The organism is Ferrovibrio sp. GW821-FHT12D07, from assembly GCF_058807275.1.
The window spans coordinates 112,028-166,507 of sequence record NZ_JBXAQN010000001.1; the positions used below are offsets into that span (position 1 = coordinate 112,028).

General features: G+C 64.8%; 59 protein-coding genes and 1 tRNA gene (2 of these 60 only partly in view). 19 read left to right on the forward strand and 41 right to left on the reverse strand.

The annotated features are described in order from the left end of the window. Nucleotides 1–458, reverse strand: the 5' end (the start) of a protein-coding gene (gene htpX, locus AC1RRE_RS00550) for a zinc metalloprotease HtpX (RefSeq protein ID WP_492979094.1). It extends 511 nt beyond the left edge of the window; only the first 458 of its 969 coding nucleotides appear in the window; the start codon lies at nt 456–458; the stop codon falls past the left edge of the window. A gap of 119 nt (nt 459–577) precedes the next feature. Between htpX and AC1RRE_RS00555 the strand changes: the two genes are divergently transcribed. Beyond that, nucleotides 578–796 carry a succinate dehydrogenase assembly factor 4 gene (locus AC1RRE_RS00555; protein ID WP_492979095.1) on the forward strand — a complete coding sequence of 73 codons (219 nt, stop codon included), beginning with the start codon at nt 578–580 and terminating at the stop codon, nt 794–796. 57 nt (nt 797–853) lie between these two features. On the opposite strand, the gene AC1RRE_RS00560 is transcribed toward AC1RRE_RS00555, so the two are convergent. The 3 genes from AC1RRE_RS00560 to AC1RRE_RS00570 are packed head-to-tail and all read right to left on the reverse strand — an operon-like array spanning nt 854 to nt 2,575. Next, nucleotides 854–1,363, reverse strand: a complete 510-nt coding sequence (locus tag AC1RRE_RS00560) for a hypothetical protein (protein ID WP_492979096.1) — start codon at nt 1,361–1,363, stop codon at nt 854–856. 33 nt (nt 1,364–1,396) lie between these two features. Next, a complete protein-coding gene (locus tag AC1RRE_RS00565) occupies nt 1,397–1,924 on the reverse strand; it encodes a hypothetical protein (protein WP_492979097.1) in 528 nt (175 codons plus the stop codon). 3 nt (nt 1,925–1,927) lie between these two features. Further along, on the reverse strand, nt 1,928–2,575 hold the full coding sequence (locus AC1RRE_RS00570) for a hypothetical protein (RefSeq protein ID WP_492979098.1): 648 nt from the start codon (nt 2,573–2,575) through the stop codon (nt 1,928–1,930). Between the two features lie 195 nt (nt 2,576–2,770). Here AC1RRE_RS00570 and AC1RRE_RS00575 point away from each other — a divergent pair, with 195 nt between their 5' ends. After that, entirely contained in the window at nt 2,771–3,991 is a 1,221-nt protein-coding gene (locus tag AC1RRE_RS00575) for an argininosuccinate synthase (RefSeq protein WP_492979099.1), read from the forward strand. A 270-nt stretch (nt 3,992–4,261) separates the two neighbouring features. After that, on the forward strand, nt 4,262–4,507 hold the full coding sequence (locus AC1RRE_RS00580) for a hypothetical protein (protein ID WP_492979100.1): 246 nt from the start codon (nt 4,262–4,264) through the stop codon (nt 4,505–4,507). On the opposite strand, the gene AC1RRE_RS00585 is transcribed toward AC1RRE_RS00580, so the two are convergent. Continuing rightward, a complete protein-coding gene (locus tag AC1RRE_RS00585) occupies nt 4,508–5,383 on the reverse strand; it encodes an RNA polymerase sigma-70 factor (RefSeq protein ID WP_492979101.1) in 876 nt (291 codons plus the stop codon). It abuts the gene before it with no gap. 233 nt (nt 5,384–5,616) lie between these two features. On the opposite strand from AC1RRE_RS00585, the gene AC1RRE_RS00590 reads away from it, so the two are divergent. From AC1RRE_RS00590 to copM, 5 genes are all read left to right on the forward strand, one after another. Further along, nucleotides 5,617–6,771, forward strand: a complete 1,155-nt coding sequence (locus tag AC1RRE_RS00590; RefSeq protein WP_492979102.1) for an efflux RND transporter periplasmic adaptor subunit — start codon at nt 5,617–5,619, stop codon at nt 6,769–6,771. A 24-nt stretch (nt 6,772–6,795) separates the two neighbouring features. After that, nucleotides 6,796–8,775, forward strand: a complete 1,980-nt coding sequence (locus tag AC1RRE_RS00595) for a MacB family efflux pump subunit (protein WP_492981316.1) — start codon at nt 6,796–6,798, stop codon at nt 8,773–8,775. Between the two features lie 21 nt (nt 8,776–8,796). Further along, nucleotides 8,797–10,245 carry an efflux transporter outer membrane subunit gene (locus AC1RRE_RS00600; protein WP_492979103.1) on the forward strand — a complete coding sequence of 483 codons (1,449 nt, stop codon included), beginning with the start codon at nt 8,797–8,799 and terminating at the stop codon, nt 10,243–10,245. A gap of 120 nt (nt 10,246–10,365) precedes the next feature. Beyond that, nucleotides 10,366–11,730 (forward strand): hypothetical protein, encoded by a 1,365-nt coding sequence (locus AC1RRE_RS00605; RefSeq protein ID WP_492979104.1) that lies wholly within the window; start codon nt 10,366–10,368, stop codon nt 11,728–11,730. 2 nt (nt 11,731–11,732) lie between these two features. Next, nucleotides 11,733–12,182 (forward strand): CopM family metallochaperone, encoded by a 450-nt coding sequence (copM, locus tag AC1RRE_RS00610; RefSeq protein WP_492979105.1) that lies wholly within the window; start codon nt 11,733–11,735, stop codon nt 12,180–12,182. On the opposite strand, the gene AC1RRE_RS00615 is transcribed toward copM, so the two are convergent. From AC1RRE_RS00615 to AC1RRE_RS00645, 7 genes are all read right to left on the reverse strand, one after another. Continuing rightward, on the reverse strand, nt 12,179–13,006 hold the full coding sequence (locus AC1RRE_RS00615; protein ID WP_492979106.1) for an amidohydrolase family protein: 828 nt from the start codon (nt 13,004–13,006) through the stop codon (nt 12,179–12,181). The genes copM and AC1RRE_RS00615 overlap by 4 nt on opposite strands. After that, nucleotides 13,003–13,878 (reverse strand): alpha/beta hydrolase family protein, encoded by an 876-nt coding sequence (locus AC1RRE_RS00620; RefSeq protein ID WP_492979107.1) that lies wholly within the window; start codon nt 13,876–13,878, stop codon nt 13,003–13,005. Before AC1RRE_RS00620 ends, AC1RRE_RS00615 begins: the two co-directional genes overlap by 4 nt. Nucleotides 13,879–13,947: 69 nt before the next feature. After that, nucleotides 13,948–14,871 (reverse strand): alpha/beta hydrolase family protein, encoded by a 924-nt coding sequence (locus tag AC1RRE_RS00625; RefSeq protein WP_492979108.1) that lies wholly within the window; start codon nt 14,869–14,871, stop codon nt 13,948–13,950. Between the two features lie 115 nt (nt 14,872–14,986). Beyond that, nucleotides 14,987–15,946 (reverse strand): transcriptional regulator GcvA, encoded by a 960-nt coding sequence (gene gcvA / locus AC1RRE_RS00630; protein ID WP_492979109.1) that lies wholly within the window; start codon nt 15,944–15,946, stop codon nt 14,987–14,989. Nucleotides 15,947–16,016: 70 nt separating this feature from the next. Beyond that, nucleotides 16,017–16,901 (reverse strand): bifunctional methylenetetrahydrofolate dehydrogenase/methenyltetrahydrofolate cyclohydrolase FolD, encoded by an 885-nt coding sequence (gene folD, locus AC1RRE_RS00635; RefSeq protein ID WP_492979110.1) that lies wholly within the window; start codon nt 16,899–16,901, stop codon nt 16,017–16,019. A gap of 4 nt (nt 16,902–16,905) precedes the next feature. Continuing rightward, nucleotides 16,906–17,259 (reverse strand): DUF167 family protein, encoded by a 354-nt coding sequence (locus AC1RRE_RS00640; RefSeq protein ID WP_492981317.1) that lies wholly within the window; start codon nt 17,257–17,259, stop codon nt 16,906–16,908. Continuing rightward, nucleotides 17,256–17,546: a YggT family protein gene (locus tag AC1RRE_RS00645; protein ID WP_492979111.1), complete on the reverse strand. Its 291-nt coding sequence runs from the start codon at nt 17,544–17,546 to the stop codon at nt 17,256–17,258. Before AC1RRE_RS00645 ends, AC1RRE_RS00640 begins: the two co-directional genes overlap by 4 nt. Before the next feature lie 331 nt (nt 17,547–17,877). Between AC1RRE_RS00645 and AC1RRE_RS00650 the strand changes: the two genes are divergently transcribed. Both AC1RRE_RS00650 and AC1RRE_RS00655 read left to right on the forward strand, forming a co-directional pair. After that, nucleotides 17,878–17,953 (forward strand) — tRNA-Ala (locus AC1RRE_RS00650). A 174-nt stretch (nt 17,954–18,127) separates the two neighbouring features. Further along, the gene (locus AC1RRE_RS00655; RefSeq protein WP_492979112.1) at nt 18,128–18,640 is read left to right on the forward strand and encodes a PAS domain-containing protein; all 513 of its coding nucleotides are present in this window, start codon (nt 18,128–18,130) and stop codon (nt 18,638–18,640) included. 9 nt (nt 18,641–18,649) lie between these two features. Here AC1RRE_RS00655 and AC1RRE_RS00660 read toward each other — a convergent pair whose 3' ends face one another. Together AC1RRE_RS00660 and AC1RRE_RS00665 are read right to left on the reverse strand one after the other, a co-directional pair. Beyond that, nucleotides 18,650–19,624, reverse strand: a complete 975-nt coding sequence (locus AC1RRE_RS00660; RefSeq protein ID WP_492979113.1) for an NADPH:quinone reductase — start codon at nt 19,622–19,624, stop codon at nt 18,650–18,652. Nucleotides 19,625–19,905: 281 nt separating this feature from the next. After that, the gene (locus AC1RRE_RS00665) at nt 19,906–21,132 is read right to left on the reverse strand and encodes a polyhydroxyalkanoate depolymerase (RefSeq protein ID WP_492979114.1); all 1,227 of its coding nucleotides are present in this window, start codon (nt 21,130–21,132) and stop codon (nt 19,906–19,908) included. Nucleotides 21,133–21,284: 152 nt separating this feature from the next. On the opposite strand from AC1RRE_RS00665, the gene AC1RRE_RS00670 reads away from it, so the two are divergent. Next, on the forward strand, nt 21,285–21,938 hold the full coding sequence (locus tag AC1RRE_RS00670; RefSeq protein ID WP_492979115.1) for a glutathione S-transferase family protein: 654 nt from the start codon (nt 21,285–21,287) through the stop codon (nt 21,936–21,938). A gap of 18 nt (nt 21,939–21,956) precedes the next feature. On the opposite strand, the gene AC1RRE_RS00675 is transcribed toward AC1RRE_RS00670, so the two are convergent. From AC1RRE_RS00675 to AC1RRE_RS00695, 5 genes are all read right to left on the reverse strand, one after another. Continuing rightward, entirely contained in the window at nt 21,957–22,961 is a 1,005-nt protein-coding gene (locus AC1RRE_RS00675) for a hypothetical protein (RefSeq protein WP_492979116.1), read from the reverse strand. A gap of 145 nt (nt 22,962–23,106) precedes the next feature. After that, on the reverse strand, nt 23,107–23,550 hold the full coding sequence (locus AC1RRE_RS00680) for a hypothetical protein (RefSeq protein WP_492979117.1): 444 nt from the start codon (nt 23,548–23,550) through the stop codon (nt 23,107–23,109). Further along, entirely contained in the window at nt 23,531–24,385 is an 855-nt protein-coding gene (locus AC1RRE_RS00685) for a hypothetical protein (RefSeq protein WP_492979118.1), read from the reverse strand. The genes AC1RRE_RS00680 and AC1RRE_RS00685 overlap by 20 nt, the downstream gene beginning before the upstream one ends. 172 nt (nt 24,386–24,557) lie before the next feature. After that, entirely contained in the window at nt 24,558–26,729 is a 2,172-nt protein-coding gene (locus AC1RRE_RS00690) for a methyl-accepting chemotaxis protein (RefSeq protein ID WP_492979119.1), read from the reverse strand. A 118-nt stretch (nt 26,730–26,847) separates the two neighbouring features. Further along, complete coding sequence (locus AC1RRE_RS00695) at nt 26,848–27,516, reverse strand: ribonuclease T2 family protein (RefSeq protein ID WP_492979120.1); 669 nt, start codon at nt 27,514–27,516, stop codon at nt 26,848–26,850. A gap of 43 nt (nt 27,517–27,559) precedes the next feature. On the opposite strand from AC1RRE_RS00695, the gene nth reads away from it, so the two are divergent. Beyond that, nucleotides 27,560–28,207 carry an endonuclease III gene (gene nth, locus AC1RRE_RS00700; RefSeq protein ID WP_492979121.1) on the forward strand — a complete coding sequence of 216 codons (648 nt, stop codon included), beginning with the start codon at nt 27,560–27,562 and terminating at the stop codon, nt 28,205–28,207. Here the strand turns inward: nth and AC1RRE_RS00705 are convergent, their stop codons facing one another. From AC1RRE_RS00705 to AC1RRE_RS00715, 3 genes are read right to left on the reverse strand one after another with little or no spacing between them, the layout of a single operon-like run. Beyond that, entirely contained in the window at nt 28,208–29,482 is a 1,275-nt protein-coding gene (locus AC1RRE_RS00705; protein ID WP_492979122.1) for a flavin-containing monooxygenase, read from the reverse strand. Further along, nucleotides 29,479–30,426: an SDR family oxidoreductase gene (locus AC1RRE_RS00710; RefSeq protein ID WP_492979123.1), complete on the reverse strand. Its 948-nt coding sequence runs from the start codon at nt 30,424–30,426 to the stop codon at nt 29,479–29,481. The genes AC1RRE_RS00705 and AC1RRE_RS00710 overlap by 4 nt, the downstream gene beginning before the upstream one ends. After that, nucleotides 30,423–31,343 carry a bile acid:sodium symporter family protein gene (locus tag AC1RRE_RS00715; protein WP_492979124.1) on the reverse strand — a complete coding sequence of 307 codons (921 nt, stop codon included), beginning with the start codon at nt 31,341–31,343 and terminating at the stop codon, nt 30,423–30,425. Before AC1RRE_RS00715 ends, AC1RRE_RS00710 begins: the two co-directional genes overlap by 4 nt. Nucleotides 31,344–31,468: 125 nt before the next feature. Here AC1RRE_RS00715 and AC1RRE_RS00720 point away from each other — a divergent pair, with 125 nt between their 5' ends. Next, complete coding sequence (locus AC1RRE_RS00720) at nt 31,469–32,515, forward strand: AraC family transcriptional regulator (RefSeq protein ID WP_492979125.1); 1,047 nt, start codon at nt 31,469–31,471, stop codon at nt 32,513–32,515. Continuing rightward, nucleotides 32,512–32,862, forward strand: a complete 351-nt coding sequence (locus tag AC1RRE_RS00725) for a PIN domain-containing protein (RefSeq protein ID WP_492979126.1) — start codon at nt 32,512–32,514, stop codon at nt 32,860–32,862. The genes AC1RRE_RS00720 and AC1RRE_RS00725 overlap by 4 nt, the downstream gene beginning before the upstream one ends. Here AC1RRE_RS00725 and AC1RRE_RS00730 read toward each other — a convergent pair. The 4 genes from AC1RRE_RS00730 to AC1RRE_RS00745 are packed head-to-tail and all read right to left on the reverse strand — an operon-like array spanning nt 32,859 to nt 36,228. Then, nucleotides 32,859–33,284 (reverse strand): hypothetical protein, encoded by a 426-nt coding sequence (locus AC1RRE_RS00730; protein ID WP_492979127.1) that lies wholly within the window; start codon nt 33,282–33,284, stop codon nt 32,859–32,861. The genes AC1RRE_RS00725 and AC1RRE_RS00730 overlap by 4 nt on opposite strands. Before the next feature lie 37 nt (nt 33,285–33,321). Next, the gene (locus tag AC1RRE_RS00735) at nt 33,322–34,023 is read right to left on the reverse strand and encodes a bactofilin family protein (RefSeq protein ID WP_492979128.1); all 702 of its coding nucleotides are present in this window, start codon (nt 34,021–34,023) and stop codon (nt 33,322–33,324) included. A 48-nt stretch (nt 34,024–34,071) separates the two neighbouring features. Beyond that, complete coding sequence (locus AC1RRE_RS00740) at nt 34,072–34,755, reverse strand: EI24 domain-containing protein (protein WP_492979129.1); 684 nt, start codon at nt 34,753–34,755, stop codon at nt 34,072–34,074. Between the two features lie 6 nt (nt 34,756–34,761). Next, entirely contained in the window at nt 34,762–36,228 is a 1,467-nt protein-coding gene (locus AC1RRE_RS00745) for an amidase (protein ID WP_492979130.1), read from the reverse strand. A 65-nt stretch (nt 36,229–36,293) separates the two neighbouring features. Between AC1RRE_RS00745 and AC1RRE_RS00750 the strand changes: the two genes are divergently transcribed. Further along, entirely contained in the window at nt 36,294–37,286 is a 993-nt protein-coding gene (locus tag AC1RRE_RS00750; RefSeq protein WP_492979131.1) for an adenosine kinase, read from the forward strand. A gap of 241 nt (nt 37,287–37,527) precedes the next feature. Here the strand turns inward: AC1RRE_RS00750 and AC1RRE_RS00755 are convergent, their stop codons facing one another. From AC1RRE_RS00755 to rpe, 3 genes are read right to left on the reverse strand one after another with little or no spacing between them, the layout of a single operon-like run. Beyond that, nucleotides 37,528–38,034 carry a HutD/Ves family protein gene (locus tag AC1RRE_RS00755; RefSeq protein WP_492979132.1) on the reverse strand — a complete coding sequence of 169 codons (507 nt, stop codon included), beginning with the start codon at nt 38,032–38,034 and terminating at the stop codon, nt 37,528–37,530. Beyond that, nucleotides 38,010–39,647: a heparinase II/III family protein gene (locus tag AC1RRE_RS00760; RefSeq protein WP_492979133.1), complete on the reverse strand. Its 1,638-nt coding sequence runs from the start codon at nt 39,645–39,647 to the stop codon at nt 38,010–38,012. The genes AC1RRE_RS00755 and AC1RRE_RS00760 overlap by 25 nt, the downstream gene beginning before the upstream one ends. Nucleotides 39,648–39,653: 6 nt before the next feature. Then, the gene (gene rpe / locus AC1RRE_RS00765) at nt 39,654–40,328 is read right to left on the reverse strand and encodes a ribulose-phosphate 3-epimerase (RefSeq protein WP_492979134.1); all 675 of its coding nucleotides are present in this window, start codon (nt 40,326–40,328) and stop codon (nt 39,654–39,656) included. Between the two features lie 153 nt (nt 40,329–40,481). On the opposite strand from rpe, the gene AC1RRE_RS00770 reads away from it, so the two are divergent. Then, nucleotides 40,482–41,795 (forward strand): RsmB/NOP family class I SAM-dependent RNA methyltransferase, encoded by a 1,314-nt coding sequence (locus AC1RRE_RS00770; RefSeq protein ID WP_492979135.1) that lies wholly within the window; start codon nt 40,482–40,484, stop codon nt 41,793–41,795. A 12-nt stretch (nt 41,796–41,807) separates the two neighbouring features. Here AC1RRE_RS00770 and AC1RRE_RS00775 read toward each other — a convergent pair whose 3' ends face one another. Together AC1RRE_RS00775 and AC1RRE_RS00780 are read right to left on the reverse strand one after the other, a co-directional pair. Next, the gene (locus tag AC1RRE_RS00775; RefSeq protein ID WP_492979136.1) at nt 41,808–42,050 is read right to left on the reverse strand and encodes a DUF2798 domain-containing protein; all 243 of its coding nucleotides are present in this window, start codon (nt 42,048–42,050) and stop codon (nt 41,808–41,810) included. A 114-nt stretch (nt 42,051–42,164) separates the two neighbouring features. After that, nucleotides 42,165–43,331, reverse strand: a complete 1,167-nt coding sequence (locus AC1RRE_RS00780; RefSeq protein ID WP_492979137.1) for a mandelate racemase/muconate lactonizing enzyme family protein — start codon at nt 43,329–43,331, stop codon at nt 42,165–42,167. 104 nt (nt 43,332–43,435) lie between these two features. On the opposite strand from AC1RRE_RS00780, the gene AC1RRE_RS00785 reads away from it, so the two are divergent. Then, entirely contained in the window at nt 43,436–44,311 is an 876-nt protein-coding gene (locus tag AC1RRE_RS00785) for a LysR family transcriptional regulator (RefSeq protein WP_492979138.1), read from the forward strand. On the opposite strand, the gene AC1RRE_RS00790 is transcribed toward AC1RRE_RS00785, so the two are convergent. The 7 genes from AC1RRE_RS00790 to AC1RRE_RS00820 form a co-directional block, all read right to left on the reverse strand. Continuing rightward, nucleotides 44,304–45,059: a sulfite exporter TauE/SafE family protein gene (locus tag AC1RRE_RS00790; protein ID WP_492979139.1), complete on the reverse strand. Its 756-nt coding sequence runs from the start codon at nt 45,057–45,059 to the stop codon at nt 44,304–44,306. The genes AC1RRE_RS00785 and AC1RRE_RS00790 overlap by 8 nt on opposite strands. Nucleotides 45,060–45,134: 75 nt before the next feature. Then, nucleotides 45,135–45,980: an N-acetylmuramoyl-L-alanine amidase family protein gene (locus tag AC1RRE_RS00795; RefSeq protein WP_492979140.1), complete on the reverse strand. Its 846-nt coding sequence runs from the start codon at nt 45,978–45,980 to the stop codon at nt 45,135–45,137. 153 nt (nt 45,981–46,133) lie between these two features. Next, nucleotides 46,134–47,120: a DnaJ C-terminal domain-containing protein gene (locus AC1RRE_RS00800; RefSeq protein ID WP_492979141.1), complete on the reverse strand. Its 987-nt coding sequence runs from the start codon at nt 47,118–47,120 to the stop codon at nt 46,134–46,136. 9 nt (nt 47,121–47,129) lie between these two features. Beyond that, nucleotides 47,130–48,029 (reverse strand): tetratricopeptide repeat protein, encoded by a 900-nt coding sequence (locus tag AC1RRE_RS00805; RefSeq protein WP_492979142.1) that lies wholly within the window; start codon nt 48,027–48,029, stop codon nt 47,130–47,132. A 55-nt stretch (nt 48,030–48,084) separates the two neighbouring features. Further along, nucleotides 48,085–48,588, reverse strand: a complete 504-nt coding sequence (locus AC1RRE_RS00810) for an RT0821/Lpp0805 family surface protein (RefSeq protein ID WP_492979143.1) — start codon at nt 48,586–48,588, stop codon at nt 48,085–48,087. A 234-nt stretch (nt 48,589–48,822) separates the two neighbouring features. Further along, complete coding sequence (locus tag AC1RRE_RS00815) at nt 48,823–49,917, reverse strand: glucosaminidase domain-containing protein (RefSeq protein ID WP_492979144.1); 1,095 nt, start codon at nt 49,915–49,917, stop codon at nt 48,823–48,825. 274 nt (nt 49,918–50,191) lie between these two features. Then, complete coding sequence (locus AC1RRE_RS00820) at nt 50,192–50,755, reverse strand: NifU family protein (RefSeq protein WP_492979145.1); 564 nt, start codon at nt 50,753–50,755, stop codon at nt 50,192–50,194. A 194-nt stretch (nt 50,756–50,949) separates the two neighbouring features. Between AC1RRE_RS00820 and AC1RRE_RS00825 the strand changes: the two genes are divergently transcribed. Further along, a complete protein-coding gene (locus AC1RRE_RS00825; protein ID WP_492979146.1) occupies nt 50,950–52,242 on the forward strand; it encodes an adenylate/guanylate cyclase domain-containing protein in 1,293 nt (430 codons plus the stop codon). A 5-nt stretch (nt 52,243–52,247) separates the two neighbouring features. Here AC1RRE_RS00825 and AC1RRE_RS00830 read toward each other — a convergent pair whose 3' ends face one another. Genes AC1RRE_RS00830 through AC1RRE_RS00840 form a run of 3 tightly spaced genes read right to left on the reverse strand, consistent with a single transcriptional unit; the run spans nt 52,248 to nt 54,149 of the window. Beyond that, entirely contained in the window at nt 52,248–52,625 is a 378-nt protein-coding gene (locus tag AC1RRE_RS00830; RefSeq protein ID WP_492979147.1) for a VOC family protein, read from the reverse strand. Between the two features lie 53 nt (nt 52,626–52,678). Beyond that, nucleotides 52,679–53,179, reverse strand: coding sequence for a universal stress protein (locus AC1RRE_RS00835; protein ID WP_492979148.1), 501 nt, complete (start codon nt 53,177–53,179; stop codon nt 52,679–52,681). A 40-nt stretch (nt 53,180–53,219) separates the two neighbouring features. Next, on the reverse strand, nt 53,220–54,149 hold the full coding sequence (locus tag AC1RRE_RS00840; RefSeq protein ID WP_492979149.1) for a LysR substrate-binding domain-containing protein: 930 nt from the start codon (nt 54,147–54,149) through the stop codon (nt 53,220–53,222). Between the two features lie 129 nt (nt 54,150–54,278). Here AC1RRE_RS00840 and AC1RRE_RS00845 point away from each other — a divergent pair, with 129 nt between their 5' ends. Next, on the forward strand, nt 54,279–54,480 hold the beginning of the coding sequence (locus AC1RRE_RS00845; protein WP_492979150.1) for a tautomerase family protein. It continues 206 nt past the right edge of the window; only the first 202 of its 408 coding nucleotides appear in the window; it begins with the start codon at nt 54,279–54,281; the stop codon falls past the right edge of the window.

Genomic DNA, 54,480 nt, shown 5'->3' on the forward strand with positions numbered 1-54,480 from the left:
ATGGCGCCGGCCAGCGTGGCCGTGATCGTCATGATCAGCGTGTCGCGGTTCTTCACATGCGCCAGCTCATGCGCCATCACGCCTTCGATTTCCTCGCGGCTCAGCATGTGCAGAAGTCCGGTGGTGGCCGCGACAGCGGCATTCTCCGGATTGCGGCCAGTGGCAAATGCATTGGGCTGGTCGTTGTCCATCACATAGACGCGCGGCATCGGCAGGCCGGCGCGCTGTGCCAGCGTCTGCACAAGCCCGTAAAATTCAGGCGCGGTCTGCGCATCGACCTCGCGCGCGCCATACATCGACAGCACCATCTTGTCGCTGTTCCAGTAGGCGAACAGATTCATTGCCGCGGCCAGGCCGAGCGCAATCAGCATGCCCGCCTCGCCGCCGATCAGGAAGCCGATCGCACCGAACAGGCCGGTCATGGCCGCCAGCAGAAGCGCCGTCTTCATGTAATTCATGGTTCTTCACCCTCGTCTCTGCGGTGACCGTGCCTGCCAGGAACCGTCATCGGGCTTTGCAGCCGACCCGCACCGCTATATTTAAGATCACAAACCCGCTGCGCAAGAAGGCTGACGCCATGCCTGACGACCAGACCAGACCCACCGCTCCTGTTCCCAGCCTGGACGGCAATGCGATCGACAGCCGTCCGGTCGATCCCAAGACCGGCAAGCCGCTGGCGCCGGCCAAACCGGCGATCAAGGTGACCCAGGCGCCCGGCGAGGAAGACGGGCCCAAGGGCCCCGAGCCGACCCGTTACGGCGACTGGGAACGCAAGGGCATCGTCTCCGACTTCTGAGGCCCATATGGGACCTGATTGCGCCGGAATTGCGGCAACCCGCCCAGGCGTTGGCCACTAGGGGCCGGCATATCCCTGCAGCACGCGCTGCGGGGCTTCAGAACGACCGGCGGAATACATCATCGGTTCGACCTGGAAGGTCGTGGTTGCGGCACAGCCGATGGTGCAGCTCATCGAGAATTTTGTGGCGCCAACCCTGACAAACTGTTCGTCGCCCGCCCGGATCTGCACCGTGGTGCCGGCGCCAACCAGATAATTGCCCGACATGAAGATATCGCCGAAATTCGGTGGCTTGAGTTCAACGTGATAGCTGCCCGGCGGCAGGTCGCGCACATAGACGCCGCCCGCCACGGCGCGGCCGATATTCTCGCCGTTCACCAGCAGCTCGGCCCGCACGGTATCGACGTTGAGGCCGCTGGCCTGCACGTTCCTGTAGATGAACAGCCGGCCCTTGCCGTCCGCCAGCACCGGCAGGGCCTCCGGCTTGTCGGCCAGCCTGGGCCCGCTGGCGGCGCAACCGCCCAGCAGCAGGACAGCCGCCAGCATCAACACGTAATTCCGCAGCATCGATTTCCCCCGAAGCCTCGATTTCTCGACACTCTATCGCGCAGCCGGCACCGGCCGCAGTTGCAGCACCCTGGTCTGCACCTCGCGCTGCCCAAGCTCCGGATCGACAATCCGGATGGCAAAATCACTGCCGATCATCTGCCTGCGCGTCACCACGACCTTGACGAAAGCCTCGCCGCCGGGCGGCAGCACGATCCGCTGCTGTTGCCCCGGTATGACGAGCGGACCCTCGGCGCCGGGCGCCAGACGGTAAGCGGCCTCGCCCAGCGTATGCTTCCCATCGACCAGCGTCAGACTGTGTTCGCCGGCCGGCAGGGCGAAGGCCAGCACCGCGCCGGCCTGCATCGTGCCGATGGGTGCATTGTCCAGTGTCAGGTCCGGACGGATCGTGTCGCTCTGGACGCCGCCATTCACGACATCGCGATATACAAACAGCCGCCCCTGATCGGCAGCAAGCGGCGGCAGGCCGCCGGGCACATCCTTCAGCATGGTTCCGCTTGCGGCGCAGGCGCCGAGCATCAGGCAGACGGCGACCGCCGCCAGACGAGGCAGGATGGCCATGCGTCAGTCCTTCAGCCGCATGCCATAGCGTATCTCGCCCTGCAGGCTCGGCCTTTTGGCCAGTTCCTCGCGCGCGCGGGCAAGATTGTTTTCGATTTTGGTGAACTTCACCGGAAAGACATTCGCATCGACGGTGTAATCGCCGATATAGACCACTTCACCGGGCTTCACCGTGAAGCGCGGCACCTCACGTCCGGCAACGGAAAGCTGCTCCTCGCTGGCGAGGAAATTGGCCGCCACCGGCTTGTCCTGGTTGCCGTAGGTGCGCGTCAGCTCCTGAAGATTTCGCCCACCGGTGAATTTCTGCACCATGATCTGCGATGCCAGATAGTTGCCGGGCGGCACCCGCTGCACGCCGTAGCGGATCGAGGTGTCGAAATCGGTTCCATCGTGACGGAAGCCGCGCGCCATATTGAAGACCAGCGGCACATCCTTGGCCGGAGCCGGAATCACCGTCTGCTTGGCCACGTCATAGCGCTGCATGAAAACAGCCATGAAATTCGTTTCGGGTGTGGGCCGCTTTGCCGCCGCCAGACCCATCACCACCAGGCCCCAGTCATCCTTAGGCGTGAACTGGTAATTGGCCGCCATCGGCTCGACATGCAGCTTGGAGCAGCCGGTCAGTCCGACCACGACCACGATGACGCCCATGACCCGCTGCAACAGCGGGAGTCCCCGTAACCGCATATTCCCCCTCATGACGCGACCTCGCGTCCCCTCTTTCCTCTTATAATAGAGCGGTTTCCGGGACAAGATTACTTTGGAGGGCCGCCCCTCCCCATTGATCGGCCGCCGCGCTTGCCTATACTCCGGCCCGATTTTCCCGGCATTCAAGGAGTGCGCCCGATGAGCGGCAGCAAGCATGGCAGCGTCAAGAAGGTGGTTCTGGCCTATTCCGGCGGCCTCGACACTTCGGTGATCCTGAAATGGCTGCAGGAGACCTATGGCTGCGAGGTGGTGACCTTCACCGCCGATCTGGGCCAGGGCGAGGAGCTGGAGCCGGCGCGCAAGAAGGCCGAGATGTTCGGCGTGAAGCAGATCTTCATCGAGGACGTGCGCGAGGAATTCGTGCGCGACTTCGTCTTCCCGATGTTCCGCGCCAACGCGATGTATGAGGGCCTCTACCTGCTCGGCACCTCGATCGCACGTCCGCTGATCGCCAAGCGCCAGATCGAGATCGCGCGCGAAGTCGGCGCCGATGCCGTCTGCCATGGCGCCACCGGCAAGGGTAACGACCAGGTGCGCTTCGAGCTGGGCTATTACGCACTGAAGCCCGACATCAAGGTGATCGCGCCCTGGCGTGAATGGGACCTGAACTCGCGCACCGCGCTGATCGACTTCGCCGAGAAGCACCAGATTCCGATCGCCAAGGACAAGCGCGGCGAAGCGCCGTTCTCGGTCGACGCCAACCTGCTGCATATCTCGGCCGAAGGCAAAGTGCTGGAAGATCCGTGGGTGGAGGCGCCCGAGTTCGTCTACTCGCGCACCATCGATCCGGAAAAGGCCCCGGACCAGCCGGAATATGTCGAAGTCGAGTTCAAGAAGGGCGATGCGATTGCCGTCAACGGCCAGGCGCTGTCGCCGGCCGCGCTGCTGACCAAGCTGAACGAGCTCGGCGGCAAGCATGGCATCGGTCGTCTTGATCTTCTGGAAAACCGCTTCGTCGGCATGAAGAGCCGCGGCATCTACGAGACGCCGGGCGGCACCATCCTGCACATGGCCCATCGCGGCATCGAGCAGGTGACGCTGGATCGCGGCGCCGCGCATCTCAAGGACGAGATCATGCCGCGCTATGCCGAGCTGATCTACAACGGCTTCTGGTTCTCGCCTGAGCGCCAGATGCTGCAGGCCCTGATCGACAAGAGCCAGGAGAATGTGGAAGGCAGCGTGCGCCTGAAGCTCTACAAGGGCTCGGTCAACGTGGTCGGCCGCAAGTCACCCAAGTCGCTCTACTCGCTGGCGCATGTCACCTTCGAAGCGGACTCGGTCTACGACCAGAAGGATGCCGCCGGCTTCATCAAGCTGAATGCGCTACGCCTGCGCCTGCTGAACCGCCAGAACAGCTAAGCCTGGCTGATACCGATACGAAAAGGCGGGGACGCAACTCCCCGCCTTTTCTCGTTTCAGGAGCTGGCGGCAGCCAGGCTCCGCTGCGCTGTGACAAAGCCGAATTTGCCGGATTCCATTGAAAAACAAAGGTTTCTGTCGCGATCTTGTCACGAGAGGCCACAGTCTGGTCGCAACCTAATTGGCGGTTTTGCCTCTACTTTTCCTGTCACGACCCGAAAGGGCCGCAGGCCATGCCGGCCTGCTCCCGTAGAAGACAGGAGAACCGCCATGATCGTCACCCGCGTGAGCGTCATTCCGCCGGCCACTGTCTATCGTCGCACGGCGAAGGCCAATGAACGCTATATGGAAGAGCGCCTGTGGCAGCGTGCGCTCAGCCGCCTCGACGGCCCGCGCCAGGAGCCGGCCCGCGCGTCCCATCCCGAAAAAGCGGAAAAGAAGGAGCGTCGCTCCTTCCGCCGGGTGCTGGGCGCCATCCGCAACGGGCTGGGCCGCTACGTCGACATCTACGCCTGATCAGATAGCCGGCAGACCCGCCAGCTTGTCCGGGTTGCGCATGATGAAGATGTTGCGTACCACGCCGTCAACAATATCCACGGCCATTGCCATATACGGCACCGTGCCATCGTAGAACAGCCAGCCCGGCTGACCGTTGATATGCGCGAACACGCGGCGCAGCGTTGCGGGCTGCTTGCGGCGCACGCCGACAAAGAAGCGCGCGATCTTCTCGGCTCCGTGGATCACGTTCAGCGCCGCCGTCGCCTTGCCGCCGCCATCTGCCCAGATCATCGCATCCTCGGCCAGCAGGCCCGCAAACATCGAAGCATCGCCGGCCTTTGTCGCTGCCGCGAATTTCTCGGCCAGCGCACGCGCCGCCGACGCATCGGCATCGAAGCGCGGTCGCGCATCCTTCAGATGCTTCTGCGCCCGGCTGACGAGCTGGCGGCAGGCGGCCTCGGTTTTCTGCAAGGCCGCCGCGATCTGCGGGTAATCGTAATCGAAGGCTTCGCGCAGCAGATAGGCGGCGCGTTCGGCGGGGCTCAGCCGCTCCATCACCATCAGCAGCGCCATGGAGAGATCGTCGGCCATCTCCTTGCCTGATGCCTCCGGCGGCACGCTGATCTCCAGCTCCACCAAAGGCTCGGGCAGCCAGATGCCGGGATAATTCTCGCGCTCCTGCTTGGCGGCACGCAGGCGGTCGATGCACAGCCGCGTGCAGGCCGTCACCAGCCAGGCCTCCGGCGTCTGGATCGCGGCAGTGTCGGTGCGGTGCCAGCGCAGATAGGTGTCCTGCACGGCATCCTCGGCATCGCCCACGCTGCCCAGCATGCGGTAGGCCAGACCGAACAGGCGCTTGCGGTGCCGTTCGAAGGTTTGTGTCTTGGCGTCCATTACGTCGATTTTACCCAGGGATCGGTCATCGCCCTGCATCCTGCTGCACGATACCCTAAAGACGGACCACGCCCGCGCTTTGTGACGTCCTCCGGATCGAAAATAAATATGTTGTATTTCAATATGCTAACAGAAAATCTGAACGCCCGGCCAGCCGGTCCGGCAGGCTGTGCGGACCGCAGGATTCAGAAAGCCCTTCCGTTTAATCTTCAAACCCCTCCATATCCCGGACCATGAAACACTTCCGCCTGATCCTGACCGCCGCCGTCGCCGCCATCGCCCTTGCCGGCGGTGCCTGGTGGTTCTGGTCGGCCCGCGCCGACACCAAGCCCGGCTTCCGCACCCAGACCGTGGCGCTGGGCAGCGTTGAGGACACCGTCTCGGCCGTCGGCCTGTTGCAGCCGCTGAACTATGTCGATGTCGGCACCCAGGTCTCGGGCCAGCTCAAGATGATCAATGTCGATTTCGGCCAGCGCGTCGAGCAGGGCGCGCTGCTGGCGCAGATCGACCCCACCATCTATGAGGCGCGCGTCGCCGCCGACCTCGCCAACCTGCAGGCCCTGCGCGCGCAGAAGACCGACAAGCAGGTGCAGCTCGGCCTGGCCGAGCGCCAGTTCGAGCGGCAGAAGAACCTGCTGGCCGGCCGCGCCACCAGCCAGGATGCCTATGACAGTGCCGAAGCCGGCCGCAAGTCGCTGGTCGCCCAGATCGCCGTGCTGGACGCGCAAATACAGCAGGGCGAATCGACGCTCCGCTCTGACCAGGCAAACTTGAGCTACACCAAGATCTACGCGCCGATGACCGGCACCGTGGTCGACATCATCGCGCGCCAGGGCCAGACCCTGAATGCCAATCAGTCGGCACCGATCGTGCTCCGCATCGCCGATCTCGACACCATGACGGTGAAGACCCAGGTGTCGGAAGCCGACGTGCCCAAGCTGACGGTTGGCATGCCGGCCTATTTCACCACGCTGGGCAAACCCGACAAGCGCCGTGAAGGCCGCCTGCGCCAGATCCTGCCCACGCCGGAAGTGGTCAACAATGTCGTTCTCTATTCCGCGCTGTTCGATGTCGAGAATCCGGATAACGACCTGCTGACCCAGATGAGTGCCCAGGTCTTTTTCGTCATCTCCAAGGCCGACAACCTGCCCGTCGTGCCGATGGCCGCGCTGCGTCCGCTGCCGCAGACCCAGCCGGGCAAGCCGCGCTATGCGCTGCGCGTGTTGGAAAACGGCCAGCCGGCACGCCGCATCGTCGAGATCGCTGCCAGCAACCGCGTCAATGCCGCGATCAGCAACGGCGTAGCCGCCGGCGACGAGGTCGTGATCGACATCGTCGCGACCAAGCCGCCAGCCGGTGCTGCGCCGACGCGCACGCCGCGCCTGTAGCATCAGGGCAGCGCCATGAACCGTATGGCACCCGGTAGCGAGACCCGCGCGGCAAGCGATCCCGGCCCGATCATCAGCTTGCGTGACATCCGCAAGACCTTCTATCGCGGCACACTGGCGGTCGAAGTGCTGCATGGCGTTTCGCTCGATATCCATCCCGGCGAATTCGTTGCCATCATGGGCGCGTCGGGCTCGGGCAAGTCGACGCTGATGAACCTGATCGGCCTTCTGGACCGGCCGACCAGCGGCAGCTACCGCTTCGATGGATCGGAAGTGTCGGCGCTGGATGCCGATGCACGCGCACTGCTGCGGCGCGAGGCGTTCGGTTTCATCTTCCAGCAGTACAACCTGCTGCCGACCGAAACCGCCACCGCCAATGTCGAGATGCCGGCGATCTATGCCGGCCTGCCGCGCGCCGCGCGGACGAAGCGTGCCGAGGACCTGCTGACCATGCTAGGCCTGGCCGAGCGGCTGGACCATCGCCCGACGCAGCTCTCGGGCGGCCAGCAGCAGCGCGTCTCGATCGCCCGCGCCCTGATGAACGGCGGTGCCGTCATCCTGGCCGACGAACCCACCGGCGCGCTGGACAGCAAGAGCGGCCAGGAGGTCATGCACCTGTTGCACGACCTCAACGCGCAGGGTCACACCATTCTGCTGATCACCCATGATCACGAGGTCGCGGCGCAGGCCAACCGCATCATCGAACTGAAGGACGGCAATATCGTCGCCGACCATCCGGTCGAGCATGACGTGCCGCCCGCCGCCGTCGCCGCACCGAAACAGCCCTCCCGCCTGCGCAGCCGCGCCTTTGCGCTGTTCGATGCCATGGAAGCCGGCCGCATGGCGCTGCAGGCGCTGCACAGCAATCTGTTGCGCACGCTGCTCACCCTGCTGGGCATCATCATCGGCGTGGCCTCGGTGGTGGCGATGCTGGCGATTGGCGACGGCGCCAAGCAGCAGGTACTGGACCGCATCACCGCCATGGGCACCAACCTTTTGCTGATCCGGCCCGGCGCGCCCAACATCCGGCCGACCGGCGTGACGGCGACGCTGATCGCGGACGATGCCGAAGCCATCAGCGCCGAGCTGCACAACATCCTGGCCGCCGTGCCGGAATATGCCAGCAACGTCACCGTGCGCGCCAATGGCCGCGATTACGTTACCCAGGTCAACGCCACCACCGCGCCCTTCCCTGTGGCGCGCGAATGGCCGGTGCGCGAAGGTATTTTCTTCTCGGACGACGATGTGAAGTCCTACCTTCCGGTCGCCGTCATCGGCCAGACCGTGGCCAACAACCTGTTCGAGGATATCGACCCGATCGGGAAATATATGTTGCTGAACAATATTCCCTTCCAGGTCATCGGCATTATGTCACCCAAGGGCGCGACGCCCTGGGGCGCCGACCAGGACGATGTCGCCTATGTACCGCTGACCACCGGCATGCTGCGGCTGTTCGGCCAGCGCTATGTGCGCACCATCACAGTCCAGGTTCAGGATGTGACGCGGATCAATGACACGCAGGAAGAAATCCGCCAGCTTCTGATCGCCCGTCACCGGACCGAAGACTTCCAGATCCGGAATATGGCCTCCATCATCGAAACCGCCATGGAAACCCAGAATACGCTCACCATTCTGCTTGGGTCGATCGCTGCCATTTCGCTGCTGGTCGGCGGCATCGGCGTGATGAACATCATGCTGGTCAGCGTCACCGAGCGCACCCGCGAGATCGGCGTGCGCATGGCCACCGGCGCGCGCCGCCTGAACATCATGATGCAGTTCAACGCCGAGGCATTGGCCATCTGCACGCTGGGCGGCCTGATCGGCGTCGCGGTGGGTCTGGGCACCACCTGGCTGTTCGCCTCTTTCGGCCGGCCGGTGATTTTCTCGGTCGAGCCGGTGCTGCTCGCCTTCTTCTGCGCCTTCGGCACCGGTCTGCTGTTCGGCTACCTGCCGGCGCGCAAGGCCGCCGATCTCGATCCCGTCGTCGCCCTCGCGGCTGAATAAAAAAATATCGGAACACTCTCCATGCGCATGCTTTCCTCCGCCGCGGCCATTGCGCTGCTCTCCGTCTCCCTCGGGGCCTGCTCGATGGTGCCGGATTACTTCAAGCCCAAGGTCGAAACCCCGGCCGCCTGGGACAGCCGCCAGGATGGCGTCAACATCTGGCCAGAAGCGAGCTGGTGGACCGGCTTTGGCTCGGCCGAGCTGGATCGCCTGATTGCGTCCGCGCGCGACAACAACACTGATCTTCGCGCCGCCGTCGCCCGCATCCGCCAGGCCGAGGCGCAGGCAAAGATTTCCGGCGCGGCTCTCTACCCCACCGTCGGCGTCGATGCCGGTGCCAGCCGCACCCGCACCGGCCGCCAGGCCGCGAGCGGCAGCAGCACGACCACCAGCAGCAGCCGCAATGATGCGATCATCCGAAACAGCTTCAGCGGCAACCTGACCGTGGGCTATCAGCTCGACCTGTTCGGCGCGAATTCCGCCAATGCCGATGCGGCACTGTCGCGGCTCGAATCCAGCCGCTATGACCGTGAGACGGTGGCGATCACGCTCTATGCCGATATCGCCAACACCTATTTCCAGCTGCTGTCGGTGCGCGACCGCGTGCGGCTCGCCAACGAAACCCTGCGCTCGGCGCAGGGCGTGCTGGAGCTGCTGGAGACCCAGCGCCGCAACGGCATCATCACCGATTACGAAGTCGCCACCCAGCGCGCCAATGTCGCGACCCAGCGCGCCTCCGTCGCCGTGCTGGAGCAGACCGAGCGCCAGACGCTGGATGCGCTGGCCGTGCTGCTCGGCCGCAACCCTCAAGGGTTCCGCGTCGAGGGCACCACGCTGGCCAATCTGACGCTGCCGCGCGTCGCAGCTGGTTTGCCGTCTGAACTGCTGCTGCGCCGGCCCGACCTGCGCAAAGCCGAAACCGACCTGAAGGCCGCCAATTTCGACATCGGCGCCGCGCGCGCCGCGCGTTTCCCCAGCCTCGACCTCACCGGCCGCGCCGGCAGCCAGGCAGGCACAACGGGCGCGCTGTTCGATCCGGGCACCATGATCTATTCGATCGCCGCCTCGCTCACCGCGCCGATCTTTGAGGGCGGTCGCCTGGAAGGCGGCGAGGAACTCTCCCGCGCCCGCAAGGACGAGCTGGTGGAAACCTATCGCGGCGCCATCCTCAGTGCCTTCCGCGACACCGAGGATGCGCTGGGCGCCACTGTCAACAGCGGCCGCCAGTTCGGATTCTCGTCGGAGGCCTATGCCCAGGCCAGCGATGCCTATCGCATCGTTGAATCACGCTATCGCGCCGGCACTGTCGGTTTCCTCGACCTGCTGGATGCGCAACGTTCGGTCTTTTCCGCTAACGACGCCATGGTGCAGGCCTCGCTCGGCCGACTCGGCGCCAGCGTCGACCTGTACAAGGCGCTGGGCGGCGGCTGGGACGGCAGCGTGATCGGTCCGCTGGCACAGAGGGACTAACTCCACAGGGTTAGCACATGCAGATTACCGGCATAGTCGGTTCAGATTTTTAAACGCCTACGGGAATAAACGTCACGACACAGAGTCTCATCTCCAGGATGCAATCGCTGGAGACTCGAGATGGACCTCAATCGCCGACAGATGCTCATGGCCACCACGGCCGGTGCGCTCGCTGCACTGGGCAGCGCCTCCTGGCCCGGTGCCGCCCATGCCGCCGATATCGAACCCGGCGACCGCATCCTGATCTGCAACGAGGATTCCAACACCCTGTCGGTGATCGACCCGAACACCAATAAGGTCGAGACCACAATCAACCTGACCAGCTTCGACGCCGATCCGCGTCCGCCCTTCCGCTTTGTCACCGGCGGCACCATCCCGACCCATGCGGCGATGGTGACCAAGCCGCTGTATCACGGCGCGATCAACATCCATGGCGCGGCGCCCTCGCCCGACCAGACCATGGCCGCCGTCACCGGGCGCGGCAGCAGCAACATCTACCTGATCGACGTGCGCACCAAGCGCGTGATCGGCAATCGGCTCAACCCGCTGGCCCGCGAAACCACCAGCAAGGAAGCCGTGACCAGCGGCGTGCTGGTCGGCCGCGAGCCGCATGAGCCGACCTGGAGCCGCAACGGCAAGGAAATCTGGGTGTCGCTCCGCGGTGAAGACCGCTTCGCCATTGTCGATGTCGAACTGGCCAAGCGCGAATCGGCTGGTGAAGACGTGCGCGCCATCCGCGGCTATGTGCCCACCGTGCATGGCCCGGCGCAGATCTGGTTCTCGCGCGACGGCGCACTGGCCTTCGCCGTGTCGCAAAAGGTGCCGAAGCTCGCGGTTTACGAAACCAATGTCGGCAAGGACGGGTACAGCCGCCCGCGTCTGCGCACGACGGTCGACATCGCCGGACAGGACAAGTTCGGCTTCACGCCCTTCCTGAAGATGGCGCCAGATGGCCGCGAGATGTGGCTCAGCCACAAACTGGCCGACAGCCTGTCGGTCCGCAGCATCGATGGCGACCCTCAGCTGATCGACCATGTGCCGCTGGGCGAGCTGTCGCGGCCCAATCACGTCGAATTCGTCGAGAATGCCAAGGGCAAGGTCGTCTATGCGAGCCTGGCCCGTGTCGATGACGGCGGCCCCGGCGGCGTCGCTTCCAGCCGCATCGCCATCATCGACCGCGCCGCCGCACCGGGCCAGCGCAAGGTCACCGGCACCTTCTTCAGCCAGGGCCGCGAGGCCCATGGCCTGTGGACCAACCCGTCCCACACCATGCTTTATGTCGCGCATGAGCAGGACGAGCTGCCCGGCACGCCGAATGAAGGCCAGACCGTCTGCACCGCCTTCGACGTCTCCGATCCCCATAACCCGAAATTCGTCGCGCAGATTCCGCTGGGATCGCTGGAACTGCCGTCGGGCAAGCTGCGCAACAAGAAGAGCATCAACCTGGTCTATTACCGGCCCGGCAGCCCGACGCATTCGGGCTGACCATGGCGCTGAAATACCTGGGCGGTGCCGTATTGCTGGCATCACTGCTGGCGGCGGCACTCGCCTTCGACATGCCGGTATCGCTGTCGCATGATCATTCAAAGCATGGTCATGCGGGCCACGGCCAGCCCGCGCAGGCCTCGCCCTTCGAAAGCCGCATGACCGCCGACATGGCTAGGATGATGCAGGACATGCATCAGCCCGGTTACAGCGGCAATCCGGATGTGGATTTCCTGGCGATGATGATTCCGCATCACCAGGGCGCCATCGACATGGCGCGGCTGACACTGGAGCATGGCGAGGATCCGCTGACCCGCCGGCTGGCCGAAGACATCATCGCATCGCAGCAGGCCGAGATCGAGGCGATGCGGGCGCGGCTGGAAATCCTGCGCCGCGGCCCCGATCCGCAGCCCGGCGGCTTTCCCGCACTGGGCGGCACGCGCGGCCGCTAAAGGCGGAATACCCGCTTCGCATTACCACCGAGAAACTTCGCCTTCGCCTCCGGCGGCAGATCGAGCGCATCCACGCCTTTCAGGCAACGGTCGAATGGCAGATGCGGGAAGTTGGTGCCGAACAGCACCTTGTCCTGGCCATAGCCGCGCATGAACTGCACCAGCGACGGCGGATACATCTTCGGCAGATAAGCCGACGTGTCGATATAGATATTCTCGTGCTTCCAGCACAGCGCCAGCATTTCGTCGGTCCAGGGATGGCCGATATGACCGCCGACAATCACGAGCTCGGGAAAATCCAGCGCCACCTGGTCGATATAGGGAATCGGCCGGCCGGTCTCGGACGGGAATAACGGCCCGGTATGGCCGACCTGCGTGCAGAACGGAATGCCCAGTTCGACGCATTTGGCATAGAGCGGATAATAGCGCCGGTCGGTCGGCGGCAATTCCCACAGCCAGGGCACGACGCGCAGGGCCTTGAATCTCAGCTCGCGCACGGCACGCTCCAGTTCGCGCACCGCATCCATCGGCTTATGCAGATCAACGGCGGCAACGCCGGTGAAGCGGTCGGGATAGGCGCGGGTGAAATGCGCCACCTCGTCGTTCGTCACAACCCAGCGCCCCGGCCGGGCCCAGGCGCAGAGCATCAGTCGGTCCACGCCCGCCGCATCCATCAGGGCGACCAGTTCGACCGGCGACAATGCCTTGTCCAGCATCGCCGCCGTGCCCGACTGCTCGAACAGCCGCACGACTTCGGGCATGGACTGTCGCGCGTTGAACACGGGCTGCGCCCAGACGTCGATAACGAAAGCGCGGTCGCTCATGCGGCGGCACGATCCTTGCGCGCGGCATCGGCGAGCCAGGCGGCCTGTACGGCCCAGACCTGCGGCGGCGTATCGCGCCGGAAGAAGCCGAAATGCCCGATGCGCTTCATGTCCAAGTCCTGCGGCGCCACATGCAGCCGTTCGATCGCGGCGTTCGGGTAATATTCCATCAGCTTGTCGACGCCCTTCTTCGGGGCAACCGACGCATCATCGGCGAAGCTGATCATGCGCATCGGCGCGCGGACCAGGTTGTTATACGGGCGCAGCGGCAGGCCGTTGTCATCGCAGACGTAATGCGGCGAGCGGCACCAGCGCGACCAGTCGCGCGCCACGCCGGCCGGCAAGGCTTCGCCGCCGATAATCCGGCCCGGCAGATATCCCTTGATGGCGACGGCCAGAGGCACCACTACATACCAGGACAGCAGCAGGCGCAGTTGATGCTTCAGCGACCAGTTGCGCCAGTAGCCGTGCTGTGCCGCGACAGTGAGAATGGCGGCGGCGGCTTCGCCCTGCGGCGTGAGACCGAAAATCTGCCCGCCGAAGGAATGGCCGACCAGCGTGGGGCGCAGCGCCGGATGATTCTGCTTCAGCCAGTTTTGCGCGGCCGCATGATCCTGCCGGCCCCAGTCCAGCATGCGCGGCGCCGGCGCGCCCGGCGTCTGCACCGATCCGCCGATGCCGCGATAATCGAAGGTCAGCACGGTGAAGCCCTGCGCCGCCATGAAGGTGGCAAAGGCCTCGTAATAGCGACGCGGCACGCCGGTAGCGCCGTTGATCTGCAGGCTCAGGCCATTGGACTGCGCCGGCTCGAACAGGCTGGCGGCCAGCATCTGGCCGTCAGCGCAGGGAATTGTGATGTCGGTCTTGCTCATGCCGGCGACCATAAAAGCGCCGTCCGGAGTCCGGCAACCGCAAAACCCCATACATCAGATGAGTGAAATTCACCTGACGTTGCGACTGCCTGCGGAATTCTGCGGATGGGTCCAGTGCTGGCCGCGCGCGGCGGCATACAGCCAGTCGGCCTGCTGGCCCCAGAGTTTGGGTGGGAAGTCGCGATGGAAGAATCCGAAATGGCCGATGCGGCTGACGCCCCAGTCCTTCGGCGCGACATGCAGGCGTTCGATATCCGTCATCGGATAGAATTTCATCAGCGCATCGACGCCCTTTTTCGGGCCGAAATTGTGGTCGTCGTCGAAGCTGATCAGGCGCATGGCTGCGCGCAGATTCGCGTTATAGGGCCGCAACGGCTTGCCGTCATCATCGACCAGATAGTCGGGCGTGCAGCACCAGCGACGCCAGTCGCGCGCCACATCGCCCGGCAGCGTTTCACCGCCCAGCCACCAGCCCGGCAGCTCGCCGATCATGTTCACCACCAGCGGAAAGGCCACATACCAGGACAGGAACAGCCGCAGCTGATGCCAGAGCGACCAGTTGCGCCAGTAGCCGTTCTGCGAGGCGATGGCGAGCACGGCGTCGATCTCGCCGACCTTGGGCATCAGGCCCAGCATCTGGCCGCCGAAGGAATGGCAGACCATGGCGCGCTGTTCACCCGGCGTGCGGCTGGCGAGGAAATCGGCGGCAGCCGGAATATCGCGCCGGCCCCAGTCGAGCATGCGCGGCGGCGGCGCACCCGGCGTCTGCGGCGAACCGCCGATGCCGCGATAATCAAAGGTGAGCACCGTGAAACCGCGCGACGCCAGATAACTGGCGAAGCTGGCGTAGTAGCGCCGCGATACGCCGGTGGCGTTGTTGATCTGGACGCTGACGCCATTGGATTGCGCCGGCCAGGCCAGTGTGCCAGCAAGGCGCTGTCCGTCGGCAACAGGAATGGAGACGGCGGCAATGTCGAATCGGGACTGTTCCATGCGGGCGACCTAAGATCACCCAAAAGGGCGTCACAACCCGTGAATCGGCCGAACTCGCATGAACGTGATTCAATTGATCCAGAGGACGTAGCCCCTAAGTGCTATCGAATCCGGCTCAGCTTCGCTTGCGTCGCATACCACTGACTGCAGTTTTGCCGGCGACCGTCTTGGGCAACAGCGGCTTCATCTGCCGATTCGCACGCTGCATCAGCACGAGCAGCCAGTCGCGCAGGGCCTGCAGCGCCGGCTTGTCGGCATCGGCGCGGCGGCAGACGAACCAGTAGCCATGCTCGGCCTTCACCATCGGCGCGAATGGCATGGCCAGCTTCTGCTCGACGATGCGCGGCGCGATCAGCGGTGCCACGCCCAGCGCCACGCCAAGTCCGCGCTCGGCGGCTTCCGTCGTCTGCGCCACATTGTCGACCCAGATCTCGCGACCGCCTGCCAGATCGGCGATGCCGGCGGCGCGCAGCCACATCGGCCAGGCATCGGGGAAGGTGCTGAGATGGATCAGCGTCTGGCTGGGCAGGTCCTGCGGGCCCTTCAGTTTCTGCGCCAGCTTCGGCGTGCAGATCGGCGCCATGGCGATATCGGTGATCTTCACCGCCGCCAGGCCGGGCCAGCGACCATCGCCGAAGCGGATCGCCGCGTCCACCGCATCGCGGGCGAAATCGGCATTGCGCTGCGAGGATTCGACGAACAGGCGCAGCGCCGGCTGGGTATCGAGGAATTCCGCCAGATTGGGGATGATCCAGGTGGCGGCGACGATCGGCACCGAAGACAGCCGCAGCTCTTCAATGCGCTTTGAGCGGCCGACGCGGCGCGAAACATCAGCGATCTGGTCAAACGCACGCCGCACCGTGTTGTAGTAATCCTGGCCGGCCTCGGTCAGGCGGATTTCGCGATTGAGCCGGCGGAACAGCGACAGGCCCAGATGCTGTTCCAGTTGCTTGACGCGATGGCTGATCGCCGAGGGCGTGAGATTGAGTTCGGCCGCCGCCGCCTTGAAGCTCATGGTGCGCGCGGCGGCGTCAAAGGCCTCGAGGGCCAGAAGGGGTGGCAGACGCTTTGCCATACCGTCAGCTTAGGCCTGTCCGGGCGATTGGGAAGCCGTGACGTGGCGGCATGCCGTTGCGGCGCATGCCTTACAGCGTCTTCGGATCAATCTTTTCGCAATAGCAGGCCGCCGTCAGCGTGTTCTGCAGCAGGCAGGCGATGGTCATCGGACCGACGCCACCCGGCACCGGAGTGATGACGCCGGCCACAGCGGCAGCCGACGCGAAATCGACATCGCCGACCAGCTTCGTCTTGCCGTCATCCTTGGGAACGCGGTTGATGCCGACATCGATCACGGCGGCGCCCGGCTTGATCCAGTCGCCCGGCACCATCTGCGGCCGGCCGACGGCGGCGATCACGATATCGGCCTGGGCAACAATCGCCTTGAGATCGCGGCTGCGCGAATGGGCAATCGTCACGGTGGCGTCGGCGGCGAGCAGCAGTGCCGCAATCGGCCGCCCCACAAGGATCGACCGCCCGATCACCACGGCATTGGCGCCGCTGATCTTCACGCCGGCTTTTTCCAACAGGATCATGCAGCCCAGCGGCGTGCAGGGCACCAGCGCCTCGATGCCCTGGTTCAGCTTGCCGGCATTGACCGGATGCAGGCCATCGACGTCTTTCGCCGGATCGATGGCGGCGATGATCGCCTGCGTGTCGATCTGCTTGGGCAGTGGCATCTGCACCAGGATGCCATCCACCGCCGGATCGGCATTCAGCTTGGCCACCACATCCAGCAGAGCCGCCTGCGTGGTGTCAGCAGGCAGCTTGATCTCGTTGGAGACCATGCCGGCCTCACGTGTCTGCACGCCCTTGTTGCGGACATAGACTTCCGAAGCCGGATCGTCGCCCACCAGCACGACGGTTAGTCCCGGAAGGCGCCCTGCCGAAGCCTGAAAACGCTGGACCTTCTGCGCGATCTCGGCGCGAAGCGTGGCGGCAACGGCCTTGCCGTCGATCTGGGTTGCGGTCATGGCGCTACTCCTTGACGTTCAGCGCGGCGAACCAGGGCGCCAGCGCGGCTTCGATATCCGTGGCGTCGCCGCCGATGAGAATCTGCTTGTGCCGGTCGGTCGCGCCGGCGACGAGATCGAACCGCGAGACCGGCAGTTTCAGGCTCTTCGCCAGCAGCTTCAGCAACGCCGCATTGGCCTTGCCGTTTTCCGGCACTGCCGTGACCTTCGCCACGAGTTCGACGCTGCCATCCGCGGTGGGCTTCAACGCGTCGATGCTGTCGCGGCCGGCCTTCGGCGTCAGGCGCACGAATAACCTCAGGCCATCAGACTGCAGGCGATATGGCTTGAACGCGATCAGCGGGGCAGCGGCTCTCAGAGAAACAGCGGCGCGAGGTCGTTCTGGATCAGCTGACGCAGGAACAGGATCAGCAGGATCAGGATGACGGGCGAGATGTCGATGCCGCCCAGGTTGGGCAGGATACGGCGGATCGGGCGCAACACGGGTTCGGTGACGCGATAAAGGAAGTCGCCGATCATGTAGACCACGCGGTTGCGCGTGTTGACCACGTTGAAGGCGACCAGCCAGCTCAGGATGGCCGAGGCGATCAGGATCCAGGTGTAGAGTCCCAGGATGGTGTCTATCAGCCAGAACAGGGCAAACATCGGCGTCTTCGCGGCTCCTCTGGGGGATGGCTCGGCAGGCCGGACGGCCCCGGGTGATGCTGGGCCTGAGTGATACCGGCAGGTCCCGGGAAACGCAACCCGAGGCCGCGTGACCGGGGCCACCATCCCCCGAAAAAGGCCGGAAAAGCATGCTGGTGGCCGGGCCGGCTCCCCCAAGCTCAGATCCGCCAGGCTCGGCAGGCCGACGCCCGGCAGGCCGCCGATTCATGCCGGGGGCGGTAGACAAAACCCGGCCGCTTTGGTACTTGCTAGCCCGCCCGGCCAGGACCCTTGCGAGGTCCACTTTACTCGGTGGCTGGCGCACCGGCTTGGGGCCGTAGCTCAGATGGGAGAGCGCCTCGTTCGCAATGAGGAGGTCAGGGGTTCGATTCCCCTCGGCTCCACCACTTCCCCGCCGACCGCCAGCAACGCATACGCAACCTGACGCACTGCGAGGCGCGCGCCGTCACAACCTGACGCATTCGCCCGTGCAGGCAATGTTCAGTCCAGGCCCGGCGGGGTATCCTGACGCCGTTACCACCGCGGCCGGCCGCGTTAAGGCCGGGGCCAAGGACACTGTTGTGATCATCGATCCCTTCGCCCAGCCGGCTGACCATGCCGACTGGCATCCCAGGCTGCAGGCGCTGCATCGCGCCTGGTGCATGCAATCGCCGGGACCGGGCCTGCTGCCCGGCCGCGTGCATGTGGGACCGGAAATCCTCAAGCCCTGGCTGCCGGTGATCTGGCTGCTCGATGTTGTGCCGGATGAACGCGACGCCGCAGGCCTGCCCCGCATCCGCTACCGCCTCGCCGGCACCAAGCTGATCGAAATGCGCGGTGGCCATAACCCGATGGGCCTGTGGCTGGAAGAGTCCAATCCCTCGCGCGTCAGCCCGAACCCCACCATCAGCCGCGTGCACAGCATGCTGAAGACGCCGCAGCCAAGCTGGCGTCGCGGCATGCCGAACAACAAGCGCATCGATGCCGTGAAGACGGTGGAGAACCTGTTCCTGCCGCTGGCCGCCGACGGCGCGACCGTGGACATAATCCTGTGCGCGTCGCTGTATTTCGGAATCGAGGGCCGGCAGCTTTAGGCTGCCGCTTCACGGCATCTCGATCACGACATTGCCCGTCGCGCCCCGCTCCACGGCTTCATGGGCGGCAGCGATCTGGTCCAAGGTAAAGCGCGCGGCAATGCGCGTGACCAGCGCCTTCTTTTGCAACACCGCATCCAGATCAGCCAGCGTGGCGCGGCGGTCCTCGGCGTTCAGTTCATAAACCAGGAAGAAGCGCAGCGACAGATTGCGGAACAGCATATCGCGGAAGGGCAGCGCCACATCGCCCATGGCATTGGAGCCGTAACAGGCCAGCGTGCCATGCGGCGCCAGAACACCCTTGGCCAGCAACGGCCCGGTCGATGACAGGTCCATGTCGATGATCGCATCGACACCGGCATTGCCGGTGAGCGCCAATACCCGCGCGGCGGTATCTTCCGTCTTGTAGTCAATCACATCGCTGGCGCCGGCAGCGCGCGCCACATCGGCTCGTGCCGCCGATGCCGTACCGATCACGCGCATGCCGCGCGCAACGGCAATCTGCGTCGCGTAATGCCCGACGGCCGAGGCCGCGCCGGTGATCAGCACCGACTTGGCGCCAGCCTGCTGCACAATGCGCACACCCTGCAGGGCCGTGAGCGCCGGGATGCCGAAACAAGCCGCCGTCGCAAAATCCACCGCATCGGGCAGTGGCACGGCCTGCGCGGCCGGCAAGGCGATATATTCAGCCGCCGTGCCCATCGGACGCTGCCACTGGCCATTCCAGATCCAGACGCGCTGGCCGATGCGCGATGCCGGCACGCCCTCGCCCACCGCATCGACAATGCCCGCGCCGTCACTATGCGGAATCACTATGGGGCCGGCGAGTGGCCGGCCACCCCGGCTTTTCACATCCGACGGATTGACCCCGGAGGCATGCACACGCACGAGCACCTCGCCAGCCTTGGGCTGCGGCATCGGCTGCTCGCCCACCGTCAGCACATCGCGGGCTTCGCCATTCTTGGTGTACCAGGCGGCTTTCATGGTTCTTCCCTGCTGCATTTTTGAGTGTCACACACAGAATCGATTTGAATAATGCACAGGCCTTTCTACATCACCAAGTGCTGGTGTTGCCCATCGTGAATACGTCATCGCAGCCGATTGGTCGTCATTGGACTCAATCGGCTCGCCATGGGGCCGAACTGGCTCTGAATGGGACTCAATTGGCCCTGAACGGGATCCAATTGGCTCCGAATGGGCTCGCATTGGCCCGCTATCGGCTGCCGCTGGACCGCATCGGTCCAGTCGCGTCAGGCACTTAAGCCTTATTCGCTCGCGAGAATGGTGTTTTTCACCAGCGGATAGATCTGGTTGGCCCAGCGCTTGCCGCTGAACACGCCGTAATGGCCCACGCCGGCCTGCAGGTGATGGCGCTTCATATACGGCTTCAGGCTCGTGCAGAGGTCATGCGCCGCCACCGTCTGGCCGATGGCACAGATATCGTCGCGCTCGCCTTCCACGGTCAGCAAGGCCGTCCGGCGGATGGCCTTGGGATTCACCGGCTTGCCGCGATAGGTGAGTTCGCCCAGCGGCAGGCGATGCTCCTGGAACACCCACTGCACGGTCTCGAGATAGAAATCGGCATCAAGATCGAGCACGGCAAAATACTCGTCGTAGAATTCCTTGGTCTTCATCGCCGGCTCGAGATCGCCGCGCCACAGATTCTCGAACAGCTCGACATGCGCCTTCACATGGCGATCCATGTTCATGCTCATGAAGGCCGTGAGCTGCACGAAGCCCGGATAGACCTTGCGGCCCGCACCGGGCAGACCAGGCGGCACGGTGGAGATCAGCTTCTCCTTGAACCAGGAAATCGGATGCTCCTGGGCCAGCACATTCACCTTGGTGGGATTGATGCGGGTGTCGATCGGTCCCGCCATCAGCGTCATCGAGCGCGGCTGTGCCTTGTTCTTGTCTTCCGCCATCACGGCCGCCGCCACCAGCGCCTGCACGCAGGGCTGGCACACCGCCACCATATGCCCGCCGGGCCCGATGGTTTCCATGAACTGGATTAGATGCGCCACATAATCATCGAAGCCGAAGCGGCCGGCGCTCAAGGGAACGTCACGCGCATTATGCCAGTCGGTGATATAGACATCGTGATCGGGCAGCATGGTATGCACGGTGTCGCGCAGCAGCGTGGCGAAATGGCCTGACAGCGGTGCGATCACCAGCACGCGCGGCTGCTCGATCAGGGAAGACTGGGCCGCTTCGGCATCCTTGCGGAAATGCAGCAGGGTGCCGAACGGCATGACCAGCGTCGGTTCTTCCGTCACGGAGACCGTGCGGTTGCCCACCTTCACACTGGTGATGTTATAGGGCGGCCGGCCATGGCTGATGCCGGCCCGCGACACCATCTCGGTATAGGCAGCCAGCCCGCGCAGGCCCGGATTGAACGCAGCCATCTGCTTCAGCCCCGGCAGGGCGCTTTCGGCCAGCCGGCGCAGCGGGGCCATGAGGTCGGCCTGGGTCTGGTAGGCTAAATAAAGCATGAGCCTCGATGGTCCGGGGCACAGGGTTCACCCTGTACCCCCACCGGCGGCACTCCCCCACGGCTGCCGTTCCGGTTTCATGAAAAAAGCTAATGCAGTTTGTGCTGCAATGCGAGATATATGTATCAGGCGAAAGTCCGGGGGACCGCTTGATGAAGGCCACGCTCACCATCAGCAGTAAGAACTATTCCTCCTGGTCGCTGCGCGGCTGGCTGCTCTGCCGCATGGCCGGGCTGGATTTCGAGGAAAAGCTGCTCTCCAGCGACGATCCCTCGACTCGCGCCGAGCTGCTGCTGCTCTCGCCCTCCTTCCTGGTGCCGCGCCTGACCCATGGACAGATTTCCGTGTGGGACACGCTGGCGATCGCCGCTTACCTCGGGGAAATCTATCCCGATGCCGGATTGCTGCCCGTCGACAAGGTGCAGCGCTCGCATTGCCGCTCGATCAGCGGCGAGATGCATTCGGGCTTTTCCAACCTGCGCTCGGCCCTGCCGATGAATCTCAAGGCGCATTATCCGGGCTTCAAGGTCTGGGCCGGCGCCCAGGCCGATATCGACCGCGTGGTCACCATCTGGCGCGACTGCTTCACCGCCTATAACGGCCCCTGGCTGTTCGGCGCCAAGCCGACGGTCGCCGATGCGATGTATGCGCCGGTCTGCAGCCGCTTCCTCACCTATGACGTGAAGCTGGATCCGGCCTGCACCACCTACTGCCAGACCGTGATGGCCTGGCCGATCATGCAGGACTGGATCAGCGCGGCGAAGGCCGAGCCCGACGATCTCGACGAACTCGACGTCGAGTTCTGATCAGGATTTTTTGAAGCCTCAGATCAGGCCGCCGTTGCGCATGATGAAGGCGCGCAGCTGCGTCAGCGGCTTCTTCTCGATCGCATCGCTGCCATTCAGCATCAGCACCAGGGCCGCACGATTGATGCCCATTTCGCGGGCCAGGTCGTTCAGCGTGATCTTGGCGTGCTTGCAGGCATCTTCCACGATGGTGAGGCCACCGGCCTCGACGTAGTTGTTGCCGTCGGTGTTCTTGATCTTGAACTTCTGCTTGGGCTTGAGGCCGCTGGTCGGGGCAGCCGCGGGCTTGGCCACACGCCGCGCCGGCGGTGGTGGCGGCGGCTCCGACGCCAGCGGAATCGGGAATTCCTCGGCGCGCTCGGGCTCAGGTCCGGCGTCAGATACAGCGTCGGCAGCGGGCGACGACACAGCCTCGGCCTGCACGGTCTCTTCAGGCTGCGCGGTAATAACGGGCGGCGGTTCGGGGCGACGCCGTGCAGTCGCTGCGAAATCCTCCAGCCCCGCACCGAAATCCCGCGTGCCGAAGCTTTCCTGCGCCTGGAGACGTTCGAGCTGCGTGGCGAACTGCGCAGACAGGGTGGTGGCGATCGCCGCGTCCATCGGCTCCAGCCCGTGCTGGGTCGCGATATCGCGATGGTCCTCCATGATCTCGTCGATGCGGGCCTGCTGCCGCATCAGAAAGCCCCTGCTGCCCAGCGGCCAGGGCTTGCCGCCATCAGCAAAGCGCGTCAGGAAACTGTGCATGGCGTTGATTTCCAGCAACAGCATGCGGGAGCGCACATCCATCACCTGCCGCGTCTGCGCCGCGCGTTTCCCGGGATCAACATCGGACAGGCGGTTCTCGACCAAACGCCCGAAAACGTGGAATTCATCGATCCGCTCGGTCAGGGTGCGGTAGGCCCCGTAATTGTCGGCAACGCCGTCGCCATTGTCGTAACTGCGCGCGATGCCGAGCGACTGACGCTCGAACTGCGCAATCAGACCCAGCGCCGCCGCATGGCTGTCGCCTGTACTCCCAGCCATCAGAAACTACCCCCCAGGCGCTGCGCCCGGCCAAAGCTTAAGCGCGAATACCGGTAATACGCAGGAGTATTTTCCGACCCGGCCTCACTTTCGCGAGATGGACCATGAAGTTTTCCCGGCCTATTGCATCGGATGCGGAGGAGTTTCAACGACACCGGCCAGTCAGCCAGTCCGTCGCCTGGTCCAGATGACCGAAGTAGCGGATTTCACGGCTGCCGATGCCATGCCGGATGAGAGCGCTGCTGCGCTCGTCGGCGGTCAGGGTATGCGCCTTGCGAACCACGGCGACGCGGCGCCCGGGGCATCCGGCATCATCGAACAGGATGTCGAGCGCGGCGATCGTTTCCATCTGCGCCGCCCATACGGTGTAGCGCATATCGAGCAGGAAATCGTAAGCCGCCGCATCGGGCCGGTGCAGCAGCAGCCCGCGATAGAAATCCAGCACCACCTGATCATTCAGGTCGCCGATATAGGCGACCGTGATGATGCGGCTGATCTCGTCGATCTCATAGGCCAGCTGCGAGCTGGGTCCAGAAGGGTCTGGTGCAACTGGATCAGATGCGACCGGGTCAGGCACAACGTCCACCATGGCGGCTGACGAAGGCGCGGATTTCTTCCATCGGACCACGGGCGATGGGATCATTGCCATTGAGCAGCAGAACCAGGGTGGGGCGATTGACACCAAGCTGACGCGCCAGATCATCCAGTCCGAGAGCTGCCGTGCGGCAGGCCTCGGTCACGGCGATCATACTGTCGCGATCGACATAGAAGCGGCCATCCATTTCGCGCACCCGGAATGACGGCGGCACAGGCGACGGCGGGATGGGGCTGCGATCCACGACACGACGGGGTTTGCTCCGATCGAGCTGCACCGTCATGTCTTCCGGCCGGATCAGATTGTCTGTCCGGTCGAAGCTGAAGTCGTTCAGGGATGTCGCCTTCGGAATCTGCGCCTTCAGCAGGTCGCTGACCGCGCGCACCATTGTCTCGCTGAGCGGCGACAGATTGTAGCGCTCGCCGAAGGCATCGTAATAGGACCCGATCTCGCCCAGACGATCGAGACGACGCTGCAGGAACTGGCGGCTGCCCAGCGGCCAGGGCTGGCTCGACTCGCCGATGCGCACCAGGAATATCTGCGTGGTATCGACCTCGACGATGATGATGCGCCAGCGGATATCCGCCAGATGCCGCATCAGCGCCGCGCACCGGTCATCCTCGAAACGCGGCAGGCGGTCTTCCACCAGATCGACAAAGACGTAGAAGTGGTCGACCTTTTCAATGAAGCGGCGGAAATCGACAAAGCTGCCGGAAGTCTCGGCGCCATGCTGATAGGCGCGGGCGATTTCCAGCCCCTGCTTCTCGACCTGCGCCAGGAGACCCAGGGCCTCGCGCCGCAATCGCTTATGTTCCCCTGTGAGACTCAACTTCCCATCCCGGCCTGCAAAACCCGGGATCAGAATAAGCGATTCAGGTTGTATAACGACACATTAAAAACTAGTAACTGGTGTATACTTCTAGAGCAGGTGGGCTAAGAGTCCCTCATCCCCCGCGTGCAGGCCATATCGTCAGGATACGGCCTGCACGCGGGTGGTGCGGTTACTTGAGACGGAAGAAGCCGACCAGCTGCGCCAGTTCACGCGCCTGCCCCGACAGCGCCTGGGCCGAGGCCGAGGTCTCTTCGACGAGCGCGCCGTTGCGCTGGGTCATCTCGTCCATCGAGCCGACGGCGGTGTTGACCTGATCGAGACCGGTGGCCTGCTCGCGGCTGGCCGCCGCGATCTCGGCGACGATATCCGACACCTTCTTCACGGCATTGACGATCTCGGTGAGCGAGCTGCCGGTCTGGTTGACCAGCGCCGCACCGGTCTTCACCTGCGCGTTCGATTCCGAGATCAGCGCCTTGATGTCCTTCGACGCGTTGGCCGAGCGTTGAGCCAGTGCCCGCACTTCCTGCGCGACGACGGCAAAGCCCTTGCCGGCCTCGCCGGCACGCGCCGCCTCGACCGAGGCATTGAGCGCCAGCAGGTTGGTCTGGAAGGCGATCTCGTCGATCAGCGACACGATGTCGCTGATCTTCTGCGCACTGCTTTCGATCTGCGTCACGGCGGTGACCGCATTGGCCACCACGCTGCCGCCCTTTTCCGCCGTATCGCGCGCCGCCAGCGCCAGCTGGTTGGCGGCCTGGGCATTGTCGGCATTCTGGCGCACCGTGGTGGTGATCTCGTGCATCGAGGCGGCAGTTTCCTCGATCGAGGCCGCCTGGCTTTCGGTGCGGCTGGCCAGATCCTGGCTGCCCGAGGAAATCTCCGATGCGGCCGCGTTCACTGATTCCGCATTCTGCGACAGGCTGCGCACCACATCGCTGATGCGTTCGGCCATGCTGTTGGTGGCACGCTGCAGCTCGGCGAACACGCCAGCGTAATTGCCCTGCACGCGGCCGCCCAGATCGCCCTCGGCCAGGCGGTTCAGCACCACACCCAGTTCCTTCAGCGCGCCGTCGGTGGTCGAGACCAGAACGTTGACGCCATCGCCCAGGCGACGCATCACGCCTTCCATGTTGTCGACGGCGATGCGCTGGCCGAGGTCGCCTTCGGCAGCAGCCGCGACGATGGCGCCGATCGAACGATCGAGTTCGGCTTCCTGCGTCTTGCGCTGCTCTTCAAAGGCTTCACGCTGGCTGGCGCGCTCGACCGACATGCGCCGGTTTTCCTCGCCCTGTTCGCGGAAGACCTGCACGGCCTTGGCCATCGCACCCAGTTCGTCGACGCGATCTTGCGCCGGGATGGTGCAGTCCAGATTGCCAGCGGCCAGCGTCTGCATCGCCTCGGTCATGGCCGAGATCGGCCGGGTGAGGCCGCGGCTGATCCAGACGGCGATGCCGCCGCTCAGCGCCAGCGTGATCAGCGCGATCAGGCCGAGGACCAGCAATTCGCGCCGGGCTTCGGCGGCCTGCTTCTCGGTATCTTCAACGACCTCGATCACGGCGATGGCCTTGCCCGAGAAATTGTTCAGCGGCGCCAGCATCGCCGTGACCTGGCGACCCTTCAGCACGCCCTTTTTCTGCGGACGACCGCCGGCCAGCGCCGCGCGGTAATCAGGCTCGGTCATCATGGTCTTTTCGGCAAAGGTACTGGAATAGACGATGATCTTGTCTTCGCTCAGCATGTGCAGCGTGAGGTCGACATTCAGGCGGCGCTTCATGCGCAGCAGGAAATCCTCACCCAGATTGGTGCCGGTATCGACGACGCCGACGAGCTTGCCCTCATGCATGATCGGATGCGACGAGAACAGGCTGAGCGTCTCACGGCCCGGCTCGATGCCGGTATAGGGCTTGGCGGTTTCAATGGCCTGCTTCACTGTCTGGCGGCGGCTCAGCACGTTGTCGCTGTGATTGGCGGGCGAATGGGCGCGGAGCAGCGCGACGCCGGTGGGAAGCTGCACGGTGATCAGGCCGATGCCCTGGCGCTCGCGGGCGTTTTTCATCGGTTCGGCCAGCAAAGCCAGGCCGGCTTCGCGATCGGCGCGGGCGACGATCTCCTGCAGCGGCTTCATGCCGCTGAGCACCGCGCTGGCGGCGGCAACCGACCGGCCCTCGAAATCGATGCCTTCCAGCACGGCGTCATATTTCGCCTGTAGATCCTCGCGCAGATCTTCATCGGCGGTTTGCAGTTGCTTGATGAACATGTAGCCGGCGATCACCGCAATCGCGGCGAAGGTGATGCCAAGCATGGCCGCGATCAGACGCGCCCCAATCGAGCGTTGAAACATGATCAATTCCCCCCAGCGACGGACATGTCGCTCTCGCAAATTTCACACGGATTTCCAGCACAAACAATAGCACAGGACGTGTAGAGACTATTCAGATTCGCGCGGAGGTTATCGCTATTTAATGGCGGCAGGCCGTGCTGCGTTGCAGACGGCGGTCGAAACAGAGCCGCACTTCACGAATCCCGCCCTTGCCGTCGCCCACGGCCTGCAGATGTCGCCGCTCCAGCCCGAGCGCGGCATTAGCCGCCACCATCACGCTTTCGAACGCAGCCGGTCCTTGTCCGGCACGCGGCTCGGGCAAGGTGATGCGCGCACGCAGCGTGTCGATGGCGGTGAAATAGCTGGCCGCATCGGTGAAGTCGCTGCAGCTGCCATGCTTGGCCCATTCGCATTGCATCAGCTTCGGATCGGGCGAAGCGCAGAGATGACGGCGCAGCACGGGCTCTGGCACCGGCTGCACGGGCGCACAATATTGCGGCCAGCGCTGCCCTGCGCGACGTTCGGCATATTGCGGCCACAGGCCATGCACCACCCAGCCGAAGTGGTTGTCGCGGCATTGCATCGGGCTGCGACGGCCCGCTGGCGTGTCACAGAAAGCCGGCGACCAGCTGAAGCTCAGCACGTAATGATCGAAATCACCCTTGGTGCCGCGCGCCTCTTCGCGGGCCTGCGCGGGACAGGCCGCCGCCTCGATGCGCGAGGGCAGGCGGCACTGCTCCTGCGCCGCGACATCGGCAGCAGCGAGGAGGAACAACAAAAGGAGAGCGAGCTTGCCTAAAGGTTTCATGACGGTCTAAAGATCATCCACCAGCCCTCATATGCCAAGCCCCATGAAGCCCGCCCAGATCGAGCATTTCTTCGCCACGCTGTCGGCCGCCAATCCGGAACCGCAGACCGAGCTGAAATACGTCAACGGTTATACGCTGCTGGTGGCGGTGGCGCTGTCGGCCCAGGCGACCGATGTCAGCGTCAACAAGGCGACCGAGAAGCTGTTCAAGACGGTGAATACCCCGGCGGCAATGCTCAAATTGGGCGAAGACGGCCTGAAGCAGCATATCAAGACCATCGGCCTGTTCAATTCAAAGGCCAAGAACGTGATCGCGCTGTCACAGCTGCTGATCGAGCGCCATGGCGGTGAAGTGCCGCGTGACCGCGCGGCCCTGGAAGCCCTACCGGGTGTTGGCCGCAAGACCGCCAATGTGGTGCTGAACGTGCTGTGGGGCGAACACACCATCGCGGTCGACACGCATATCTTCCGTGTCGGCAACCGCACCGGCATGGCCAAGGGCAAGACGCCGCTGGCGGTGGAATTGAAACTGGAGAAAGTCGTGCCGGCGAAATACCGCCAGCATGCCCATCACTGGCTGATCCTGCATGGCCGCTATATCTGCAAGGCGCGCAAGCCCGACTGCTGGCGCTGCGTCGTCGCCATGGACTGCGACTTCAAGCCCAAGACCAAGGCGCCGGACGAACAATAGCTACTGCAGGGCTGCGATCTCTTTCTGCAGGTCGCGCTTGTAGCGCAGGAAATCCACGAAGATGCCATGCGCGCCGGCATTCTTCGCCGGTGCCGACAGCGTCTCGTTGATTCTGCGCCGAAAGGCGTCAGCCGCCTGTGGCCGTTTCTGTTTTGCCATCAGATAGGCCGCGATCAGGTCGGTCTGCAGCGCGCGGCCCGGCCAGCCGACACCCGCGCCTTCCAGCAGGCCGGCAACAAACAGCCCGTTGTCCTGCGGCGGGAAGATGTTGCGATAGAGACGCGGCGCAGCCTGCAGCGGCTGCCAGTTCAGCAGCGCCAGATCGTCGAGGAAGGGGAAGGTGATGCGGTAGCCGGTGGCGAACAGCACCAGGTCGACGGCATCTTCCGCGCCATCCTCGAAAACCACACGGTCGCCCTTGAACGCCTTCACCTGTTTGCGCAACGCCACATCGCCCTGCCCCAGATGCTGCAGCACCAGGGAATTCACGATCGGCGTGCGGTCATAGAGGCGATGGGCAGGTCTGGGCAGGCCGAAACGCTCCGGCGGACCGACCAGCAGGCGCAGCAGCGGTTCATGCAGCATGGCGCGAATTTTCGGCGGCAGGATGAATTTCTTCGGCTTGTGATTGGCTTCATCGGCTGGCTTGCCGGCGACGAATTTCGGCACGAAGTGATTACCGCCGCGCACGCTCCACAGCACCTGCGCCGCGTGATGGATCGCATCAACCACGATATCGCAGCCCGTGTTGCCCATGCCGACCACCAGTACGCGCTTGCCCTTGAAGATGTCGGGCGACTTGTACTCCTTGGCATGCATCACCGTGCCGGTGAAATCGCCAGATACACGCGGCTGCAGCGGATCGCTGAGATGTCCGTTGGCGATGATCACGCCGGCATAGTCGCGGCTGCTGCCATCGTCGAAGACGACGCGCCAGCCCTCGCCCTGCTTCTGCAATGTCTTCACGCCGGTGCCGAAGCGGATCAGCGGATAGAGCTCGAAATGCCTGGCGAATCCACGGAAATACTCCAGCACCTGGGCGCGGCCGGGATAGGCCGGCCAGTCTTCCGGCATCGGATAGTCTGCAAAGGCCGTCGTGCGCTTGGACGAGATCAGATGCGTCGAGGCATAGACCGCGCTGGCCGCGCCACCATAGAACCATTGCCCGCCGACATCGGCGTGGCGCTCCACCGCTTCCACCGGCAGACCGGCGGTCTTCAGGCTCTTGAGCGCGGCCAGGCCGGCCGGGCCGGCGCCGATCACCAGATAGGTCATGTCAGTTCCGCCTGCACGAAGCGTTCGAAAACCGCGGCCGCCTCCAGCTTCGGCGTGTAACCGAAGCCGGATTTCAGCCGCGTATTGTCCAGCACCGGACGATACTGGATGAACTTCACATGCTGGGGCCCGAGCTTGGTGACGCCAAGCAGATTCAGCAGCCAGAGCGCGGCTTTCAGCAGCACCGGCGGAATCGCCAGATAGGGCTTGCCCAGTCTGGCCGCGATGGCGCGCAGGCTCATGGTGCCGTCGCCGGCCAGATTGTAGACGCCATCGCGACCGTCGCGCACTGCCTGCGCCAGTGCCGCCACCACATCGCCGTCACTGATCAGCGAGAACGGCGTCGCCGTGCCGGTGAGGCCCAGCACCAGCGGCCGGCGGAACATCGCGGTGATCTGATTGGTGGTGCCCGGGCCCAGTACGGTGCAGGGCCGGAAAACGGTCTGCTTCAGGTGCGGGTATTTCACGCGCCAGCCGGCCAGCAATTCCTCGACCAGCCGCTTGTGCCGCGCATAGGCGAAATCCTCGTTGCCGCGCAGCGCGTCATCCTCGCGCAGCGGCACCGGATTATCGGCATGATAACCATAGGCCGCACCGCTGGAGGTGACGATCACATGGCTGGTGCCGGCGGCGAGGCAGGCCTGCAGCACATGGCCGGTGCCGGTGACATCGATCTCGTAATCGCGCTTCTCGTCGCCGCCGGCCGCCACCACCGAGGCCAGATGCACCACACAGCGCGGCCGGTGCTGCGCGAACAGTGTCGCTATGCTGGCATCGCGGATATCGCCGGTGAGATACGTCACGCCGGACAGGCGTTTGTCCGTCGGCACGTCGCGCAAGTCGAAGGCGATCAGCGGCTGCGCTGCCGGATCGCCCTGCAGTGCCTTGATCAGCGCATGGCCGATGAAACCGGCCGCGCCCGTGACCAGTGTGCCGGCAGTCATGCCACCAGCCCCGCGCGGCGATCCTTGCGCTTCCACCAGGCCGCCAGCGCCCAGCCCGACACGATATGCCACACGCCCCAGCCGGCCGCGATCAGGGCAGCGCCGCCCAGCGCGTCGAAGTGATTGAGGATCAGCGCCAGACCCAGACCGGAGTTATGCATGCTGACCTCGATGGTCATGGCGCGGGTGTCGAAGTCGCTCAAGCGCCAGACGCGCGCCGTCAGCCAGCCGAGCAGGACGGCGACGGTGTTATGGAGCGCCACCAGCGGCAGGATTTGCAGCAGGAAAGCCGTGAGGTGCTTTGCGTTGGACGCCGTCGCCCCGACGATAAAGACGATCAGGAACAGGAAGGACAGGATCTGGAACGGGCGACGCAGCTTTTCCGCCAGCCTGGGCCACAGCCGCACCGTGGTCATGCCGGCGACCATCGGCACGCCGAGCAGCAGCACGGTCGAACCGATGAAGGAGACGGGCTCGATGCTCACCTGCCGCAGCAGGACGGCGGTGGCCGGATTGAGCGAAGCCCAGAAAATGATGTTGAGCGGCGTGGTGACCACAGCCAGCAGGCTCGAGATGCCGGTCATGCTGACCGAGAGCGCGGTATTGCCGCGCGCCATATGGGTCATCAGGTTCGACAGGTTGCCGCCCGGGCAGGCGGCAACCACGATCATGCCCAGCGCCACACTGGGCAGCGGCTGCATGACCATGGTGATCGCCCAGGTGACGGCCGGCAGCAGCAGCAGCTGAGCCACCAGACCCGACAGCGGCGCCAGCGGCCGGCGCAGCACCTCGGCGAAATCGCTGAAGCGCAGGTCCAGCGCCACGCCGAACATGATCAAGGCCAGCACCAGGCCCAGGATCAGCTGGCCGGTGGCATTGATCTGGATCAGCACGGCATCAAGCGATGCATCGGCCATGGTTTTCCTCCCTGCCGGCTGTGGTTGTTCCCGCCGGCTTGCTGCGGCATTCTGGGGCCAAACCGGCCGGGAGGCGATGGCGCAGCACGACAGGATATTGTCGCCCGGCGCCATATGAGGGAGCAATGACGGGTACCGAGGCAGAGGACTGGCCGCGCAGCGTGGCGGCAGGCTATGTGCGCACCCTGCTGGATGCGGTGCAGGCGCATGGTCATCGTTCGGCTGCGCCACCCGTCATCCTGGCCGAGGCCGGTCTGCCCGCTACCTTGCTGGACGGCGCCGCGCCGCGCCTGCCTCATGACGCGGTTTCGAAAATCTGGCTGGCCGCCCAGCGGCTCACCGGTGATGTGGCGCTCGGTCTACATGTGGGCGAACAGGCCCGTCCCGGTTCCTTCGATGCGCTGGGCCAGCTGCTGATGAACTGCGAAAGCTTGCGCGAAGCCGCGACCCAGGCCGAACGCTTCGCGCCGCTGGTTGGCGGCGGCGGGCGGTTTGCGGCACGCGTTGAAAGCGACGCCATCCGGCTACTGTATCTGCCCTTCGACCCCGACTGGCCCTGCCGGCGGCAGCGCGTGGAAGCCGTACTGGCCGCCACCCTCACCTTCACGCGCTGGCTCTGCGGCCAGCACATCCTGCCGCAGGCGGTGCGCTTCCGCCACACAGCGCCCGCCAGCCTGGAGGAACACCGCCGCATCTTCGGACCGGTGACGATCAGCTTTGACGCCGAGGATGACTCGCTGCTGCTGTCGGCCGATGTGCTGGTACTGCCGGTGCGGCAGGCCAATGCCGGGCTGAAGTCGGTGCTGTCGGGCTATGCGCAGGCTGAGCTGTCGCGGCTGAACGATGGCGGCGATGCGCTGCTGCGCGACCTGGCCGACTGCATCCGCGCGGCTTTCGCGGGCGATACGCAGCCCGGCATCGAAGAGGCAGCCGCCGCCTTGCGCATGACGCCACGCACCCTGCAGCGCCGGCTGGCCGAGCGTGGCACCAGCTTTCAGGCCGAAGTGACAAGCCTGCGCTGCACGCTGGCGAAAGACCTGCTGCGCGACGCGGAGCGCAGCGTGCCCGCGATTGCGGCACGGCTGGGCTTTGCCGATGTCGCCAACTTCCATCGCGCCTTCAAAAGCTGGACCGGACAGACGCCGGCGGAATGGCGCAAGGCAGCGTCATGACGCGCGTCATGTTCGACAGCAATGCCTTCGATGCCGTGCTGGCGCATGACGATGCCGAACGAATCCTGGCTACCGGCATCACCATCGTCGTGACATCCGCGCAGACGGATGAGCTGCACCAGATCGCCGATGCGGCGCGGCGGCAACAGCTGTTCGACCTGCTGCATCAATTGAAGGTGCAGCGCGTACCGGTGGCCGAATTGCCGCTGGATGCGTCGCGCGATGCCATGATCGCGGCTACGGCGGCGCGGCACTGCGACCTGCTGGTCAGCGACGACAAAGGCATGACGCAGGCGGGCCTGCGCGTGCTGGCCTATGCCGCCTTCAGAACGGAATTTCTCTCTTAGGAGACCGGCCGGCCGGGCTGCGGGGTTTTCAGCAGCGCAGCAAGGCAGTCGCTGTCATCCACAGTCTGGCCACGCACGCGGCTGAGAACCTGGGCATGGCTGACGCGCAGCCGCGAAGCCGTATCGTCAGGATAGAGGAACAGCAGCAGCGTGCAGCGCGGTACCTCGGCCTGATACTGCCAGACCTCGCCCGGCGGTTCGCGGCGCAGCGCGGTCGGCGTGCCGAACAGCGCACGCGCCTCGGCTTCGGACTTGCGCACCACATCGGCCGAGACGGCGCGGCGCGGCGGATCGTTGGGCCGGGCATGCACCAGCGAAAGGTCGAGCACCTCGCCGGACGGGGCAGGCCCGGCAGGACGGCCGCCGCAGGCGGCGAGCGCGAGCGGCAGGATGAGGGCAAAAAGAATGCGCGGCGTTTTCACGCCGCGCAGCTTAAACAGAGTCGAGGCGGAAAAAAAGTTATTCAGCCGCCGCAGAGGACGAAGACGAGCGGCCGGCGGCCACGGTCTGCACCGTGCCGGAGATTTCGCCACCGCATTCGATCTCGACCTGGCCATAAGCAATCTCGCCCGAGACCTTGCCCGAACCACGGATGAGCAGGCGGCCGCGCACGCTGAGGCGACCCTCGAAGCGACCACGGATTTCGGCCTCGTCCACTTCGGCGGAACCCTTGAACTGGCCGCTCTCGGTGATCTCGACGAAACGGCTGTCGGTCAGCTGGGCCTCGACGCGGCCTTCCACGACGACCTTGTCGCAGGCGGTGATCTGGCCGGTCAGGCTGATTTCGCGACCGATGAGCAGAACCTTCGGTTCGGCATTGCTGGACGACTGCGAGCCGCTCGACGGGGCCGCGCCAGCCGTGGCCTGCACGACGGCCTTGGGCGCCAGGTCGACCGGGCGCTTGGCGATTTCGGGACGGAAGGTCGGGGTCGGTGCGGTGGGTTCGGTCATGGTGGCGGCTCCAGCGGTAGCGGATACGGCGGTGGGGGCAGTGGGTAGGACCGGCTTGCCAACGGCGCGCAGGTGACTGGGCATCGGGGGCAGCTCGTCATCGACCGCCTTGATCGGCGTCGGCGATGCGGACTCGGGCTGTTTCAGCTCCAGCTCGGGCGCCGGCGGGAAAGCGGCGCTCTCGGTACTCGGTTTCTTGCGACCAAACATGCGCGGTACTCCTCCGATCCGACCGGCAGCCCTGTTACTGCCGGCGTGTTAAGGCCGTTCCGTCGTCCGCAATCGTTTGTAGACGTGAACCATAAACGCGGTTGCTACAATCGGGACGAGAAAGTTTACCAGCGGAATGGTTAACAGAAGAACAATGAGCACGCCGCAGAGCCAGACATCGCCGCGCTTCTGCCGGCGCAGGCGGTCGGCATCGGAGCGTGGCTGGTAGCGGAAAGCCACCAGCTCGAAATACTCGCGCCCGACCAGCCAGCCGTTGACCATCAGCGACAACAGGAAGGACAGCGGCGGGAAGAACAGCAATATAGCATAGATCGGCAGCAGCAGGCCGTTGATCAGCAGCACGGTACCCAGGAAACGCAGCGCGCTGCCCAGCGCCGGCCAGAATGCCAGCGGCCGGCCGGGCGCATCGCCCGTGTAATAGCGCTGTTCCACCGCATCGGCGATGTCGTCCAGGAACAGCCCGATGGAGGCCGTCATCACCGCGGGAAACAGCAGCATCATGCCGAGGAAGAAGCCCAGCGCCGACAGCGTGCCGATCAGCCAGTCGAGCCAGGTCTGCTGTGTCTCGGGCAGCAGCAGCAACGCCGACCACAGGCCGGCAGCCAGCAGACCGAAGACCACCATGCTGATCAGCAGCGACTTGACCAGCACGCGCCGGAAGGCGGGATCGGGCAGTTGCGCCAGCGCGCGGCTGATGGAGGTTCCGATCATGGCGCGTCAGTCCGCCAATTCCAGATCGAGATGGCCAGCGATCGGATCGAGCGGCACCCTGGTGCTCAGGCCGAATGCGGCTTCGAGGATCGCGCTGAAGGCCAGCAGCTCCGCCTCGCCGCGCGGACGCGCCACGATCTGCAATCCAACAGGCAGTCCCTTGCGGGTAACGCCGCAGGGAATGGAAATCGCCGGCGTGCCGGTGATGGTGATGGCGAAGGTCAGCACCAGCCAGGAGATATAGGTATCGAACTTGCGGCCGGCGACTTCTTCGAGATAGCGCTTGCGATGATCGAAGGGCGGCGCCACGCAGGTGGGCAGCACCAGGAAGTCGTTCTTCTCGAAGAAGACGGCGACGCGATTGTAGATCAGGCCCTGCGTCCGCGATGCATCGGCCCTCTCCGCGCCGGTGAGCTTGAGCCCCTTCTCGGCGTTCCAGATCACTTCCGGCTTCACCAGATCGGTCTTGTCCTTGATCTTGGGCCAGACAGTGACCGCGAAATTGGCGGCGCGCAGAACCTGGAAACACTCTTCCGCCCCACTGAAATCCGGTACGTCCTCACTGACGGTCGCGCCCAGCTTTTCGATCCGCTTCACGGCGGTCTCACACAGCTCAAGCACTTCCGCATCGACCGGCGAGAGACCGAGGTCCGACGACCAGCCGATACGACAGCCACTAGCAAACCGACTCGGAAGTCGCCCAGTGACCATGGCGTGATCGACCGACGCAACGAAGCTGCGCTCTGGCGCGGGGATCGACAGCGGATCGCGCGCGTCATAGCCGCTCATCGCATCCAGCATCAGCGCGCAGTCGCCGACATTGCGCGCCATCGGGCCATAGACCGACAGCGGATCGAAAGGCAGCGCGCGCGGACCGAAGGCGACGCGGCCCGGCGACGGACGCAGGCCGACCACACCGGTGAAGCTGGCAGGAATGCGCAAGGAGCCACCAAGATCGGAACCGTCGGCGAGCCAGACTTCGCCGGCCGCCAGACAGGCCGCCGCGCCGCCCGAAGAACCCGCCGGCGTCGTCGATGTATTCCACGGATTGGTGGTGGTGCCGAAGACATCGTTGAACGTCTGCGAACCCGCGCCGAATTCAGGCGTGTTCGATTTGGCGATGATCAGCGCGCCGTTGCTTTCCAGCCGTTCGACCGACCAGCCGGATTTGGTGGGGACATGATCGGCGAAGACGCGGCTGCCCTGGGTGGAGCGCACGCCGGCGACATCGACCAGATCCTTGGTGGCCATCGGCAGGCCGTAGAGATAGCCCGGCGGGGCCGGATCGGGCGGCACCAGCTTGGCGGCCAGCGCCCGGGCGCGGTCGAGGCACAATGTAGGCAGGGCATTGATCTGGGGCTCGACCTCGGCGATGCGGGCGGCAGCGGCGTCGATCAGTTCCGCGGGGGTGACCTCACGCTTTTTCAGGGCGGCCACGGCCTGGCGGGCGGTCATCCGGATCAACGCGTCCATATTTGCCTTCCTTGTGTCGATTGTTTACAGAGTAACGGCAATCACCCTCATCCGGAAAGCCAACAATGACTGCTCCTCGCAACAACGTGCTCGCCATCGGCAATGCCATCGTCGACGTGCTGGCCCGGGTGGACAATCACTTCCTCGACGAACACGGCATGCCCAAGGGCGGCATGACCCTGATCGACGGCGGTCGCGCCGAGCAGCTCTATGGCGTCATGCCCGAACGCGTCGAAGCCTCGGGCGGTTCGGCCGCCAACACCGCCGCCGGCCTTGCCGCACTGGGCGGCAGCGTCCGGTTCATCGGCCGCGTGCGCAACGACCAGTTGGGCGCCAGCTTCACCAGCGACATCCGCAAACTGGGCGTGCAGTACGACACGCCGGCCGCCACCGAGGGCGCGTCGACGGCGCGCTGCCTGATCATGGTGACGCCCGATGCGCAGCGCACCATGAACACCTATCTCGGCGCCAGCATCGACCTGACGCCTGAGGATATCGACGCCGAGGCCGTGAATGCCGCGGAAATCGTGTATCTGGAAGGCTATCTGTGGGATCAGCCCAAGGCCAAGGATGCCATGCGCAAGGCCATCACGCTGGCGCATGACGCCGGCCGCAAGGTGGCGATGTCGCTGTCGGACAGCTTCTGCGTCGACCGTCATCGCGCCGAATTCCTGCATCTGGTCGAGCATCACATCGACATCCTGTTCGCCAACGAAGCCGAGATCACCGCGCTGTACCAGGTGGATGATTTCGATGCCGCGCTCCAGCATGTGCGTGGCCATGTCGATGTCGCCGCCCTGACGCGTTCGGAAAAAGGCTCGGTCATCATCGCCGGCGAAGCGGTGCATATCATCGACGCCGTGAAGGGCGTGAAGGTGCTCGACACCACCGGTGCGGGCGACCTTTACGCGGCCGGTTTCCTCTATGGCTTCACCCATGGCTTCGACCTGCATCAGTCGGGCACCCTGGGCTCGCTCTGCGCCGCCGAGGTGATCGCCCATATCGGCCCGCGCCCGCAATCGCCGCTGAAGCCCCTGGTCGCCCAGGCCCAGAAGTAACGGGCCCAGAAGTAACGGGCCAAGAACCTTCGTTTTCGTTCGTTTGGCTTCGTTTGCGTTCGTTTTGCTTCGTTTGAGTTCGTTTGAGTTCGTTTCGGTTCGTTTAGCTTCGTTTGGCTTCGTTTGCGTTCGTCCGGCTTCCTGCCAGATTTGGACAGCCAACCGGCCTCAAGGCATAAATCATTGTTTTCGCTCAGGTTAATCGCCTGAGCGAAGCACTAATAAGAACATTTAGGAAACATTAGCCCGAAATCAAGAGCCGCATGACGCGATCGGTGCTGAGCCGGATCAGCATGGCGCCGGGCCGGCGCAGGGCATGGCCTTCGGGCGGCGCATCGGGCGTGGGGGCGTCGACCGTGATGGCGACGCTGAGGCTCTTATGCGCCATCACGTTGAGATCAGTGCAGGGCCCGTCCAGCAGACGGCACTGGGTGGCAATGCCGCCATCGAAGCGATGCGGCACGAACGGCTTGTTCACCACCAGCGCACGGCCACCGGGAAAGCCGAGTTCGAAACCGTTGCCGCTGAGCAGCGTGATCCAGCGCATGACATGCGGAAAGGCCGAGAAGGGTCCGTCCTGGTCGATCTGCGCGCGACTGACGCGCCAGCTGAAGGTGTCCATCCCGGCATTGGGCGGAAACACCGCGATCTCGGTGGTGACGCCGCCGCCGTTTTTCCACGGCTTTGCCGGCAGCGACGCGAGGTCGATGAGCTGCGGTCCGCCTAATTGATCTTCGTAAGGGCCCATTTGAACACCAGGGCATCCATGCCGGCCGATCCGGTCATGACAATCTGCTGCGTGCGGCGCGCTTCGCCACCCGAGCCGAAATAGATGCTGTCTTCCAGCCGCACCATGCCCCCTGCGCCGCGCCAGCGCCAGCCCTGGCCGCTGCCGGCCTTCAGAATAACCGTATCACCGCTGCCGATCAGCGAGGCATGGACGGAGGGATGCAGATGCAGGCGCAGCGTGGCCTCGGCCGGCATCCCAGAAGCTTCGGTGACGATATCCTCGCCGCGCAGATCTTCCCCGCCCGCCGCCAGATAGAGACGACGACGGTGGATGCGATTGTGGCTGGCGCGCCAGCCGTCATGCTCGGCTTCGAACCAGATCGCGCCATCCTGTTCGTTGCGCGTGACCGACACGATGGCATTCAGCGCCGGCTCGCCATTCCCTAAGCTGAGCGTGCTGTGAGCGGCCACACCGCTCAAGGCCACGGCCCAGCTGCCGGTCGGCTGGCGCGAGGCGCCGCAATTGACGATCAGGCGATCCTTGCCATGGCTGAATTCCGCCGAGAGCAGGCCGCGATGCGGCAGCTTTGCCGTCACCGGCGGCATGCCGGCATCGAGCAGCAGCAGCGCGCGCTTGGCGGCGGCGCGCTCGTAGCGGCTGTGGCTGGCCGAGCTGAGCGGCTTGCCGCGCGCTTCGGAGAGATCAAGCGTGAGATCGATCTGCGACGGCAATTCTTCTTCCGAACCATGGAACAGCGCCAGCCCGCCATCGCCATGGCGGAAAAAGCGCAGCATCGGCGCCATGCGATCCAACATGATCTGCAGCGGACCGGCGCGTTCGGGATCGACGGCGCTCAAAAACCGCCACAGCGCGATCACATCGCGGGTCAGCCGCAGCAGCGCGGAGGGATTGCGCGAGACATGGCCGCCATCGGCGAAGACCTGCACTTCCAGGCTGTCGCACAATTCGCGCATGGCGGCAGCGCCGGCCTTGTCGCCCTCGCCCATAGCCTCGACGCCATAGACCAGGCCGAGCATGGCGTGGAAGCGCGGCAGGCCGGCCGGGGCATGCAGCGCGGCGCGGCCCAGATGGGCGCGATGGCGCGCGATGCAGAGCAGGAAATCATGGGCGAAGCGTTCATCCGCGCCATCGAGCAGGAAATGCGCCGCCAGAATCCAGTGCGTGAGGCGACGGCCGGCGATATCGACGCGCCAGGGCAGGCCATGGATGCGCAGCGAATGCCGCGCGATCCAGTCCGCCGTCAACGAGCGCGCCATCTTGCGCGCCATGTCGCCACCCTGCGCCGCGAAATCGCGCAGCCAGCCAAAGCCATGCAGGCCGGCGGCCCAGGCGGCGAAATTCTGCGGATCAAGTTTAGCCTGCTCGGCCGTCATCGCCCAGGGCGCAGCATGCGGCGAGACGATTTCACTGCCGGCGAAGACGAAGCGGCCCTGGAACAGTCGGTCGGCATTGGAGACCGCGCCGGGGAACGGATCGTCGGGCAGCAGCGGCAATTCGAGCGGCGCCTTGCGCGGCAGCGTGATGGCATAGAGCCGCGTGGCATGCCACAGGCCGGCGAGATGCCGACGCAGCTTGCTGGTGAGTGAATCCTGCAGCAGGGCCGCAGTCACGTCAGGTCACTTGTTACGGGACGCGCGCACCCGCGCGATGTTGTCGGCATAGGCCGACGGGCCGCCCTGGAAGGTGGCGGTGCCGGCCACCAGCACATCGGCGCCGGCATCGACGGCGAGCTGCGCGGTTTCGGCATTGATGCCGCCGTCGACTTCCAGGTCGATGGCGCGGCCGCTCTTGTCGATGGCGGCGCGCAGCGTCCTGATCTTGTCGAGCTGGGTATGGATGAACTTCTGGCCGCCGAAGCCGGGATTGACGCTCATCACCAGCACGAGATCGACCATGTCGAGAACCGACAGCGCCGCCTCGACCGGCGTGCCCGGATTGAGCGAGAGACCGGCCTTCTTGCCCAGCGACCGAATGAGCTGCAGCGTGCGATGCACATGCGGGCCGGCTTCCGGGTGCACGGTGATGATATCGGCGCCGGCTTCCGCGAATTGCGGGATGAAGGCATCGATGGGCGAAATCATCAGATGCACGTCGAAGACTTTTTTGGTGTGCTTGCGCAGGGCGCCCACGACGCTCGGGCCGATGGTGAGGTTGGGCACGAAATGGCCGTCCATCACGTCGATATGGATGTAATCGGCACCGGCCTTGTCGATGGCGGCGACTTCGGCACCCAGCTGGGCGAAGTCGGCCGAAAGGATCGATGGGGCGATTCGGGTGGCTTGCTGCGGCATAGTGCAGGCGTAGCAAATTTGGCCGTCCGCGCCAAGCAAGCGGTCGGGACCGAAGGGGGCACGCTTTGGTGAAATCCCGGATTCGGCGCCCCGCAGATGACCCTTGAGGGCGAGTCGCTCGACTATGCGCTACCCCGGCGCTAGAACAGCGCCATGTCAGACGCCCCTGATCAGTCTCCCGACCAGACACCCCCTGCCCCGCCCACTGCCCGGCGAGTGGCCGCCAGCCTGCTGGACGGCGTGCTGGGCCATGGCCGGGCGCTGGACGATGCGCTGCTGGACGGCAAGAACGGTTTCCGCGACCTGTCGGACCGCGACCGCGCCTTTGTGCGCCGGCTGGTGGCGACGGCCTTGCGCCGACGCGGCCAGATCGATGGCCTCCTGCGCAAGTTCCTCACGCTCTGGCCCAAGGGCCTGCCGCGCGAAGCGATGCGTCTGGGCGCGGCCGAGCTGTTATTCCTCGACGCGCCGCCGCATGCCGCTGTCGGCGAAGCCGTCAACCTGATGCATCCCGAGCAGAAGAAGCCGCGCGGCCTGATCAATGCCGTGCTGCGCAAGGTCGCCACCGACGGCGCCGCCATCGTGGCGCAACAGGATGCCGCCAAGGCCAACACGCCGGACTGGCTGTGGCAGAGCTGGATCAACGCCTATGGCGAAGATACGGCGCGTGATATCGCCTTTGCGCATCTGAACGAAGCGCCGCTGGATATCAGCGTGAAGGCGGATGCGGCAGGCTGGGCAGAGAAGCTCGAAGCCGAACTGCTGCCGAGCGGCAGTTTGCGCCGCCCTGCCGCCGGCGGCGTCGAAAGCCTGCCGGGTTTTACTGACGGCGCATGGTGGGTGCAGGATGCCGCGGCCGCATTACCGGTGAAGATGCTGGGTGATGTGGTTGGAAAACGCGTGGTCGACCTTTGCGCCGCACCGGGCGGCAAGACCGCGCAGCTGGCAGCGCTGGGCGCGACCGTGACGGCCGTGGATCGCTCGGCGCAGCGGCTGCGGCGGCTCGAACAGAACATGGCGCGGCTGAACCTGACGGCCGAAGTGGTGGCCGCCGAGATCGCCGAATGGAACACCACGCGGCAATTCGATGCCGTGCTGCTGGATGCGCCCTGTTCGGCCACCGGTACCATCCGCCGCCACCCCGATCTGCCTTACCTGAAAGACGAAGCCGATGTGGCCAAGCTGGCCGAGCTGCAGCGCCGACTGATTGCGAAGGCCTGGAGCCTGCTGGTGCCCGGCGGGCGCATGGTCTACTGCGTCTGCTCGCTGCAGCCCGAAGAGGCCGAATACCAGATCCGCCATCTGCTGAGCATGCAGGGCGCGACGCTGATCCGCGCCGATGCGGCGGCTTTGCATCTGCCGTCTGAAGCCGTAGCCCATGACGGCGCGCTGCGCACCCTGCCCTCGATGTGGTCGGGCCGCGGCGGCATGGACGGCTTCTTCGCCGTCAGTCTTCAGAAAGCCTAAAGGCGCACCACCCTAGATGCGAGGCGGCTCGACGACGAGTGCCGCGATGCGCCGCACCAGCGGCAGCACCACCATCATCACCGGAAAGGCCGTGATCCAGGACAGGCCCCAGGCCTGCATCCACTTGATCACCATGTCATCGGCGAGGCCGATGCTGTTGACCGTGGCGATGCCCGAGACGATGCAGGTCATCAGCAGCGACAGCAGAAAAGGGATGGCGACGGCGTTGTAGCGCGGCGGCAGCTTGCGGGACATGGATGGCGATCCGGTTTCTTTTTTATAGACCGGCATCATTGCAGGACCGGCAACCGCCGTCGATAGCCCGCACGGGCCATCGACGGCCATGATCGACAATCGCGATGGGTGGTATCAGTCCAGCAGACCCTTCATCACTTTGTAGAGTTCGGCCTTGGCCTCGAAGCCGACGCCGGGAATCTGCGGCAGGGAGACATAGCTGTCATTCACCGCGATGCCGTCGGCGAATCCACCGAAGGGCTTGAACACATCGGGATAGCTTTCGTTGCCGCCCAGATGCAGGCCGGCCGCGATATTGAGTGACATCTGGTGGCCGCCATGCGGCACCACGCGACGGCTGGACCAGCCATGCTCCTTCAGCACATCCAGCGTGCGCAGGTATTCCACCAGGCCGTAAGACAGCGCGCAGTCGAACTGCAGCCAGTCACGATCCTTGTTCATGCCGCCGAAGCGGATCAGGTTGCGCGCATCCTGATGCGAGAACAGATTCTCGCCGGTCGCCATCGGCTTGTCGTAATGCTTGCCCAGTTCGGCCTGCAGCGCGTAATCCAGCGGATCGCCCACCTCCTCGTACCAGAAGAGATTGTAGGGCTTGATCGCATTGCCGTATTCGATGGCCGTCTTGATATCGAAGCGGCCGTTGACATCGACGCAGAGATTCTGGCCGTCGCCGACGATCTTGAGCACGGCCTCGATGCGCTTGAGATCGTCCTTCAGCGGCTCGCCGCCGATCTTCATCTTCACGACGCGATAGCCGCGGTCACGATAGCTTTTCATCTCGTCCTGCAAGGCCGAGAGGTCCTTGCCCGGATAGTAGTAACCGCCGGCGGCATAGACCCAGACCTTGTCGTCCGCCACGCCGCCGCGATAGCGATCTGCCAGCAGACGCCAGAGCGGCACGCCGGCGATCTTGGCCACGGCGTCCCACACCGCCATGTCCAGCGTGCCGACGGCGACCGAACGCTCGCCATGGCCACCGGGCTTCTCGTTGCTCATCAGCGTCTTCCAGATCGCAAACGGATCGAGATTGTCGTTCGCCTTGTCGACCAGCGTATCCGGGTTGGCTTCCAGCAGGCGCGGCAGGAAGCGCTCGCGCATCAGGGCGCCCTGGCCGTAGCGGCCGTTGGAGTTGAAGCCGAAGCCCACCACCGGCTTGCCATCGCGGATCACGTCGGTGATCACGGCGACGACCGAGCAGGTCATCTTGGAGAAATCGATATAGGCATTGGCGATCGGCGAGGCGATCGAGGCGGTTTTTTCGCGGACGTCTACGATACGCATGGAAAAGTCGGCTCCTTCAGGTGAGGCCGGCATCCTAGGCGTGGACAGCCGGCCATGGCCAATGCCAGATTCGGATACCATTATTCACGGACTGTATCGTCGTTATGGAACTGAACTGGCTGGAGGATTTCCTCACCCTGGCGGAAACCGGCAATTTCAGCCGCGCCGCCGAGGCGCGCCACATGACCCAGCCGGCCTTCAGCCGCCGCATCCGCGCGCTGGAGGACTGGGCCGGCGTCGTGCTGTTCGACCGCTCGACCCAGCCGGTGAAACTGACAGCGGCCGGCGAGCAGTTCCTGCCAACCGTGCGCGACGTGCTGCGCCGGCTGGCGCAGGGCCGCGAGGAAGCGCGCCAGGCCGAACAGGCCGAGACGGCGACGCTGACCTTCGCCGCGACGCAGGCGCTGTCGCTGACCTATTTCCCCGACTGGCTGCGCGGCCTGGATATTGCCGCGCGCCTTGGTGCGATCCGCCTGATGTCGGGCAGCATGCAGGCCGGCGAAGAAGCGCTGATGGCGGGCCAGAGCCAGTTCCTGCTCTGTCATGGCCATGCCACCGTGATGAACCGCCTGACGCCGGACCGTTTCCAGCACCGCGTGCTGGCGGAAGACCGCCTGATCCCGGTGCGCGCGGCGGCTGCGCCGGATCATTCGCTGGATGCGACTTCGGCAGCGTATCTGTCTTACGCGGAAGATTCAGGGCTGGGCCGCATCGTGCAGGCCGTGCTGGCCGGCCGGAGCGCCACGCCGGCACTGAAGCCTGTGTTCATCTCGCCGCTGGCCACTGTGCTGCAGGCGATGGCGCGTGACGGCAGAGGATTGGCCTGGCTGCCGCAAAGCCTGATCGCGGATGATCTTGCGTCCAGGATATTGGTGCCGGCCGGCGACGCCAGCTGGATCATCCCCGTCGAGATCAGGCTGTACCGGGCGCGCGAACGCGCCACCAGGATCGCCGAGGATTTCTGGTCGGCTGTTAAATAAGGCCCGAGACGCCGTCCCACAGCAGTTTGCACGCCGTGACGATCAGCAGGCCGTAGCAGATGCGATAGAGCTGCCGCTGGTCCAGCCGCTCGTGCAGACGCCAGCCGCCCCAGACAGCGAGCGGAATCACCGGCAGGCAGCAGGCCATCAGAATCCACACATCCATTCCGGGCCGTGCCAGCCACAGCCACGGCCCGGCCTTCACCGCATTGCCCACGGTGAAGAACAGGCTGGTGGTGCCGGCCAGAACCATCTTGGGCAGACCCAGCGGCAGCAGATACATGGCCAGCGGCGGGCCGCCGGCATGGGCCACCATCGTGGTGACACCGGAGCAGAAGCCGGCGAGCAGACCTTTGGCGGGCCTGCGCGGCTGCATGCGCACCTCGCCGCCGCCCCTGAACCACAAGCCCGCAAACAGCAGCGTGATCAACGCCATGGCGATCTCGATCACATGGCGATCCAGCACGCGCATCAGCAGCGTGCCGGCACCGATACCAAGCAGCAGCATGGGCAGCAGCAGTTTCAGGTCCGGCTTCGACCAGGTACTGGGCTTCCAGTAGCGCAAGGCAAACAGGTCGATGACGATGAACAGCGGTGCCAGCAGCGCGCCGGCGGTGATCGGATCAAGGCTGAGCGAAAGCAGCGGGATGCCGACGATGGCGAAGCCACCACCAAAGGCGCCGCGCATGAAGGCGATCAGGGCCACGCCGGAGAGCGCGAGAAACAGCGGGAGAAAATCGGGAAGCATTGTCCTGCTGCTTTAGCAGGGCGGATTACGCCATGCACGGCTGAAATTGTCGCGGTGACAATGCCGTGGGCGGCCTTACGCCTCGCGCAGGTCCAGCGCGACGGGGCTGATCTGATCGGCGAGATAGCGCGCGAGTTCGGCGCGGCTTTTCGGATTGCGCAGAATCTTCTCGTCCTGCGGATTGCTTAAGAATCCCGTCTCGATCAGCACGCTGGGCAAGGCGGGCGAGCGCAGCACGGCGAAGTTGGCGGCGCGCATCGGATTTTCCAGCAGCTCGACGCGGCGACCAACGCCGGTAACGATGCGCCGCTTGGCATTCAGCGAGGCGTTATGGCCATGACGGCGCGCCAGATCGATCAGGATCGCGGCGGTCTGCCGGTCGGTGGCATGGGTATCGAAGCCGTAGATCGCATCGACCTGGTTCTCGCGATCGGCCAGGCGGCGGGCGAAATCATCCGTCGCCTTTTCGGCGCGGGTATAGGCGGAAAGGCCGCGGGCGGCGCGGTTGGGCGCGGCATCGGCATGGATCGAGATGAACAGGTCGGCGCCCTTGTCATGGGCGAAGGCGACGCGGCTGGGCAGCGCGATATAGCTGTCGCGCTCACGTGTGACAAAGACCTTGATATTCGGATTGGTCGCCAGCGCCTGCTTGATCGCCAGGCAGATCGACAGCGTGACATCCTTCTCTTCCGTGCCGGTGACACCGATGGCGCCGGGATCGCGACCGCCATGGCCGGGATCGAGCACCACAACGGCGGGCGGACGCGGTGCTGTCTTCGGCGCCTCCTTGGCGGCGGGCTTGCGGCCGGGCAGCGGCGGCTTGCGCTCGGTGTTATTGGCGGCAGCCAGACCCACCCCCGGCAGCGCAGTGCTGCCAAGCAGGCCGAGAAGCGAGGAGATGACAAGACGCCGTGTATACATGCCGAGCTTCTGCACCGAACGGATCGGTCAAAAACGAATCAGGTGTCGCCGCGAATCGGTGACGATGCGGCGGACGATAGAATCCGCCGGACTCCCGTGTAAAGGACAGTCCGCAGCCTAGGCTCTCAGGAGATGGTGAAGGCTTCGTTAAGCCTAATCGACGGTGTATTTGGCCCGCACGTCGTATTTGTTGCCCTTGACCCAGCCCTCGATCAGCTTTTCGAGTGCCGAATTGGGCTTTTCAGGCAGCACCACTTTCAGCTTCACATACTGGTCGCCGCGCTGGTCGGAGGCGCCGCCTTTCAGCGGGAAACCGCGACCCTTCAGCCGCAGCGTGGTACCCGAGCTGGCGCTCTTGGGCACCGCGACAGCCACCATGCCGTCGATGGTGGGCACCGGAATCTTGGCACCCAGGATGGCCTCGTCGATGGTGACCGGCAGTTCGACATGAATGTCGTCGCCCTGGCGGGTAAAGAAGGGGTGGGGTTCGACTGTTACCTCGATCAGCGCATCGCCGGCCTCGCCGCCATGACGGCCGCCGTCGCCCTGATGGCGCAGGCGAATCTGCTGGCCATCGGCCAGCCCCGCCGGAATGGCGACATCAAGCTGCTTGCCGTCGGGCATGGTCAGCCGGCGCTTGGTGCCACGCGCGGCATCCAGGAAGCCGATCTTCAGGTTGAAATGGCGGTCACCGCCACGCAGCGGCTTGGTGCTTCGTGGGCCTGCCCCCGCCGCGCCGAAGCCGCCACCGGGCTTGCCGCGCCGCATCTGGCTGAAGATCTCGTCGAAGATATCTTCCGCGCCGCCGGCATCGAAGCCGGAGAAATCGCTGGCCCCGCCGGTGCTGGTGTAAGGACCGCGCGAGGTGCCGCCGAAGGGACCACGGCCCGCATTGGGATTGAAGCCGCCACGGCGCGGCTGGCCGGCGGCATCAATCTCGCCGCGATCGAATTTGCCGCGCTTGTCGGGGTCGCCGATGATGTCATAGGCGGCCGAGATTTCCTTGAACCGGTCGGACGCCTTCTCGTTGCCCTGGTTGCGGTCGGGATGGAATTCCTTGGCCAGCTTGCGATAGGCCTTGCGGATATCGTCCTGGGCGGCGCCGCGCGCGACGCCGATCACCGTATAGGGATCACGCATGTCGCGTCCTCATGGCCAGTCCTTCACAGCCGGCTCGGGCTGGCGTTCGTTTGCGTCGGGCTTTGCAGGCTTGTCGTCATTGGCGCCGAAGATATCAGGGATCGAGGCGCCGCCGCCCGATGAAATCGCCGAATAGAAGCGCGAAAGCAGGCCCGGACGCTCCGGCTCGGCCGGCTTTTCGTCCACCGCAGTCCCATCGGCGGCCGGCGTGTCGATTCTTGGCGTCTCGACTGGCGCCGGCGCGGGGACAGCCGCGGCAGGCATCGGCTCGGGCTTCGGTGGTTCGGCCCTCACTGCAGTCTTCGGCTCCGGCTTTGTCTCGGTCCGGGTTTCAGTCTTGCTGTCAGCCGTCGCCGCTTGCGGCGCGGCAAGATTGATGCCCGACACCAGCGGCGTCTCGGATTTCTTCACCAGCTGCGACAGGCGCTCCAGCGCTTCCGCCTGGCCGGCCTTGGCGGCCAGATTGTACCAGCCCAGCGCACGCGGCTCGCTCTTCTCGACGCCCAAGCCCAGTTCGAACATCAGGCCGAGATTGTATTGCGCGACCGCCAGGCCCTGGATGGCGGCGGCGGCGAACCACTTGTGCGCTTCCTCGTAATTGACCGTGACGCCTTCTTCGCCCTGCAGATAGATGGCGGCGAGATTGGCCTGGGCGCGCGAGAAGCCGAGTTCGGCGGCGCGGCGATACCAGTCCATGGCCTTGGTGATGTCCTTGTCGACACCCTGGCCCCAGCGATAGAGATGGCCAATGTTGCGCATCGCGGCGACATCGTTCTTCTCGGCGATCGGCAGCCAGTAGGCATAGGCATCGGCATAGTTGCCGGCCTCGTAGGCGCGCACGCCATCAGCAAAATCGGCACGCGCGGGAGCAGTCGTCAGCAGCGCAGCCGACAGCAAGACGGCGGCCATGAGGCCGCCGGCCGGACCCCGCCTGCGCGACGTCGTTACGCTGCTGTGCATACCCTTAGCCGTTGATGACCTTCCAGCTGCCGTCGGGCTGACGGCAAGCGGTGCCGAAGGCCTGCTCGTTCTTGCCGCCCACGGTCACCGACTGCTGGAACTCGCGGCAGTAATCGCCATTCGACGCCGTGCCTTCGCGGGTGGGCGTCACGCTGCCGGAATTGCCGCTGTCGGGATTGCGCCAGGACACCGCCTGGCCGATCGGCGCGGTGGTCGCCTTCTGGCTGGCCTGTTCCATATGGGCCTTGTCGGCCTTGTCGAGCGAACTGCCGATCTGGTTGCCCAGATAGGCGCCGGCCAGCGCGCCGGCGGCCACGCCGACCAGACGGCCGGTGCCGCTGCCGAACTGTGCACCCAGCACGGCGCCGCCGATGCCGCCCAGCACGGTGCCGATGTTTTCCTTGTTCATCTCGGAGCCCTGACCATTGCTGTTCTGGCAGCCGGCGAGCGCCAGGCTGCCCAGCAGGACGGGCACCAGCAGGAGACGGGTAGAAAGGCGGATGGTCATGATGATCCTCGTAAGCCGGCCGGCTGTCGTCAAACCCGGCGCTGTCCTGTCCGAAACCGGAGGTCCGCGCCGGCGAATCCGGTCCATACAGTATATTGGTCGGGTCAAGACCGCTGCAAGGCCGAGGCCTGCAAAGCAAGGCCGGGGTCAGTAACCCTGATGCCGCGCCGGCCATGAAAAAAGCCGGCCGAATCAAGCCCGGCCGGCTTTTTATGGTTAGCGACGTCCTGGCGGTTACGACTTGCTGAAGAAATCCAGCGTCGAGAACAGCGGCGCCGGCTCGTCGGCGAGCTTGGCGGCGTCGAAGGTATCCAGGCTGTTCGACTTCATGATCGAGCGGATGGTGCGGATGTAATCCGCGCCGCGCACCGAATAGCGATGGAGCGTGCCGGCCAGCTGATAGCTGTCCAGGTTGTTCTTCTCGCGCATGTTGGCGCGCTTGTCGCGGAAGTCGCGGTAGCTGGCCTTGGAATTCAGGTTGCGCATATAGGCGGCGACCGAATGCTCCAGGCTCTTGAAGCGCTGCACTTCATAGGTTTCGCCGTCGGGACGGTTTTCCGGCACCAGGCCCGAGCCCGGATTCCAGGTCCACATGCCGAAGACGGCATTGCCCATCAGGGCAAAGCGCGAGGTACCCCAGCCCGACTCTTCCACGGCCTGAGCCAGCGCCAGACCCGGCGGAATGACATCGACGCGCATCAGCAGTTCGCCGAGGTCGCCGTCATCGACGCCATACTGGTCGGCCATCTGCTCGATCCACTGCTGGTCGCGCATCGACAGGCTCTGGCCAAATTCGGTGCGCTTGCGCAGGTCGCGCAGACGGTCGCGGTCGGCGGTGAGGCGCTCGTTCTCGCGCAGAATGTGCGGCAGCATCACCTTGAGGAAAGCGCGCTTGCGCTTCTCGGTCAGGTTGACGTCGGCAATATCAACCGGCAGCGAGGCGAGGAAAATGCGCGGCACTTCCACCTGGCCAGCGGCATTGCGCAGCTCGGCGAGATCGAAGCCTTCCTGCTCAAAGCGACGCAGCATGGCATCGACCGTGCGCTCGGAATCGGCACGCATGGCGGTGCGATGCGGCGAGAACTGGCGCACTTCGGCGATGCGGCGCGACGCTTCGGCCGCGCTGAAAGCGGGCTGATCATCACTGCCAGCTGTGCGCGCCGCGGATTTGGCGGCATCGGCGGTGGCAACGCTGCGCGGCTCGATCAGCGCACGCCAATCGAGCTGGGTCACCTGACGCAGGCGATCCCAGGCATCATGCACGCCATCGCCGAGCGAGGCCTGCTGGACCTGAATATCGGGGACGCGCGAGAGCTGACGGCTGGACATAAGGCCCACCCCCACTCCCGAAACCAGACCGACGGCCAATAACAGGCCGAAACCGGCAACAATCAGACGTACGTCTGATCCAATGGCAAGCAACCGCCGATCGCGATGTGCCGTCATGGGTCAAACCTCCACAGTTATCAGCGCCAATCCCGCGACACAGCCGACAAAACATCGTCGGGACTGCGCCGGGCGCTGCCCTATGTGCGATCCCCCACCAGGAAACGCAGTGAAAACTATTCGGTTCCTGGAGACCCCAGGAAACCGGGTGACGAACTCAGACAGCCCGAACTTCGGATACTTCGGGTACGTAATGCTTCAGCATGTTCTCGATGCCGTAGCGCAGGGTTGCCGTCGAACTGGGGCAACCCGAACAGGAGCCCTGCATCTGCAGGAAAACCACCCCCCGCTCAAACCCGCGGAAGATAATGTCTCCACCATCCTGGGCGACCGCGGGACGCACCCGCGTATCGATCAATTCTTTAATCTGGACCACGAGCGGCGCATCGGCCGGATCGTAGGTCTCCTCGACGCTGGCAGTACCGGCCGCGTCATTCATGACCGGCAGGCCGGCCATGAAATGCTCCATGATGCCGCCGAGCAGGGCCGGCTTCAGCTCGGTCCAGTCGCGGGTATCGGATTTGGTGACGGTGACGAAGTCGGCGCCCAGGAAGACGCCCTCAACCCCGGCCACCGCGAACAGGCGGGTGGCCAGCGGGGAAGCCTTGGCGGCTTCCGCATCCGTGAAATCGACCGAGCCGAAGTCGCCGCCCAGCACATCGCGGCCGGGGAGGAACTTCAGGGTCGCCGGATTTGGCGTGGTTTCCGTCTGGATGAACATTAGATAGTAGGTGCGCCAGAAACTGGGGTGGATGAAAGCTGGACTGGAAATTGGGTGGGGGGTCCGCAAATATCAAGGACGACGACCGTGGCAAAACCGAGACCTAGCAATAAAATTACGTGCCGAGCGCTAGTTTTGGAAGAATTTAAAGCGATGTGGATAAAACTGCCAGTTGTCCCCAGGGCTGTGGAGCAATGACCGACTCGGTGAAGAGCGTTTTGCGCCTCCCGAGCTGGCCCGATTCGCGCATTTCGATGACCCCGGCGGCCCGCTGGCTGCTTGATCACGACGGCAAAGCCATGCCGCTGGTCGATCTGATCGAGGGTTTTTGCCGTCATCTGCTCGACGAGGGCATTCCGCTGTTCCGGCTGATGACCGGACTGCCCTCGATGCACCCCCAGACCTATACGCGCGGCTTCACCTGGCAACGGGATGTGGGAGTCACGATGACCGAGCGCCCGCACGGGGTGCTGAAGACGGCCGAGTATCTCAACAGCCCCATCGCGGTGATCCACCAGGGGGTGGCGGCGATCCGCCGGCAGCTTGAACTGCCCGAGACCCCGATGGATTTCGGCATCCTGGCCGAGCTGAAGGAGATGGGGGTGACCGACTATCTGATCCTGCCCATGCGCTTCACCCAGGGGCCGGGGATGATCGGGCGGGAGGAAGGGGTGAACCTGTCCTTCATGAGCTTTGCCACCGACCAGCCGGGCGGCTTCCGGCCCGAACACCTGAGTTACCTGATGGAGCTGATGCCGGTGGTGGCGCTGCGGCTGGAGCTGGAAGCCTCCCGGCGCATGACCCGGGACCTGCTGACCACCTATCTGGGCCATGGGCCGGCCAAGCGCGTGCTGAACGGCAATGTGCTGCGCGGCCAGGGCTACGAGGTGGAGGCCGCGATCTTCCTGTCTGACCTGCGTGGCTTCACGGCCTATTCCGACCGCAACACGGCGACCGATGTGGTGGCGACGCTGGACCGCTACTTCGACGCCATGGCGGTGCCGATCCAGAATCATGAAGGCGAGGTGCTGAAATTCATCGGCGACGGCCTGCTGGCGATATTTCGGGTGGAGGATGGGAATACATTGGAAGCCGCCTGCCGCCGCGCGCTGACCGCCGCTGAGGCCGCCTTCGCCGGTCTGCATGAACTGAACCAGGGCCGCGCCATCGCCGGCGCGCCGCCCTTGCGCGTCGGCATCGGACTGCATGTCGGCAAGGTGGTGTTCGGCAATATCGGCGCGCGCGACCGGCTCGACTTCACCGTGATCGGCCGCGCGGTGAACGAAGTGGCGCGCCTGGAAGCGCAGACCAAGGCGGTCGGCCGCCCGCTGCTGGCCTCGGCAGCCTTTGCGCATGAGATCAACGCGCCCGACAGCCTGCCGGAACAGCGGCTGCAATCGGTGGGCTTCCACGCCTTGCGCGGCGTGCGCGAGCCGCAGGAGCTTTACGGCCTGCCCAAGGAAAGACTGGCCGGCTACGAGGACTAGTGGTGTCAGTGCATGGTCGCGGTTGCGACCACCACTTCGATGCGATGGCCGTCAGGATCGTCGATGATCGCGCCGAAATAACTTTCGCTGATATCGGGACGCAGGCCCGGCTCGCGTATGCCACGGCCGCCGCGCGTCAGCGCTTCCGCGTAGAAGGCGCGTACGGCAGCTTCATCGGGTGCATCGAAGGCCAGATGCATGCGCGCGCCGGCCACCGCGCCATCGGTCGGGTAGAGCCAGAAGGTCTGGTCCTCGCCGGGGCCGTAGGCGGCATCTTCGGCGGTGCTGCGGGTGCGGCGATAGCCCAGCGCGCCGAGCACGGCATCGTAGAAACCGGTGGCGCGCTGCAGGTCGCTGACGCCGAACGACAGATGATTGAGCATGGTTTCCCCCTGATTGATGATTCAGCAGCGATCTAACGCGGCACCCATCAGGATCAAGTCAGACGGTCGATCTGCTCGTCGGTGAGATTGCCGGGGATGACCGTGACCAGGAAGCTGAGCTCGCCCGCCTTCTGGCCGGCCAGTTCACTGACCAGCGGACCGGGTCCCTCGCCGCCGGATGCAGCGGCCAGCACCAGCATGCGGATATCGGGATCGTCCTCGACCAGCTTCAGAATCTCGTCCCTGGCCACGCCTTCGCGGATCACCAGCTCGGGCAGCAAGCCGGATTCCTGATTCACCTGCTCGGCCAGCTTCTGCAGCAAATCTTCCGCCGCCTCATGCGCTTCGGAGCGCATAATCTCGGCCACGCCAGCCCATTGCTGGAAATCAACCGGCGCCACCACGCGCAGCATCACCACGCCGCAGCGCACGTTGCGCGCCCGCCGCGTGGCATAGCGCACGGCGACGCGCACTTCGGCGGTGTCATCGACAACGACAAGGAACTTGCTGCGGCGTCGCAGTTCGGCGGCGGTGGGTGTTTTTGTCTCACTCATGGGGGCAGCGTGCCATTGCCGATGGCAATTATGCAAGCCGTCAGGATGCCGGGGCCCGGTGCGGCGGCTGATCCCGCATGAAAACCGCCGCTTCTTCCTGCAGCCATTGCGCAAAGATGCGGGCGGCCGCCGGCGATCCATGCGTCGGCCGCGGCAGAAGCGCCACATACTGACGACCGGTGGGCGTGAACCCGAAGGGCGCGACCAGCCGGCCGCCGGTCATGTCATCGGCGACCAGATGCCAGAAGCCGATGGCGACGCCGAGTCCGGCGGTCGCCGCTTCCAGCATGAAATAGACATGCTCGAAATTCTGCCCCTCGCCCGCTTCCGCCGGCATCGCGATCGCCTGCGCGGCAAACCATTCCGGCCAGGCGGCGCGGCGCGTCGTGGTATGCAGCAATGGTGCGCGCGCCAGGGCGGACGGTGTCGCGATGCCATGACGCAAAGCGAGTGACGGCGACAGCACCGGCCCGGCGAATTCCGCGAACAGCGGCACGACCTCGACATCATCATCAAAGGCCGATGCATCGCCGACGCGGATGGCGAGATCGAAGGCGCCCTGCGTCGCATCGACGTCGCTGTCGGATGTGGTGAGACGCACGATCAGGTCGGGGCGTGCGCTCTGGAAGCGATGCAGGCGCGGAATCAGCCAGCGCATCGCAAAGGTGCCGAAGCTGGAGACCGCGATATCGGTGGAGGCCTGAACTGCGATCTCGTCGATGCCGCGCGTGATGCGGCCGAAGGCATCGTCCAGCACGCCGAGCAACCGGGTGCCGGCCTCGGTCAATTGCAAACGCCCGCGCCGGTTTTCCAGCAGCGACAGGCCGAGCGTCGCCTCCAGTCCGCGCACCTGCCGGCTGACCGCGCCATGGGTGACGCCCAGCGCATCGGCGGCGCGCGTCATGCTGCCGTGACGGGCGGCGGCCTCGAAGCTGCGGAGTGCATTGAGGGACGGCAGACGGCGGCGCATGGCGATACCATGTGAGAATAACTCACATAGATGCGGAAAATTGATCGTTTTTCAACAGTTAAATCAGGATTTATGAAAAGGACACCGTGATTCTGGATCACACAAACCCCATCGGAGAGCCTTTCCGCCATGCCGTTCATCCGCACCCTGGTCCGTCAGGGCACCACCCCCGCCCGCAAGCACGCCATCATCATGGGCATCCACAATGCGCTGATCAGCGCCATCGGCATGCCGGAGGACGAACTGTTCAATGCCGTCGCCGAATATGCGCCCGAGGACTTTGCCTACAGCCGCACCTTCAACGGCATCAACCGGTCAGACGAACTGGTGG

Bases quoted from the DNA above. Each gene is read 5' to 3' on its own strand.
- AC1RRE_RS00785 (WP_492979138.1), top strand. From the start codon at position 43,436: ATGGAACTGAACTGGCTGGAGGATTTCCTCACCCTGGCGGAAACCGGC.
- AC1RRE_RS00800 (WP_492979141.1), bottom strand. From the start codon at position 47,120: ATGCGTGATCCCTATACGGTGATCGGCGTCGCGCGCGGCGCCGCCCAG.
- AC1RRE_RS00565 (WP_492979097.1), bottom strand. From the start codon at position 1,924: ATGGCCATCCTGCCTCGTCTGGCGGCGGTCGCCGTCTGCCTGATGCTC.
- AC1RRE_RS00645 (WP_492979111.1), bottom strand. From the start codon at position 17,546: ATGTTTGCCCTGTTCTGGCTGATAGACACCATCCTGGGACTCTACACC.
- AC1RRE_RS00795 (WP_492979140.1), bottom strand. From the start codon at position 45,980: ATGTATACACGGCGTCTTGTCATCTCCTCGCTTCTCGGCCTGCTTGGC.
- AC1RRE_RS00675 (WP_492979116.1), bottom strand. From the start codon at position 22,961: ATGGCTGGGAGTACAGGCGACAGCCATGCGGCGGCGCTGGGTCTGATT.
- AC1RRE_RS00780 (WP_492979137.1), bottom strand. From the start codon at position 43,331: ATGCGTATCGTAGACGTCCGCGAAAAAACCGCCTCGATCGCCTCGCCG.
- AC1RRE_RS00735 (WP_492979128.1), bottom strand. From the start codon at position 34,023: ATGTTTGGTCGCAAGAAACCGAGTACCGAGAGCGCCGCTTTCCCGCCG.
- AC1RRE_RS00615 (WP_492979106.1), bottom strand. From the start codon at position 13,006: ATGAGCGACCGCGCTTTCGTTATCGACGTCTGGGCGCAGCCCGTGTTC.
- AC1RRE_RS00815 (WP_492979144.1), bottom strand. From the start codon at position 49,917: ATGTCCAGCCGTCAGCTCTCGCGCGTCCCCGATATTCAGGTCCAGCAG.
- AC1RRE_RS00585 (WP_492979101.1), bottom strand. From the start codon at position 5,383: ATGGACGCCAAGACACAAACCTTCGAACGGCACCGCAAGCGCCTGTTC.
- copM (WP_492979105.1), top strand. From the start codon at position 11,733: ATGGCGCTGAAATACCTGGGCGGTGCCGTATTGCTGGCATCACTGCTG.
- AC1RRE_RS00820 (WP_492979145.1), bottom strand. From the start codon at position 50,755: ATGTTCATCCAGACGGAAACCACGCCAAATCCGGCGACCCTGAAGTTC.
- AC1RRE_RS00745 (WP_492979130.1), bottom strand. From the start codon at position 36,228: ATGGACGCGTTGATCCGGATGACCGCCCGCCAGGCCGTGGCCGCCCTG.
- AC1RRE_RS00670 (WP_492979115.1), top strand. From the start codon at position 21,285: ATGAAGGCCACGCTCACCATCAGCAGTAAGAACTATTCCTCCTGGTCG.
- AC1RRE_RS00625 (WP_492979108.1), bottom strand. From the start codon at position 14,871: ATGGAACAGTCCCGATTCGACATTGCCGCCGTCTCCATTCCTGTTGCC.
- AC1RRE_RS00590 (WP_492979102.1), top strand. From the start codon at position 5,617: ATGAAACACTTCCGCCTGATCCTGACCGCCGCCGTCGCCGCCATCGCC.
- AC1RRE_RS00605 (WP_492979104.1), top strand. From the start codon at position 10,366: ATGGACCTCAATCGCCGACAGATGCTCATGGCCACCACGGCCGGTGCG.
- AC1RRE_RS00660 (WP_492979113.1), bottom strand. From the start codon at position 19,624: ATGAAAGCCGCCTGGTACACCAAGAATGGCGAAGCCCGCGATGTGCTG.
- AC1RRE_RS00715 (WP_492979124.1), bottom strand. From the start codon at position 31,343: ATGGCCGATGCATCGCTTGATGCCGTGCTGATCCAGATCAATGCCACC.
- AC1RRE_RS00810 (WP_492979143.1), bottom strand. From the start codon at position 48,588: ATGACCATCCGCCTTTCTACCCGTCTCCTGCTGGTGCCCGTCCTGCTG.
- AC1RRE_RS00805 (WP_492979142.1), bottom strand. From the start codon at position 48,029: ATGGCCGCCGTCTTGCTGTCGGCTGCGCTGCTGACGACTGCTCCCGCG.
- AC1RRE_RS00830 (WP_492979147.1), bottom strand. From the start codon at position 52,625: ATGCTCAATCATCTGTCGTTCGGCGTCAGCGACCTGCAGCGCGCCACC.
- AC1RRE_RS00580 (WP_492979100.1), top strand. From the start codon at position 4,262: ATGATCGTCACCCGCGTGAGCGTCATTCCGCCGGCCACTGTCTATCGT.
- AC1RRE_RS00710 (WP_492979123.1), bottom strand. From the start codon at position 30,426: ATGACTGCCGGCACACTGGTCACGGGCGCGGCCGGTTTCATCGGCCAT.
- AC1RRE_RS00725 (WP_492979126.1), top strand. From the start codon at position 32,512: ATGACGCGCGTCATGTTCGACAGCAATGCCTTCGATGCCGTGCTGGCG.
- AC1RRE_RS00840 (WP_492979149.1), bottom strand. From the start codon at position 54,149: ATGCGCCGCCGTCTGCCGTCCCTCAATGCACTCCGCAGCTTCGAGGCC.
- AC1RRE_RS00695 (WP_492979120.1), bottom strand. From the start codon at position 27,516: ATGAAACCTTTAGGCAAGCTCGCTCTCCTTTTGTTGTTCCTCCTCGCT.
- AC1RRE_RS00555 (WP_492979095.1), top strand. From the start codon at position 578: ATGCCTGACGACCAGACCAGACCCACCGCTCCTGTTCCCAGCCTGGAC.
- AC1RRE_RS00755 (WP_492979132.1), bottom strand. From the start codon at position 38,034: ATGGGCCCTTACGAAGATCAATTAGGCGGACCGCAGCTCATCGACCTC.
- AC1RRE_RS00665 (WP_492979114.1), bottom strand. From the start codon at position 21,132: ATGCTTTATTTAGCCTACCAGACCCAGGCCGACCTCATGGCCCCGCTG.
- AC1RRE_RS00620 (WP_492979107.1), bottom strand. From the start codon at position 13,878: ATGAGCAAGACCGACATCACAATTCCCTGCGCTGACGGCCAGATGCTG.
- AC1RRE_RS00825 (WP_492979146.1), top strand. From the start codon at position 50,950: ATGACCGACTCGGTGAAGAGCGTTTTGCGCCTCCCGAGCTGGCCCGAT.
- AC1RRE_RS00560 (WP_492979096.1), bottom strand. From the start codon at position 1,363: ATGCTGCGGAATTACGTGTTGATGCTGGCGGCTGTCCTGCTGCTGGGC.
- AC1RRE_RS00690 (WP_492979119.1), bottom strand. From the start codon at position 26,729: ATGTTTCAACGCTCGATTGGGGCGCGTCTGATCGCGGCCATGCTTGGC.
- folD (WP_492979110.1), bottom strand. From the start codon at position 16,901: ATGACCGCAACCCAGATCGACGGCAAGGCCGTTGCCGCCACGCTTCGC.
- AC1RRE_RS00720 (WP_492979125.1), top strand. From the start codon at position 31,469: ATGACGGGTACCGAGGCAGAGGACTGGCCGCGCAGCGTGGCGGCAGGC.
- nth (WP_492979121.1), top strand. From the start codon at position 27,560: ATGAAGCCCGCCCAGATCGAGCATTTCTTCGCCACGCTGTCGGCCGCC.
- AC1RRE_RS00570 (WP_492979098.1), bottom strand. From the start codon at position 2,575: ATGGGCGTCATCGTGGTCGTGGTCGGACTGACCGGCTGCTCCAAGCTG.
- AC1RRE_RS00770 (WP_492979135.1), top strand. From the start codon at position 40,482: ATGTCAGACGCCCCTGATCAGTCTCCCGACCAGACACCCCCTGCCCCG.
- AC1RRE_RS00775 (WP_492979136.1), bottom strand. From the start codon at position 42,050: ATGTCCCGCAAGCTGCCGCCGCGCTACAACGCCGTCGCCATCCCTTTT.
- AC1RRE_RS00705 (WP_492979122.1), bottom strand. From the start codon at position 29,482: ATGACCTATCTGGTGATCGGCGCCGGCCCGGCCGGCCTGGCCGCGCTC.
- AC1RRE_RS00790 (WP_492979139.1), bottom strand. From the start codon at position 45,059: ATGCTTCCCGATTTTCTCCCGCTGTTTCTCGCGCTCTCCGGCGTGGCC.
- gcvA (WP_492979109.1), bottom strand. From the start codon at position 15,946: ATGGCAAAGCGTCTGCCACCCCTTCTGGCCCTCGAGGCCTTTGACGCC.
- AC1RRE_RS00835 (WP_492979148.1), bottom strand. From the start codon at position 53,179: ATGAGTGAGACAAAAACACCCACCGCCGCCGAACTGCGACGCCGCAGC.
- AC1RRE_RS00680 (WP_492979117.1), bottom strand. From the start codon at position 23,550: ATGGTGGACGTTGTGCCTGACCCGGTCGCATCTGATCCAGTTGCACCA.
- AC1RRE_RS00575 (WP_492979099.1), top strand. From the start codon at position 2,771: ATGAGCGGCAGCAAGCATGGCAGCGTCAAGAAGGTGGTTCTGGCCTAT.
- rpe (WP_492979134.1), bottom strand. From the start codon at position 40,328: ATGCCGCAGCAAGCCACCCGAATCGCCCCATCGATCCTTTCGGCCGAC.
- AC1RRE_RS00740 (WP_492979129.1), bottom strand. From the start codon at position 34,755: ATGATCGGAACCTCCATCAGCCGCGCGCTGGCGCAACTGCCCGATCCC.
- AC1RRE_RS00600 (WP_492979103.1), top strand. From the start codon at position 8,797: ATGCGCATGCTTTCCTCCGCCGCGGCCATTGCGCTGCTCTCCGTCTCC.
- AC1RRE_RS00595 (WP_492981316.1), top strand. From the start codon at position 6,796: ATGGCACCCGGTAGCGAGACCCGCGCGGCAAGCGATCCCGGCCCGATC.
- AC1RRE_RS00750 (WP_492979131.1), top strand. From the start codon at position 36,294: ATGACTGCTCCTCGCAACAACGTGCTCGCCATCGGCAATGCCATCGTC.